This is a genomic window from Flavobacterium sp. N2038 (genome assembly GCF_025947185.1).
Classification (GTDB): domain Bacteria; phylum Bacteroidota; class Bacteroidia; order Flavobacteriales; family Flavobacteriaceae; genus Flavobacterium.
In genome coordinates, this window is sequence record NZ_CP110001.1 from 519,042 (window position 1) to 576,712 (window position 57,671).

The following is a 57,671-nucleotide window of genomic DNA, read 5'->3' on the forward strand; positions in this document are numbered from 1 at the left end:
TCAGACCAAATTCAGCTTCAATATAATTTAATCAGGAGCCACTCATCCGGAACAGGAAAGCCGTTGAGTCCTGTTTGTGCAAAAGCAGCAATCTTAGCCCGATTAAATACGCTTTCTTTGGGGAATTCAGGTGTTCATCCTTCTGTAATTCATTTAATGGCCGAGTTGATCAACAGAGATATTACCCCATTGATTTTCGAACACGGTGGCGTTGGAGCGAGTGGAGATTTGGTACAATTATCACACTTAGCTTTAGTTTTAATTGGCGAAGGTGAAGTTTTTTATAAAGGAGAAAGAAGACCAACTCCTGAGGTTTTTGAAATTGAAGGCCTAAAACCAATTCAGGTAGAAATTAGAGAAGGTCTGGCTTTGATTAACGGAACTTCTGTAATGACAGGAATTGGCGTTGTAAATATTCATCATGCTAAAAAATTATTAGACTGGTCTTTGAAGTCTTCTTGTGCAATAAACGAATTGGTTCAGGCTTATGACGATCATTTTTCTGAAGAATTAAACCAAACCAAACGTCATAAAGGACAACAGGAAGTAGCTTTAAGAATGAGAAAAAATCTTTCAGACAGTACTTTAATTCGTAAAAGAGAAGACCATTTATATTCTGGAGAAAATACCGAAGAAATTTTTAAAGAAAAAGTTCAGGAATATTACTCTTTAAGATGTGTGCCTCAAATTCTTGGGCCGGTTTTAGAAACTATAAATAATGTCGCTTCTATTCTGGAAGACGAATTTAACTCGGCAAACGACAATCCTATTATAGATGTAAAAAACAAACACGTTTATCACGGAGGAAACTTCCACGGCGATTATATTTCGCTTGAAATGGATAAACTGAAAATTGTTATTACAAAATTAACGATGTTGGCAGAACGCCAATTGAACTATTTGCTAAATTCAAAAATTAATGAAATCCTTCCTCCATTTGTAAATCTGGGAACTTTAGGCTTTAACTTTGGTATGCAGGGGGTTCAATTTACAGCAACCTCAACAACAGCAGAAAGTCAAATGCTTTCAAATCCAATGTATGTGCATTCAATTCCAAACAACAACGACAATCAGGACATTGTAAGTATGGGAACAAATGCCGCGGTAATTACATCAAAAGTAATCGAAAATGCTTTTGAGGTTCTGGCTATCGAAATGATTACCATTGTTCAGGCCATTGATTATTTAGGTCAAAAAGATAAAATTTCATCAGTTACAAAAAAATGGTACGACGATGTAAGAAATATTATTCCGGAGTTTAAAGAAGATCAGGTAATGTATCCTTTTGTTCAAAAAGTAAAAGATTACCTTACAAACAGTTAATTATTTATTTCACATATTAATATTGAATCTTAAAAATCATGAAAAAACCACTTATTTTTTTATTGCTAGTATTCATTCAATCTGTTAATAGTCAAGAGCTGGCATTAGTTAAAAAGAACTCAAAAATTGGCTATCTGTCTAAAGACGGATCGTACGCCATAGAGCCTCAGTTTAAATCTGCCAAAAGTTTCTACGAAGGCTTAGCTGCCGCAGAAAACGGCGGAAAATGGGGTTTTATTGACACAAAAGGAAACTGGGCAATTCCTGCTACTTTTGACAATGCTAAGGATTTTAACAGCGGAATTGCTATCGTACAAAAAGATAAGAACTGGGTTTATATCAATACAAAAGGAGAGATTCAAAAAGCACCCGATTCAGAGAAATTATTTGACTTTAATTATGGTGTAGCCTTTATTAGACAAGCAAACAAAGTTGGGCTAATCAATCCAAAAATGGAAATTGTCCTACAGCCAAAATACGATCAGATTAAATCTTTTGAAAATGGTTTTGCCAGAGTTGAAAACAACAAAAAATGGGGAATCATTAATACCGAAGGAAAAGAAGTAGTAGAAGTTGCTTATGACGAAGTAGGTAATTATTTTAAAAATGTAGCCTGGGCAAAAAAAGACAAAACTTTTGGTCTGGTAAATGCAGGGAATTTTATTCCGGTTGATGGTGCCGAAAAAATCTGGGATTTTGAAACACAAGACTTGACATTTGCTAAAAAAAATGGAAAAATAGGCTTTATTGACCTTAAAGGAAACTGGGCTATCTTACCTATATATGATAAAGGAAAAGCATTCTCAAAAAATCTGGCACCGGTTTTAGTTGGAAAAAAATGGGGATACATCAATTTAAAAGGAGATTTTATCATTGAACCAACGTATAACGATGCCGAAGTTTTCGGCTCAAATGGTTTAGCTCCGGTTAAAGAAAGCAACTGGGGATTTATCAATGAAAGCGGAAAACTGGTAATTCCGACACAATACGGAATCACAGCAAATGGAATTGTGGCTATGTTTATCGATCAGGATAAAGGTTTTATAAATGGTGTTGCGAGAGTGAAAAACGAAGGAAAATGGGGATTTCTTAAACCAGACGGAACTGTTTTAGCCAACCAATGGTTTGATAATGCCGAACTTTTCTCTAAAACAGCAGAGAAAAAAGTAATAACTGAAGCTCCTGCCGAAAAACCAAAACAGGAAACGAAGACCGAAACGAAAACAGCAAAAGCAGGACCAAAAACGGTAAAAAAGCCAGCTGGCAAAAAAAAGTAATAATATAGCACGAATAACGAATAAATATGAAATGTGTATTAGTAACAGGCGGTTCGAGAGGAATTGGAAGTGCTATTTGCAAAAAATTAGCTGTTGAATCTAATTATCATATTCTGATCAATTACCATTCAAACAAAACCGCTGCCGAAGAAACACTTCAGGAAATTCAAAAATTAGGTGCAAGCGGAGAAATTCTGGGTTTTGATGTTTCTAATTTTGAACAGGTACAAACAGTTTTAACAAAATGGCAGGACGCCAACCCTGAAGCTATTGTTGAAGCTATTGTAAACAATGCCGGAATTACAAAAGACGGTTTATTTATGTGGATGACTCCTGAAGACTGGAACGGTGTTGTGAACACAAGTCTGAACGGATTCTTTAATGTAACGCAGTTTTTCATTCAGAAAATGCTGCGTAATAAATATGGCCGAATTGTAAATATGGTTTCGGTTTCGGGAGTAAAAGGAACTGCCGGGCAAACCAACTATTCGGCTGCAAAAGGAGCAATCGTTGCTGCTACAAAAGCTTTGGCGCAAGAAGTTGCCAAACGCAATATTACAGTAAATGCTGTAGCACCAGGTTTTATCAGAACAGATATGACAAGCCAGCTTGACGAAAAAGAATTACTAAAACTAATTCCTGTAAATCGTTTTGGTGAAGCTGAAGAAGTAGCAGATTTGGTAAGCTTTTTGATTTCTAAAAAATCGAGTTATATTACCGGCGAAATTATTAACATAAATGGCGGAATATATTCTTAAAAAATTACTTTTGAAAGATGATGAATAAGAGAGTTGTAATTACCGGAATGGGAATTTATTCTTGTATCGGAACTTCTTTAGATGAAGTAAAGGAATCTTTATACGAAGGAAAATCCGGTATTAAGTTTGATCCAGAAAGAAAAGAATTTGGTTTTCAATCAGCTTTAACCGGTATGGTTCCGAAAGCAAATTTAAAAGACTTACTAAACCGAAGACAACGTATGAGTATTGGTGAAGAAACCGAATACGCATACATGGCTACTATTGAAGCATTGAAAAATGCCAATATCGACGATGCTTTTTTTGAGAATCGCGAAGTTGGAATCATGTACGGAAACGACAGCGTTTCTAAAGCTATTATTGATGCTACAGATATTGTACGCGAGAAAAAAGATACTGCCTTAATTGGTTCCGGAGCGATTTTTAAATCGATGAATTCTACTGTTACCATGAATCTTTCGACAATTTTTAAACTTCGTGGTATAAATTTAACTGTTAGTGCAGCCTGCGCAAGCGGGTCGCATTCTATAGGATTGGCTTATTTTTTAATCAAAAGTGGTTTTCAGGATATTATTATTACCGGAGGTGCACAGGAAATTAACAAATATGCTATGAGCAGTTTTGACGGTTTGGGCGTTTTTTCAAACAGAGAAAGCGATCCTGAAAAAGCCTCAAGACCTTTTGATGCAGATCGTGACGGATTAATTCCGAGTGGTGGTGGTGCAACCTTAATTCTTGAAAGTTATGAGTCTGCTATTGCCCGCGGTGCCAATATTATTGCCGAAGTTGTAGGCTATGGCTTCTCATCAAACGGTGGACATATTTCGACACCAAATGTTGAAGGTCCGTCTATAGCCATGCAACGAGCGCTTGACGATGCCAAATTAAAACCCGCAGATATTGAATATATTAATGCTCATGCAACCTCAACTCCCGTTGGAGACGGTAATGAAGCAAAAGCGATCTTTGAAGTCTTTGGTGAAAAAAATCCTCATGTAAGTTCCACAAAATCAATGACGGGTCATGAATGCTGGATGGCAGGAGCCAGTGAAGTGATCTATTCTATCCTAATGATGCAAAACGATTTTATTGCGCCAAACATCAATTTAGAAAATCCAGATGAAGACGCATCTAAATTAAATTTAGTTAAAACTACGTTAAACAAAAAATTTGACATATTTTTGTCCAATTCTTTCGGTTTCGGAGGAACCAACTCTGCGTTGGTGGTTAAAAAGTTTAAATTAAACAATGAATAAAGAAGAGATTATAACGAGAATTAATGGTTTTTTGGTTGATGAGTTTGAAGTAGACAATGATGAAATTGAACCAGATGCTAATTTAAAAGATACACTTGGGTTAGATAGTTTAGATTATGTAGATTTAGTGGTTTCGATTGAATCTAACTTTGGTGTAAAACTGGTTGAAGCAGATTTCGTTGGAATTGCGACTTTTCAGAACTTCTATGACCTGATTGAAAACAAGATAAAAGCTAAAACTGCTTAATGAGTCAATGGGATGGCAAATCAAAAGGAACAGTTTTAGGCTATAAAATATTCGTTTTTTTAATACAAAAAGCGGGTGTCAGGTCTGCTTATGTCCTACTTTATTTTGTTGCTTCCTATTATTTCCTGTTTCTTAAAAAAAGCAATCAGGCAATTTTTTATTATTTTAAAGAAAGACTTAATTACTCTAATTTCCAATCCAAAAAAATGGTTTTCAAAAGTTACTATACTTTTGGACAGACTATTATTGACAAAATTTCAATTTCGGCTGGTCTGCGAAATAAATTCAGTTATGAATTTGACGGAATCGAGATTCTGAAAAAACTTCTGGAAGAGAAAAAAGGCGGCGTATTAATTAGCGCGCACATTGGAAATTTTGAAATTGCCGAACACTTTTTTGGCGATATCGATCTTGATTTTCAAATCAATTTAGTTACAACAGACTTAGAACATTCTGCTATTAAAAATTATTTAGAGAGCGTTACTCAAAAACCTACTGTAAAATTCATCATTATTAGAGACGACCTTTCTCATATTTTTGAGATTAATGCGGCTTTGGCCAATAATGAACTGATTTGTTTTACAGGCGACCGTTATTTTGAAGGTACCAAATCTCTTTCTGCAACAATTCTGGGTAAAGATGCCAACTTTCCTGCCGGACCTTTTTTAATTGCCTCAAGATTAAAAGTGCCTGTTGTTTTTGTTTACGTAATGAAAGAACCCAACCTGCATTACCATTTATATGCACGTGAAGCCACAGTAAAACACCGCGACGAAAAAGGTTTATTAAACGAATACGTAAAAAGCGTAGAAAGCATTTTACAGAAATATCCTTTGCAGTGGTTCAATTATTTCGATTTTTGGAATCAGCTTAAATAAATGGCGCACAGATTTTGCAGATTAAACGGGTTTACACTGAATTAAATCTTTTAAACCTTGTTCGCTCAAAACTCATTTCAATATCTAAAAAGAAAATCTGTGAGAACCTGTTTAAATCCGCAAAATCTGTGGCCCAAAAACATTCCATTAAACAAGAAAATTCTTTTAAATAAATTTACTTATTTTTGCTTGCAACCAAAGCAGATAAACCCAAATGAAAAATGTTCTCGTTATTTATTATTCTCAATCCGGACAACTAGAATCAATTGCGCGAAATATTGCAAAACCATTCTTAAATTCAGAGGATATAAAAGTAACTTTTCACGAAATACAATTAGAAAAACCCTTTCCCTTTCCGTGGAATAAAACAACTTTTTTTGATGCTTTCCCGGAATCTTTTCTGCAAATTCCCACAGCTTTAAAACCTGTTTCTCAAGAAATTTTAAATACAAAATTTGATCTGGTTCTTTTACATTATCAGGTTTGGTATTTATCGCCTTCGATTCCTATGAATTCATTTCTAAAAAGTCCTGAAGCAAAGTCTATTCTTAACAATACACCTGTAATTACCATAAACGGCTCAAGAAACATGTGGATTATGGCTCAGGAAAAAGTAAAAGTTTTATTGAGGGATGTCAACGCAAAACTAGTAGGAAATGTAGCATTGGTTGATCGCGTTGGAAATTTAATTAGCGTAATTACTATTGTAAACTGGATGTTTTCCGGGGTAAAAAAGAGGTATTTAGGCTTTTTTCCTTTGCCAGGAGTTTCAGACAAAGACATTCAGGAATCAGATAAATTTGGAGAAATCATACTTTCAGAATTTAATCAGGACAAATTAGACACTTTACAGCCAAAACTGGCCGAAATCGGAGCCGTAAAAATTAGCCCGTATTTAGTGACAGTGGACAAAACAGCTAACAAAATTTTTAATAAATGGTCTAATTTCATTTATAAAAACAATAAGAACAGAAAAGTGCTTCTTAAATTATTTTATGTTTATTTATTCCTTGCTATATGGTTAATCTCACCAATAGTATATATATTGCATGTTATTACCTATCCATTTAAGTTCAAAACCATAAAAAGACAAACTCAATATTATCAGGGAGTTTAGAAGACCATATTTAGATTATGTTTGACGTATATATTACCAAAGCCGCAAAGTATTTGCCAAATGAAGCCGTTTCAAATGATGAAATGGAAAATTATTTAGGGCTAATCAATGACACCGCTTCAAAAGCAAGGCGTATTATTTTGCGCAATAATAAAATTACCAGTCGATATTACGCTGTAGACAAAACCGGAAAAAGCACGCATACCAATGCTGAGTTGACCCGAAATGCTGTTTCACAGTTGTTTGATGAAAAATTTACAGATCAGGACTTAGAAGTTCTTTCTTGTGGTACATCATCACCCGATATTTTAGCACCGTCACATGCTGCAATGGTTCACGGATTACTGAAAAATAAATCTGTCGAATTAAATTCCTCTATGGGAATTTGCTGTTCAGGAATGAACGCATTAAAATATGGCTATCTTTCTATAAAATCCGGAAACTCGAATAATGCAATCTGCACGGGATCTGAAAAAGTTTCGACCTGGCTTTCTGCACAGAAATACAATCATGAAATCATCAATTTAAAAAACCTTGAAGAACAGCCTATTATTGCTTTCAAAAAAGATTTTTTAAGATGGATGCTATCTGATGGTGCCGGAGCATTTTTATTAGAAAATAAACCTAACGGAGAAATTTCTTTAAAAATTGAATGGATGGAAGCCTATTCATATGCCTACGAATTAGAAACCTGCATGTATGCCGGAGGAGATAAACTAGAAAACGGAGACATAAAACCATGGAGTAATTATGGACCAGATCAATGGTTAAATGAATCTGTGTTTGCGGTAAAGCAAGATGTCAAACTACTAGATGAATTTATTCTGCCAAAAGGAGTTGAAAGTATGAGTGATGCTATGGCAAAACACAATATTACAGCTCAGGAGGTCGACTACTTTCTACCACACGTTTCATCTCACTTTTTTGTTGAAGGACTTAAAAAAGGATTAGATGAAAAAGGGATTATTATTGCAGACGAAAAATGGTTTATGAATCTTTTAAGAGTGGGTAATGTTGGTTCAGCATCAATTTATATTGCCGTTGAAGAACTAATGAATTCAGGGAAATTAAAAAAAGGAGACAAAATTTTATTGTCTGTACCTGAAAGTGGAAGATTTTCATTTGCATATGCTTATTTAACGGTTTGCTAATGGAAACTTCAATCCTTTTAGAAAAAGAAGCTGTCGAGAATTTACTGCCTCAAAAATTCCCTTTTGTGATGGTCGACCAAATGTTTTCGTATTCTGAAACATCATTGGTTGCAGGTTTGAAAATTCAAAATGACAATATTTTTTTAAAAGAAAACATTTTTTTAGAAGCCGGTTTAATAGAACACATGGCGCAGTCTGTAGCCTTACACACGGGTTATCAGTTTTTTCTAAAAAACGAAACTGCCCCAACCGGATATATTGGTTCTATTAAAGAAATTGAAATAAAAAAATTGCCAAAAATCAACGATTCCATTCAGTCAAAAATTACAATATTGCAGGAATTTGCGGGAATTACTTTGGTTGATATTGTGACTTTTTTAGGTCATGAAGAAATTGCGAGCGGGCAAATGAAAACCGTTTTAGCAAAATAAAATTAAGGATGAAAGTTGGAGTTGACATACAAAATTATTTACCTCATCGTGCGCCAATGCTCATGGTCGATTTAATTTTAGATATTGATGCCAACTTTGTAGAAACTGTATTTTTAATTAGAGACAATAATATTTTTGTTGATAATGGTGTTTTTATTGAAGCCGGTCTAATCGAAAATACAGCACAAACCTGTTCTTCTATTGTTGGAAAAAAATATTTTTTTGAGGAAGACGGAACCGAAAATGAAAACGTAAATGTTATTGGTTTTATCAGTGCCTTAAAAAATTTAAAAATACATGCCTTGCCAAAAGTTGGCGATACTATAACAACAAAAGCAACTTTAGTTTCCAAGTTTGTTGGTGATGATTATACAATATGTAATATGAGCTGTCAAAGTTTGCTCGAAAACAAAATACTTTTAGAATGCGAAATCAATTTGTTTATTCAAAAAACGATTTCGGTTTAAATAATTATCCATGAGCTCAAAGAAATCTGTCTATCATTTGCTAATTCGAATAGGGATTTTGACTCTATTGATAGGAACTGTCTTTGTTATTTGGTGCCTTACATTTGATCCTCATAAATATTGCGACAATAATATACATCGACATGTTGATGGTGGTTTAGGAATGGTAGTAATGACTTTTATGACAGTATCAATTTATTACTTTATTTTATTTATAGAAATGCTTTATCTATTTGTCAAAAAAAGAAAAGATCTAGCCTTTATAAATTTGGGCTTTTTGATTATTAGCTCTTTTCTAGTATTTGTTTTTATGTATAGATCGTTTTAAATTATTACATCATGGAAAAAGAAAATGTACCTCAGCACGATGGAAATTTAAGCAAAAAGAACCTGAAAGAGCTTGTTTATGCGACCGATGAAAACGGGAATTACACGACCGCTTTGAGTACGGGCTGGGAACCAAAAGCAATTGCACTTTCAAACGCAATTGACGATATAAAAGAACGTGCAGAAGAAGCCAGGATCAAAGTTCAAAACGGAGAATTGAGTCCGATTTGTTATTTTATGGAACTCAACAAAATGGATTTAACGATTCTTGCCGGATATGTAGAAATGTGGAAATGGCGTGTAAAAAGACATTTTAAACCTGCCGTTTTTGCTAAATTAAACGACAAGATTTTACAAAAATATGCCGACGCTTTTGATATTTCAATTGCCGAATTAAAAAATAGTATCACTAAATAATGCAAGTTACTTTTACACATCATCAATCTGCTCATTGTGAAAACGGAGTAGCTTCAAACCTCTTAAAAAACAGCGGACTCAATATCAGCGAACCGATGGTTTTCGGAATTGGTTCAGGGCTTTTTTTCGTGTATTTACCTTTCTTAAAAGTTAATCATGCGCCGGCAATCAGCTATAGAACTTTGCCTGGGCATATTTTTAATAAAGTTGCCAATCGTTTAAATCTAAAAATAAAAAGACAAAAATTTTCTTCGGTTGCCAATGCCAATAAAGCCTTAGAAGAAAATCTAAAAAATAATATTCCAACCGGACTTCAAGTTGGTGTTTATCATTTAAGTTATTTTCCTGATGAATACCGCTTTCATTTCAACGCACACAATTTAGTCGTTTACGGCAAAACCGAAACCGATTATTTGATTAGCGATCCGGTTATGGAAACCGTGACAACTTTAACCCACGACGAAATGGATAAAGTGCGTTTTGCCAAAGGTGCTTTTGCACCAAGAGGTCAAATGTATTATCCAATTCAGATTCCGAACAATGTTGATTATAAAAGTGCGATTATAAAAGGAATCAAAAATACGTGTCGAGATATGCTCGCGCCAATGCCAATTGTAGGTGTTCGCGGAATTAAAATGGTTTCTCGTCAAATTCGAAAATGGCCTAAAAAACACGGTGTTAGAAAAGCCAATCACTATTTGGCTCAAATGGTGCGTATGCAGGAAGAAATTGGAACCGGAGGCGGTGGTTTCCGTTTTATTTATGCTGCGTTTTTGCAGGAAGCTTCGGTTATTTTAGGTAATGAAGAATTGAAAACGCTTTCAAAAGAAATGACACAAATTGGAGATTCATGGAGAGATTTTGCCGTTGAAGCCTCCAGAATTTATAAAAACCGAAGTGCCAAAGAAGATGCCTATAACGCCATTGCCGATGAACTTTTGGACATTGCTAATCGCGAAGAAATCTTTTTCAAAAAACTAAAAAAAGCTATCAGCTAACGATATTTTGCAACCTATAATAAAAATAGAATCCCTTTCGAAAAAGTACAAAGAAGCAGAAATGTTTTCCTTGAACGACGTTTCACTGGAAATAAACGAAGGACAGATTTTCGGATTATTAGGTCCGAATGGCGCGGGAAAAACAACCTTGATTTCAATGCTCTGTGGTTTAATCAAACCCACTTCAGGACATTTTACGATTAATGATCTGAACTATTCCAGTCATTCACTTAAAATCAAAAAAATTATTGGTGTTGTTCCTCAGGAATACGCTTTGTATCCTACACTTACAGCAAGAGAAAATCTGCATTATTTTGGAAGCATGTATGGCTTAAAAGGTCCCGATTTAAAAGATAAAGTAATCGAAACTTTAGATCTTTTGGGCTTATTGAAATTTGCAGATAAACAAATTCATACTTTTTCGGGCGGAATGAAACGTCGTGTGAATTTAATTGCAGGAATTCTGCACAATCCAAAAGTTTTGTTTTTGGATGAACCAACAGTTGGTGTTGATGTTCAGTCTAAAAATGCGATTTTAAATTATCTAAAAGTTCTCAATCAAAATGGGACAACTATTATTTATACTTCGCATCATTTGGCAGAAGCACAGGATTTATGCGATACCATTGCTATTTTAGATCAAGGTCAGATTTATGCAAAAGGAACTCCAAAAGCCTTAATTGATTCTACAGAAAATGCACAAAATCTCGAAGATGTTTTTATTTCATTAACTGGTAAAGAACTGAGAGATGATATATAAAATTTGGATGTCAGTAGTAAAAGAATTTCTTTTATTAAGAAGAGATTTAGGTGGTTTGATCATTTTATTTGTCATGCCTCTGGTTTTGGTAATTACGGTAACTTTAATCCAGGACAGCACGTTTAAAACGATTAGCGATAATAAAATTCCCATTTTATTAGTCGATAATGATAATGGCGCTGTTTCAAAAACCGTTTTTGACAATCTGGAAAAAAGCCAATTGTTCAGTGTTGTTACACAAATTGACAATAAACCAATCACAGAAGAAATTGCCAGAGAAAATGTTTACAAAGGAAAATTTCAGCTCGCCATTATAATTCCGAAAAATTTAAGCACCGATTTACAAGCCAAAATTGATCAGAATGTCGAAAATATTGTGAGTAAAATAGGTTTTACTGATAGCATTGCCAAACCAGAAAAACCGAAGGCGATTCAGCAAAAAGAAGTCAAATTGTATTTTGATCCGGCAGTACAATTGAGTTTTAAGAACTCGGTAATGAGCTCTATTGATAAGATGATTTCTCAAATCGAAACCAAATCAATTTATACCACTTTTCAAAATCAGTTAGGCGAAGAAAACGCACAATTTGAGCAAAAGAGTTTTATTACTTTCAAAGAAATTATTCCAAGAATAAACAACAAAGAAGTATTACCAAATTCGGTACAGCACAATGTTCCGGCCTGGACACTTTTTGCGATATTTTTTATTGTGATTCCGCTTTCAATCAATATTGTAAAGGAAAAATCACAGGGAACATTTGTTCGTTTACTGACCAATCCTGTTTCTAATTTAGTTGTCATTATTGGCAAAACCATAACGTATTCTATAATCTGCATGATTCAGTTTTATATGATGGTTGCCGTTGCTATTTTCCTTTTCCCTCATATTGGTTTACCTCCGTTGAATATTGAAGGACATTTATTTTTAATGAGCGTCGTAGCTTTGTTTTCTGGTTTTGCTGCAATTGGATTCGGAATTTTATTAGGAACCGTTGCCAATACACAGGAACAATCGGCACCATTTGGCGCGACAAGTGTGATTATTTTAGCAGCAATTGGCGGAGTATGGGTTCCGGTTTTTGCAATGCCAAAAATCATGCAGTTTATTGCCAAATCATCTCCTATGAATTGGGGACTAGAAGCATTTTATGATGTTTTATTGCGTAATACTACTTTCCTTGAAATCATTCCAAAAATAAGTTTGTTATTTTTGTTCTTTATAATCACAACTTCCATTGCCTTATTTTATGACAAAAAGAAAAGAACAGTATAACGAAGCCTCAGACCTAACCGTTTCTCACGAAATTAGAATTCGTTTTAACGAAACTGATCCGCTTGGAATCGTTTGGCACGGCAATTATATTACCTATTTCGAAGATGGACGCGAAGCTTTTGGACGCCAACACGGACTTACGTATTTAGACATTGCAAAAACGGGTTACACTACTCCAATTGTAAAATCAAAATGCGAACATAAATTGTCTCTGCGTTACGGCGATGTTGTAACAATCGAAACCACAGTTGTTGATACTCCGGCCGCCAAAATAATTTACCGTTTTAAAATTATTGACGCTCAGGGCGAAGTTGCCTGCACTGGCGAAACTGTTCAGGTTTTTTTAGATAAAGAAGGGAATTTAATGTTGACGAATCCTCCTTTTTATGAGGAATGGAAAAGGAAAGTTGGGTTAATTAAATAAACTAAATCCGTTTCCTGCAAGGTTTTCAAAACCTTGTAGGTTTAAAATAAATCATCTGTGCAAATCCGCTTAAATCTGTTTAATCTGTGTGCCATTTTTTCTAGATAAAGCGTTATAATAATAAACAGACCTACAAGGTTTTGGAAACCTTGCAGGAGAAAATGAGAATCATAAAATGTCAAAAGAAATTTACATCACGCAAACGAATTGTATTACACCTTTGGGTTTTGATGTTGAGTCAAACATCGAAGCGATTTTGCGTGGCGATTCGGGAATTCAGCTTCATAGCGATATTTCTTTAATGCCAAATTCATTTTATGCTGCAATTATTTCTGATGAAAAAATAAACAGTGCTTTTTCAAAAATCAGTGTTGAAACAAAATATTCCCGTTTAGAGAAAATGATGATTTTGGCTTTGGAAGCAATTATCAAAAATTCGGGAGTTGAATTAAATTCGAAAACTGCCTTTATACTTTCGACAACAAAAGGAAATGTGACGGCTTTAAAAGAGAACTCCAAAGAAAATTTTAATAACGCACATTTAGATGTTTTGGCAAAAAATGTTGCCAATTTCTTCAAATTTCAAACACAACCAATTGTAGTTTCAAATGCCTGCGTTTCGGGAATTTTAGCCGTTTCAGTGGCTAAAAGAATGATTCAGTCGGAACTGTATGACAATGTTTTTGTCGTGGCCGGCGACGAAGTTTCAGAATTTGTTTTATCTGGTTTTAATGCATTTCAGGCAATGAGTGAATTGCCATGTAAACCGTATTCTAAAAATAGAACCGGAGTAAGTTTAGGCGAAGCAACCGCTGCAGTTTTAGTTTCGGCGGAAGCCAAAAATGCGAAAATAAAAGTAATTGGCGACAGCTCTATAAACGATGCCAATCATATTTCGGGTCCTTCAAGAACAGGTGAAGGTTTGTTTAGAAGTATTCAGAATGCTTTGAAAGAAGCAAAAATTGAAGCCAAGAAATTAGATTATATTTCCGCACACGGAACTGCAACTCCATTTAATGATGAAATGGAAGCCATTGCTTTAAACCGTTTAGGTTTACAAAATGTTCCTGTAAATAGTTTAAAAGGTTTTTACGGTCATACATTAGGCGCTTCGGGATTATTGGAAACAGTAATTGCGATTGAATCGGCAAATCGAAATATGCTTTTTGAATCTAAAGGTTTTGATGAAATTGGAGTTAGTGAGACTGTAAATGTTGTTGAGAAAAATAAAGAAGCGACTATTGAATATTTCCTGAAAACAGCTTCTGGATTTGGAGGTTGTAATACGGCTGTTATTTTTGAGAAAGTGAAATAAAAAAGAAATGATAACGACTTATCTTAAAAGAGAATTTCATTATTCTAAAGAATTGTTTTTAATTAAAAATAAACTAGAAACTTGGGACTTAGAACCTGTAGAAGGTAAATCTGTTGTTAGTTCTAATTTCGAGCACTATGCTCATATAGAACTCAAAATTTATAAAAATCAAGAAGATCGGAATTTTATAGATTGGAAAATAACAAATGAACAAATTCCTCATGAAATTGGATATAAAGAGGTTGTCCAAAAAGTCTTAAAGTTTTTTATAGAATATTTAGAAGGAATACGAGGTGAAAATTTGGGGCTAACATTTGAAATAAATAATGGTAGTTTTAAAAAAAATCTAGATACTCAAAGTAATGATTTCAATAAAGCAACATTTCTTGCAATAATAAATTGCTTTGATAAGACTAATGAAGATTTTAGTAAAGAAATTTTTCCGAAAATATCAGGAAGTGAATACACTAAAGAATTTTTATCAAAATCATTTAAGGAAAAAATAGAGCAATCTTTAATTGATAAAAATGTAATTAACGAAATCCAGAAAATTCTAATTAATATCGAAAAATCATCAGTCATTGACTTATTAAATATACAAGGTCGGGATCAATTAGTGGAAATAATAACCTCAAAATTGAATCGTCCAAAAATTTATGATCTTTTTGAAAAAGGAATTTTGACAAAATATGGTGACTTAACTTTAGTTGGCCTTTCACATATTCTAAAGTATTACGGCGAATTCGATTTAAAAAAAATTATGCCTTTATAAATTAGATTTAATAGAATTCTTATTAGATAATAATGACACAAACCAAAACCTACATACAATCCTACATCAGCATCCAAAACAACGAAATTGTTTTGAACGGAACTTCTGTATTCAAAACTGAACCAACCGATTTTGCAGATTTCTCTAAACAAGCATTGCGTAATTTTGAAATCCAATATCCAAAGTTTTTCAAAATGGATGCTTTGAGCAAACTGGCTTTTTTAGGATCGGAGCTGCTTTTGAGTCCGATAATTTCTTCTGAAGAAGAAAATAATATTGCTTTGGTTTTGGCCAATAAATCGTCAAGTTTAGATACCGATGTAAAATATCAGGAATCGATTTCTGATAAAGAAAACTATTATCCAAGTCCGGCGGTTTTTGTTTATACGTTGCCAAATATTTGTCTGGGCGAAATAAGTATTCGTCATCAACTAAAAAGTGAGAATTCTTTCTTTATATTTGATGCTTTCAACACAGAATTTATGTCGAATTATTCAAACATTTTATTGAATTCAGATAAAGCAGATAAAGTTCTATGTGGCTGGGTGGAATATTTTAACGAGAATTACAAAGCTTTTCTCTGCATCATTGGCAAGGAAGAAATCGAGAAATATAAAAACGAAAATATCAATACATTATATAGTAAATAATCATGGAAGCATTAAAAGAAGAATTAAAAAATAAAATCATTACAACTTTAAATCTTGAAGATATCGCAATTGAAGACATTGCAGATAACGATCCTTTGTTTGGAGATGGTTTAGGTTTAGACTCAATTGATGCGCTTGAATTGATCGTAATTTTAGATAAAGATTACGGAATTAAACTAGTTGACCCGAAAGAAGGAAAAACAATTTTCCAGTCTATCGAAACTATGGCGGCTTATATTAGTGCTAACAGAACGAAATAAGACTTACTTAGACTGGCTTAGATTTTTAGACTTCTTAGACAAATGCTTTCCAAAAATCTAAGAAGTCTAATGTCTAAATAAGTCTAATAAAAAAATCTAAGGAGTCTAAAATTCTAACAATCTAAGAAGTCTAAAATGAAAGGTGTTGCAATAACGGGAATGGGAATTATCTCTGCGATTGGTAATTCGGTTGAGGAAAATTACATTTCTCTGATCGAAAACAAAATCGGAATTTCTCGTATTCAAAATATTTCCACTGTTCACGCAGATGTTATCAAAGTTGGTGAAATCAAAAAAACCAATGAAGATCTTATCGATGAACTGAAATTAAATGAGGATAACAATTTCTCCAGAACCGCTATGATTGGTACTTTGGCTGCCAAACAAGCTGTTGAAAATGCCGGCATAACCTCGATTAACGAATTTAGAACCGGACTTATTTCGGCCACAAGTGTAGGCGGAATGGACATGACCGAAAAACATTATTACGATTATTTCGAAAAACCAGAATTGGTTAAATACATTACCTGTCACGATGGTGGCGATGTCGCTGAAAAAATTGCTTCAGAACTTGGTTTAAAAGGAATGGTTACGACAATCAGTACGGCTTGTTCGTCGGCAGCAAACTCGATTATGCTGGGCGCTAGATTAATCAAAACCGGAAAACTGGATCGCGTAATTGTGGGCGGAACTGATGCTTTGGCAAAATTCACTATCAACGGATTCAAGACTTTAATGATTTTATCTGACGATTATAACAAACCTTTTGACAATAACCGAAAAGGGTTAAATCTTGGCGAAGCCGCCGCTTTTTTGGTTTTAGAATCGGATGAAATTGTCGCCAAACAAAATAAAAAAGTCCTGGCAAGAGTTTCTGGTTACGGAAATGCAAATGATGCTTTTCACCAAACTGCATCTTCAGAAAATGGAGACGGCGCCTATCTGGCCATGAAAAAAGCATTTGAAGTTTCAGGTTTAAAACCTTCCGAAATTGATTATATCAATGTTCATGGAACCGCAACGCCAAATAACGATTTATCTGAAGGTAGAGCTTTACTACGAATTTATGAAAACGAAAAAGTTCCTGATTTCAGTTCTACAAAACCGTTTACGGGTCATACTTTAGCGGCTGCAGCTGCGATTGAAGCCGTTTACAGTGTTTTGGCCATTCAAAATAGTGTGGTTTACCCAAATTTGAATTTTGAAACTTCGATGGAAGAATTTGATTTAAAACCACAAACTTCCTTAAAAAATGCAACTATCGAACACGTTTTGTCCAATTCTTTTGGTTTTGGCGGAAATTGTTCAACCCTTATATTTTCTAAAAGCTAATGACAAAAAAAACATATATAAATGGAGTAGGTTGTATTTCGACTCAAAAAACATTTGATACTGTTTTTTTAGAAGAAGCTGTTTACAATCAAAATGAAACCGTACTTTCTATCGTATCGCCGGTTTACAAAGATTACATTTCGCCCGCTGCTGCCAGAAGAATGGCAAAAGGAGTAAAAAACGGAATTGTAGCTTCGGCTTTGGCAATGAAAGATGCCAATGTCGAAAATGTTGATGCCATCATTACCGGAACTGGTTTGGGCTGTATCGAAGATTCTGAAAAATTCCTGAAAAACATTCTTGATAATAATGAAGAGTTCTTAACTCCAACTTCTTTTATTCAATCGACTCACAATACGGTTGGTGCGCAGATTGCACTTTCTTTACCATGCAAAGGTTATAATTTTACGTATGTAAATGGAGCTGTTTCTTTTGAATCGGCTCTTTTGGATGCTAAAATGCAGATTGAAGAAGAGGAAGCCAATTCGATTTTAGTTGGTGGCGTTGATGAAAACGGAGAATATACTTTGTCTCTTTTTAAATTGGCCGGAAGAATTAAAAAAGAAAATGATCTTCCTTCAAATATTTTAAATGCCAATTCAACTGGAGTTGTCTATGGCGAAGGCGCTAGTTTTTTTGTTTTGGAAAATGAAAAAAAAGCTAATACTTATACAGAAATTCTAGACGTTGAAATCATAAATACTTTAGAAGAAAATGAAATTGAAAATGCAATTATCACTTTCTTAAAACATAATAATTTACAAATTTCAGATCTTGATGCTGTTGTTCTTGGTTTTGACGGGAACTTAGATTCTGATTTCTATTATAAGAATCTTTCCGAAAATACTTTCGCAGAAACACCTCAATTGTATTACAAACATTTGAGCGGTGCATACGACACAGCTTCGGCTTTTGCATTATGGATGGCTTCAAAAATTATAAAAACTCAGGAAATTCCTGAAATCATAAAAGTAAATTCGGTTACAAAACCAGCTTGTAATACCATCTTGCTGTACAATCAGGTAAATGGAAAAAATCATAGTTTTACGTTGCTTTCAAAATGATAACGCATAAAAACATATCCGTTTTTTTTATCTTTTTACTGCTTTTATTGTTTCTTCTGAATCTTTATACGGCAATAAATTTTTGGTGGTTTGTTTTGATTGTTTTAATTTGGTTGGGAATAAATGCTTTTGGTTCTGCCCGAATTTCATCCAATTATCATGTAAAAGCTTTCTGCAATAATCCGCTAGAAACAGAAAAAAAAATTGCCTTAACTTTTGATGATGGTCCGAGTATTTTTACTTTGGAAGTTTTGGAACTTCTGAAAAAATACAACGCCAAAGCGACTTTCTTCTGCATTGGAAAAAATATCGAAACACATCCTGAAATTCTAAAACAAATTATCGCTGAAGGTCATTTGGTTGGAAATCATTCCTACAGTCATTCTAAATTTTTCGATTTTTATCATGAAGACAAAATAACTGATGAACTTCGCAAAACAGATAAATTGCTGGAAAAATTCACTTCCAAAAAAATCAACTTTTTTCGTCCGCCTTACGGAGTGACAACACCATCAATTCGAAGAGCTTTAAAAATAACCGGACACCAAGTTATTGGCTGGAATATTCGCTCGCTTGACGGAGGAACAAAGAATCAGGATTTGATTTTAAGCCGAATTAAAAAACGCGTTTCTCCCGGCGGAATTGTACTTTTGCACGACACTGCTCCACACTCTGTTTTGGTATTGGAACAGTTTTTGCAATTTTTACAGCAAAATAATTATCAAGTCGTTTCGATCGAAGAACTTTTGAATCTTAAAGCTTATGAAAATTGAACGCGGATGAAACGGATTCGCTATCGCGAAAACGCGGATTAATAGAGATTTTTCTAATCATTTTAATCTGTGAAATCTGTGGCAAAAAAAATTTAAGCACAATTTTTTGACAAATATGAAAACTAAAATAGCACTATTAATTCTATTTATTTCAAGCAATTTGTTCGCTCAGGAACAAAAAATGACCGATGCCGAAATTGCCTCTTTCAAACAAGATGTAAACGTAGTTTCTAAAAAAATCAAAACCTTAAGCACTGATTTTGTCCAATACAAACATTTGGATTTTTTGTCAAAAGACATTGAAACTTCTGGAAAAATGTTTTTTAAAGAACCTGCATTATTATCATGGCAATACAAAAAACCATACAATTATAGTATCGTTTTCAAGAACGGAAAAATTCTGATTAACGACGAAGGAAAGAAAAGCGCGGTTGATATTGGCAACAGTAAAATCTTTGCAAGAATCAATAAATTAATTGTTGGAAGCGTGAGCGGCAATATGTTTGACGACAAAGAATTTACGATTTCGTATTTCAAATTAAAAGGTCAAAATCTGGCAAAATTTATTCCGAAAGATGCGACTTTGAAAAAATACATCAAACAAATCGAGCTGACTTTTGATAAAGAAGAAGCAACAGTTGTTCAGGTAAAATTGTTGGAATCATCTGAAGATTATACTAGAATTGTACTTAAAAATAAAGTAATCAATGCAAAAATCGACGATTCAGTTTTTACTAATTAATTGTTTTCTGGCAATTGTTTTGTTTTCCTGTGGCTCGGTCACAAAAAATTATACGCCCAAAAAATTAGACAAAACCGCTATTGAAGTTCCGTATTTTTCGGACTCAAAAACCGATTATGTTTACAAAACCAACGTTACAGTTTACGGTCATGAAATGTCCGGAATCTTTATTGCCAAAAAAGTAAACGACACTACACACAGAGTAGTTTTTACAACCGAATTTGGAAACAAACTACTGGATTTTGAAATTTCTGAAAAGACTTTTAAAGTTAATTCAATCGTATCTGAGCTTGATCGAAAAATCCTGATTAATACGTTGACTGAAGATTTTAGAATTCTTCTTAAAAAAGATTATCAAATTCAGGAACAGTTCGAAAATGAAAATTATAACATTTATAAATCAGCAGACAACTATCGTGATAACTATCTTTTCTTTTCAAAAAAAGATCAAAAATTAGAAAAAGTAGTACGTTCTTCTAAGACAAAAGAAAAAATAACATTTACTTTTACTTTAGAAAACGATACTTTTGCTAAAAAAGTTGTCATTTTACACCAAAATATCAAGCTAAAAATTGAGCTAAATTATTTTAAATCAGAATAAAAAATCAAACTAAACCATACCAACCATGAGAAAAATAGCCTTAATCGCATTCGTTTTATTTGCAGGTCTTATAACATCGCAGGCACAAGTAAAAGTTAGTCCCGGAATAAGAGGTGGTTTGAACCTTGCGAGATTAACCAATATTGATGATAATAATGTAAAATCTGATTATTACGTAGGTGGTTTAGTAGAAATTAAATTCAATAAATATTTTACGCTTCAGCCTGAATTAACGTACTCAAGACAAGGTTCTGAAGGAAGAGAATATACTATAAACCCTGATGATTATGTATCTTTCAGACAAGTAAAATATGATCTGAATTATATTACTGCCGGAGCTGTAGCAAAATTTAATTTTCATGGAAGTGGTTTTCACGTTTTAGCCGGACCATCTCTTGATTTAAAAACAGATGACAATTTTGGCCGTTACGGTTATGATCCTATTGATGTTGATCTTGCCTTTGTTGGTGGAATTGGATACACATTACCAAATGGTTTAACTTTTGAAGCACGTTTTAAACAAGGTCTAATCGATATTTATGGGTATGATGATCTTAATAATTACAACGACAATAATAATTACTACTATGACAATGTAATTCTAAACCAGGTTTTCCAATTTGGTATTAGTTATACGTTTAAAACAAAATAAAAAAATGGTTTTAAAAGACTTCTATAAAGTACTTTCAGAAGAAAAAACGGGAGATTCTAAGCATACGATTACTATTTTAGTCAACAAAAATCATGAAGTTTTCAACGGACATTTTCCTGGAAATCCGATTATGCCAGGTGTTTGTATGATTCAGATTATTAAAGAACTTACTGAATCTATTACCAAAAGTTCATTGATGATTCAAACATTGACAAATGTAAAATTTATGGCATTAATAAATCCGGAGACAAATCCGGAGTTGCGTTTAGAGCTCGATATTACAAGCACTGGTGATAATTTGGTAAAGGTGAAAAACACTACCTATTTTAATGATACCGTTGCTTTAAAATTGAGCAATGCGTATAAAAAAATATAATTATGAAATTACTGATATCGTTACTTCTTTTCATAAATTTTGCTGGTACTCCAGATCTGGGAACTATCAGGAAAATGTATACCGGTGTTACAAAATCTGAAAACAACGCAAAAGAATTCTCAGAAAAACTGGCAGGTGTTTCTAACAGCGATGATAAACTTTTAGTGGCTTACAAAGCTGCTTCTATTTTGTTGGATTCAAAATACGAGAAGAAACTAAAAAATAAAATGGATCGTTTTAAAGAAGGTGCAACTCTTTTGGAATCAACAATAAAAAATGAACCCAATAATATCGAAATCCGTATGATCCGTTTGAGTATTCAGGAAAATGTTCCCGGAGTTACAGGTTATAAAAAGAATATTAAAGAGGACAAAAAATATTTGACTGATAATTATGCAGCGCAAAATTCCTCTTTAAAAGAATATTTAAAAGACTTTATTTTACAATCTAAAAGTTTCTCAGAAAAAGAGAAACAATTCGTGAAGTAAGCGAAAGCAAAATTCCAGATGAAATCTACAATACCACAGCACGATCTTCTTAATTCCACTTCTTTTTGTGTTATTGTCCCGACGTACAATAATCAGAAAACGTTAAAAAAAGTGCTGGATTCTATTTTAGAGTTCACTTCAAATATCATTATTGTAAACGACGGATCGACAGATTCGACTTTTGAGATTTTAAAACAATATACTCCGCTTACACAAATTCATCATCCAAAGAATTTAGGAAAAGGAAGAGCACTCAGAAATGGTTTTAGAAAAGCAATCGAACTGAATTTTGAATATGCCATTACAATAGATTCCGATGGGCAGCATTTTGCATCAGACATTCCGGTTTTTATAGAAGCAATCCAAAATGAACCAAATGCACTTTTGATTGGAAGCCGAAATATGACGCAGGAAAATGTGCCAAAGAAAAGCAGTTTTGGAAACAAATTTTCGAATTTCTGGTTTAAGTTTGAAACTGGAATTGTACTCGAAGATACTCAATCCGGCTTTAGATTGTATCCGTTACGATTGCTTCCAAAGCAATTTTACACCAATAAATTTGAGTTTGAAATTGAAGTTATTGTGCGTGCTGCATGGAAAGGAATTATAGTAAAAAACATTCCCATTCAGGTTTTGTATGATCCCGCAGAGCGTGTTTCACATTTTCGTCCGTTTCGGGATTTTACCCGAATCAGTATTTTAAATACGGTTTTGGTAACCAACGCTTTGCTGTACATCAAACCAAGAGATTTTTTTAGAAGAGCAAAAAAAAAAGGATTTAAAAAATTCTTTCTCGAAGACATTTTAGAAAGCAACGATTCTAATTTTAAAAAAGCTGCCGCAATTGCTTTGGGAATTTTTATTGGTCTTTCACCGTTTTGGGGTTTTCAGACTATTTTACTATTTACATTTGCCGCCTTATTTAAGCTTAATAAAGTCATTGCCTATCTGACTTCAAATGTAAGTTTCCCTCCTTTTATTCCCTTCATAATTTATGCTTCACTCCAAATAGGGAGCATTTTTGTTTCAAGCGATGCACCTTTAGTCTTAGACAGTTCAATAACATTAGACGATATTCAGAAAAATGCTACGCAATATATCGTAGGAAGTCTTATTTTAGCATCCGTTTCTGCGCTATCAGTTGGTCTTATAAGTTATTTTCTTTTAACCACTTTTAGTTCTAAAAACAAAGCAAATATTTAAAAAGTTTTGCCACAGATTCAAAAGATTAAAATGATTTTTTTTTCGCCACGAATTTCACAAATTCACACAAATTAATTCGTGAAAATTTGTGAAATTCGTGGCGAAATTTACACAGATTTTGAAATCAATTTAATCCTTTATCCAGATAGCTATCGGGAGTGACAAAAAAAATAAAAAAAACATGCATCAATACTTCTACGCCATTCATCTATTTGTAAACCGAAGAAAATCTCTTTCGGTTTTTTTGGCTTTTTTGATGCTTTTTGTATTTGGCTTTTTTGCTTCTCAAATCAAATTTGAAGAAGACATTACCAAACTTATTCCAACAAACGACAAAGCCGATGCAACAGCAAAAGTGCTTAAACAATTAAATTTTGCAGACAAAACCACCGTAATTTTCAAACTCGAAAAAAATGGTACTGAAGAAGATTTAAAAGAAATGGCAACCGCTTTTTCCGACAGCGTTTCGAAAACCTGCAAACCTTACATTACCGGAATTCAAGGGAAAATTGATGAAGAAAACATCCAGGAAACTATTGATTTTGTTTATAATAATCTGCCACTATTTCTAGAAAACAAAGACTATAATCTCATTCAGGATAAACTGCAAAAAGACAGTATTACAGCAACTGTTGAAGGCAATTACAAATCAATTATTTCTCCATCAGGATTTATTACCAAAGATTTCATTCTGCAGGATCCGCTTGGCATTTCTTTTATCGCTTTAAAAAAATTACAACAATTAAATATTGGTGACGATTTTACTCTTGACAATGGTTTTGTCATGACCAAAGACAAAAAGAAATTATTACTTTTTATCTCCTCTGATATTTCATCGAGTGAAACAGAAAAGAACACCCTTTTTGTCGAAAAACTAAAATCAATTCAGGAAAATTTAAATCAAAAATTCAAAGGCAAAACTTCTGTCAGTTATTTTGGATCGGCTCTGATTGCCGTTGCAAATGCCACACAAATCAAAAGCGATATTGTTCTGACGACAACAATCGCAATGATCACACTAATGTTGATTTTGATTTTATTCTACCGAAAAATATTAATTCCGCTTATTATTTTTCTTCCAACCGTTTTTGGAGCTTTGTTTGCGGTTGCCTTTTTATATTTCGTAAAAGAACAAATTTCAGCCATTTCTCTCGGAATTGGCTCCATTTTACTCGGAATTACGATTGATTATTCTATTCATATTCTCACGCATTACAAACATAATAGTGATGTAAAGACATTATATAAAGATATTACGATGCCGGTAATCATGAGCAGCTCAACAACGGCTGTTGCATTTTTATGTCTGCTTTTTGTAAAATCTGATGCCTTAAATGATTTAGGCATTTTTGCTGCAGTAATTGTTATGGCTTCAGCCTTTTTCTCACTTTTGATTGTTCCTCATCTATACAAGCCAAAAGAAAATAACTTTGAACACAAGAAAAATGTGATTGATAAACTAGCGCATTTTTCATTTCATAACAATAAATTCCTGATTGGGTTTTGTGTTATAATTACTATTATTTGCTGTTTTACCTATAATAATGTTGGCTTTAACAACGATTTGTCGCAGTTAAATTTTGTTCCAAAAGACATTAAAGCTGCAGAAAAACAACTGGAGGAAAGTACCAGTTTAACTTCAAAAACCATTTATGTGGCTTCGTACGGAAAAAGTATGGATGAAGTTTTACAAAACAACAGTCAGCTTTTTACCGATTTATCTACAGCAAAACAACAACACAAAATCCTGAATTTTAGTTCTGTTGGAGGAATAATGCTTTCGCAGAAACAACAGCTTCAAAAAATCGAAAAATGGAATTCATTTTGGGATACCAATAAAAAACAGCTTTTAAAATCTGGTCTAATTACTGAAGGTTCAAAACTTGGTTTTAAGCCAACTACTTATTCTGCCTTTTTTGATCATTTAAATTTTGATTTCAAACCCATTTCTGCCAGCGAGTATTTAAACATTCAGGCTTTACAATTAAAAGAATTTGTCACTGAAAAAAATGGTTTCTACACGATTTCGACTTTAGTAAAAGTTACGCCCGAACAACGAGATGCTTTTGTAAAATCAACTTCAGCCAAAACAAATTTAATTGCAATTGACCGTCAGCAAATGAACGAAACGTTTTTCAGTACTTTGAAAACCGATTTTAATTCGTTGGTCAATTATTCATTTGTGGCAGTAATTTTAATTCTGTTTTTCTTTTTCAGAAGAATAGAATTGGTCATTGTAAGCTGTATTCCAATTGCCTTAACGGGAATTGTAACTGCAGGAATTATGGGCATTTTTGGTATTCAGATGAATATTTTTAGCATGATTGTCTGCACTTTAATTTTTGGTCACGGAGTCGATTTCAGTATTTTCATGACCAGTGCCTTGCAAAAAGAATATACAACCGGAAAAAATGAAATTGCGATTTACAGAACCTCAATCATTCTGGCCGTTATTACAACTATTTTAGGAATAGGTGCCATGATTTTTGCCAAACATCCGGCATTGAGATCTATTTCGTCAGTCTCATTAATTGGAGTTTTTGCTGCACTGATTATTACGTTTATCTTCTACCCTATTCTTTTTAAAGTATTTTTATCCAATAGACCAAAAAAGGGAAATGCACCTTTTGAATTACGCAGTTTAATCTCTGGTATTATCTCTTTTTCTTATTATGGTCTTGGCGGATTGGTAATGTCGCTCTTCAGTTTGATCATCATGCCGATTCTTCCGATAAAGGCAGAAACAAAAATGCGTGGTTTTAGATATGTGATTTCAAAATTTATGAAATCTGTGCTGTATACAAATCCGTTTATTACAAAAAAAGTAATTAATAAATTTAATGAGGATTTCAAAAAACCAGCCATCATTATTGCCAATCATTCTTCGTTTGTCGATATTTTATCGATGGGAATGTTGAGTCCAAAAATTATATTTCTGGTAAACGACTGGGTTTACAACTCTCCTATTTTTGGTGCAACAGTTAGAAAAGCAGGTTTTTATCCTGTTTCTGACGGAATCGAAGGCGGTGTTGAACACTTGCGCCAAAAAGTAAAAGAAGGATATTCACTAATGATTTTTCCTGAAGGAACGCGATCAGAAAGCAATCAGATCAAACGTTTCCATAAAGGTGCTTTTTACCTTGCTGAAGAATTTAATTTAGATATTCTGCCTGTTTTAATTCATGGTGCTTCAGAGGCAATTCCGAAGGGCGATTTTGTAATTCACGAAAGCCATCTTACAGTTTCAATTTTAGAAAGAATTACACCCGAAAACCTTTCATTTGGTAAAAATTATGCCGAAAAAACTAAATTAATCAGTGCCTTTTTTAAAGCTGAATTTAGAAAAATTCGTCAGGAATTAGAAGGCCCGGATTATTTTAAACCAATGTTACTTCATAGTTATGACTATAAAGAAATTGAAATTGTAAACCATGTAAAAAATGATATAAAAATACATTTAGAGCTTTACTTTAATCTTAACAAACATATTTCGGCGAAAGCCAAAATTTTACATTTAGCCAATGATTACGGACAATTGGATGTGTTATTGGGACTACAGGAACCACAGCGAAAGATAGTTTCGTTTATTGCTGATGAAGAAAAACGAGATGTTGCCAAAATAAACTATATCAGTAAAAAAAGGAAGATCACTTATGCCGATAATTTAGAAATGACATTTGAAAATCAATATGATATCGTTTTAATTTCTGATGAAAATTATACAGATGATATTCTTAAAATTGCTGCTTTGACTTCCTCTATAATTTTAGTGGATTGTTCCCGTTTAAAAAACACAATAACTAACTTTGGTTTTGATTCTGTTTTAGAAGAAAACGGTCTGATTGTATATAAGAAAAATTAAAATGAAAGAACAGTACGATGTAGTAATTGTAGGCAGTGGTTTGGGCGGATTAGTTTCTGCCATTATTCTGGCGAAAGAAGGCTACAGCGTTTGTGTACTCGAAAAAAACAATCAGTATGGAGGAAATCTCCAGACTTTTGTTCGCGATAAAACTATTTTTGATACCGGAATTCATTATATCGGCGGCTTGGATGAAGGTCAGAACCTCTATAAATATTTTAAATATTTAGGAATTATCGATAAGCTAAATCTAAAAAAATTAGATAAAAATGCTTTTGATATTATTTCTTTTGAAGATGATCAAACCGAATACCCGCATGCTCAAGGCTATGAAAATTTTGTTCATCAACTAAGCATTTACTTTCCGGAAGAGAAAGAAAATATTCAAAAATACTGCGAGAATTTAAAAACAATTTGTGATTCTTTTCCACTTTATAATTTAGAATGGGAAGGAAAATATGATCCTGAAATACTCACGCTTAATGCAAAAGAAACGATTGATTCATTTACTCAAAATGAAAAATTAAAAGCGGTATTAGCAGGTTCTAACTTTTTGTATGCCGGTATTCCGGATAAATCGCCTTTTTATGTTCATGCACTAATTGTCAATTCTTACATTCAAAGTTCCTGGCGTTGTATTAACGGAGGAAGTCAGATTACAAAACAGCTTTTAAAACAGCTTAAAAAACACGGTGGAGAATTTTATAAACGTAAAGAAGTTACTCGTTTTGATGTCGAAAATCATAAAGTAAATTTTGTCGAAATGAAAGACGGAACCCAGGTTTCCGGCACTTATTTTATTTCGAATATCGAACCCAAAACGACTTTGAAAATGGCGGGTGAGCAAAATTTCAGAAAACCATTCTTTAACCGAATTCAAAATCTTGAAGGTGTACTCTCGGCTTTTAGTCTATATCTTGTTTTTAAACCGGAAACATTCAAATACATCAATCATAATTATTATCATTTTAAAAATAGCACCGAAGTCTGGACGGCACACGAATACGACGAAAATTCCTGGCCAAAAACATATATGGCTTCCATGAACGCTTCTAAAAAAGATGAGATCTGGGCTGACGGAATGACTTTTATAACCTATATGAAATTTGATGATGTTTTGCCCTGGACAGAAACGTTTAATACGACTGTAGAAAACAACGATCGCGGTGAAAGTTATGAAGAATTCAAAACCAGAAAAGCGGCTAAATTTTTAGATGAAATAGAATTAAAGTTTCCCGGAATCAGAGATTGTATTAAATCAATTCATACTTCGACTCCACTTTCTTACCGCGATTACATTGGCGGTGATAATGGAAATATGTACGGTTATGTTAAAGATTCCGGAAATCCACTGAAGACTTTGATACCGTCTAAAACAAAACTGGAAAATCTGTATCTTACTGGTCAAAGCATTAATATGCATGGTGTTTTGGGCGTGACAATTGGAGCTGTTGTAACCTGTTCTGAACTAGTTGGAAAAGAATATCTCATCAATAAAATTAATCAGACGACTGAATAAAAGAATTATGAAAAACCGAATTACATATCTATTCACTATCGGTTTTTTGGGAATTCTGATTTCTTGTGGTACAGCAAAATCAAAAAAACATCAGCCTGATATTTCCAATTATAATGCAGAAAAACCTATCGTAACCAAACTTTCTGACAGCAGTTTTATTTCGGGCAATAATTCGCTTTTAAAAAATAAACAAGGGATCTGGGAATTATATGTTGAAGGCGATCCTCTGGAAATTGGTCTTAATACCGGTGCTTTATCCGATTCACTTTTACATAGACAACAACAGATTTTTTTCTCGAAAATTAAAGATTTTGTTCCTTCCAAATTTGAGCAAAAAATGCTGCGTTATTTTCTAAAATGGTACAATCGAAAGTTATATTCAAATGTACCGGAAGAATATCAAACCGAAATTTTTGGGGTCTCACAATATACTTCGCACGACTTTGACAATATTGCGCCACAATATCAGCGCGGTTTATATTTGCATGCAGCACACGATATTGGGCATGCATTGCAGGATTTAGCTCTAGTTGGATGTTCGTCTTTTGCAGCATGGAATGAAAAATCTGAAGACGGAAATTTAATTTTAGGGCGTAATTTTGATTTTTATGTCAATGATGCTTTCGCAGAAAATAAAATTATCGCGTTTATAAAACCGAAACAAGGTCATAATTTTATGATGGTTTCCTGGCCCGGAATGATTGGCGCTGTTTCCGGAATGAACCAGCAAGGTTTAACAGTTACAATTAATGCTGCAAAATCAGAAATTCCTTTAAGTGCCAAAACGCCAATTTCGATTTTGACCAGGGAAATTCTACAACATGCTGCAACTATTGAAGAAGCTGTTTCAATTGCAAAAAAGAGAAAAGTTTTTGTTTCTGAATCAATCATGGTTGGAAGTGCCCAAGATAACAAAGCGGTTCTTATTGAAGTTTCTCCCAAAAAAATAGACATTTATGATGTTCCAAACAGTAATCAGCTAATTTGTTCGAATCACTTTCAAAGTGACGCTTTTAAGAATGATGAACGAAATAAAACACAAATTGCAAACAGTCATTCTGAATATCGCTTTGAAAAAATGCAGGAACTTTTGGCCAAAAACAAAAAAATAAACCCACAAATTGCTTCAGAAATTCTTAGAAATAAAGAAGGTTTAAATGATATTCCTCTTGGTTTTGGTAATGAAAAAGCACTAAATCAATTACTGGCGCATCATGGAATCATTTTTAAGCCAAAAGAAAAACTAGTTTGGGTTTCGGCAAATCCGTATCAATTAGGCGAATTTGTCTGTTATAATCTGGATTCTATTTTTAAGGGAAAACCATCAAATAAAGCTATTTCCTTTGAACTGGAAAATTTAAATATTGCAAAAGATCCTTTTATAAAAACAGAAGCTTTTCAAAACTTTAAAAAGTTTAAAGCAGAAAATCATCAAATGGATTTATATCTGAAGAAGAAAGAAACCGTTTCTCCTGAATTTATTCAGCATTATCAATCGCTAAACCCAGATTATTGGGTTGTATATTACAAAGCAGGGTTGTACTTTTATCAAAAAAAACAATTCCGCGCTGCTCAGACTAATTTTGAAAAAGCACTAACGAAAGAAATTACCACTGCTCCTGAAAAAGCAAAAATTGAAAAATATTTAAAAAAACTCAAAAGAAAATTACAATGATTCCAGCAATAGAGAAAAATTCTTTAGAAGAAATTAAAATTTTTCAGGAACAAAAATTGATCGAACTTTTACATTATATCAGCGAAAATTCACCTTTTTATAAGCGTCTTTTTGCCAGAAAAAATATTGATATTTCAAAAATCAAAACACTAGAAGATTTACAATATTTACCTCTTACTACAAAAGAAGATTTACAGCAATACAACGACGATTTCTTGTGTGTTCCACAGCACAAAATTATTGATTATGCCTCAACATCAGGAACATTAGGTGATCCTGTAACTTTTGGTTTAACCGATTCTGATCTGGATCGACTGGCTTACAATGAAGCGATATCTTTTGCCTGCGCCGGAATTTCTGAAGGCGATGTGGTACAATTAATGACCACAATTGATAGAAAATTTATGGCTGGTTTAGCTTATTTTCTAGGGTTAAGAAAATTGAAAGTAGGTGTCATTCGTGTGGGTGCAGGAATTCCGGAAATGCAATGGGATTCTATTTTAAAATACAATCCAACTCATTTAATTACCGTTCCTTCTTTTTTACTGAAGTTAATTGAATATGCCGAAATTCACGGAATCGATTACAATAATTCAAGTATAAAAGGCGCAATATGTATTGGAGAATCTTTGAGAGATCAGGATTTTTCGATGAATATTTTATCCAAAAAAATTACAGATAAATGGAATATTAAGTTATTCTCTACTTATGCTTCTACCGAAATGAGTACTGCATTTACTGAATGTGAACATGGAAGAGGCGGGCATCATCATCCGGAACTTATTATTGTTGAAGTTTTAGATGAAAATAATATGCCTGTAAAAAGCGGGGAAGTCGGCGAACTAACTTTTACTACTTTAGGTATTGAAGCCATGCCATTATTGCGTTTTAAAACCGGAGATATTGTTCAGCTTCATAACGAACCCTGTTCTTGCGGAAGAAACACTCTGCGTGTTGGCCCGGTTATCGGACGCAAAAAACATATGATAAAGTATAAAGGAACAACACTTTATCCGCCAGCAATGAACGATGTTTTAAGTGGTTTTGACAATATCGAAAATCATATTATTGAAATTTCTACTAACGATTTGGGAACGGATGAAATCGTAATTAAAATTGCTGTAAAAAATCAGACTCCTGAATTTCTACAGGAAATAAAAGATCATTTCAGAGCCAAATTGAGAGTGACTCCAAAAATAGAATTCGCCTCAAAAGAAACTTTAAATCCGCTAGTTTTTAATCCGATGAGCCGAAAACCAATTCGATTTTTCGACTATAGAACTTAGTATAAGGTACAAAGGTTCAGAGGTTCAGAGGCGCAAAGTTTTCTTAATCGTCTGATAAAAAAGCCTTTGAACCTTTGTTCCTTTGAGCCTTTGCACCTCGAATTGTACAAATTCGATTAAAAAGTTGTAATTTTGCAAAAAATTACGAAGATGGTCAAGATTGGCAACATAGAATTACCCGAATTTCCTTTATTACTCGCACCGATGGAAGATGTTAGTGATCCGCCGTTTCGCAGATTATGCAAAACGCACGGAGCAGACATGATGTATTCTGAATTTATTTCGTCGGAAGGATTAATTCGTGATGCTATAAAAAGCCGAATGAAACTGGATATTTTTGATTACGAACGTCCGGTTGGAATTCAGATTTTTGGTGGTGATGAAGAAGCAATGGCACTTTCGTCTAAAATTGTTTCTACAGTAAAACCAGATTTAGTAGATATTAATTTTGGGTGTCCAGTAAAAAAAGTAGTTTGTAAAGGTGCAGGAGCCGGAGTTTTAAAAGATGTCGATTTGATGGTGCGTTTAACAAAAGCAGTGATCAGAAGTACCGATTTACCCGTTACAGTTAAAACACGTTTAGGCTGGGACGAAAATTCTATTAATATTGACGAAGTTGCAGAAAGACTTCAGGATATTGGTGTTCAAGCTTTAACGATTCACGCCAGAACCCGTGCCCAAATGTATAAAGGTCATTCTGACTGGTCACACATTGCAAGAGTAAAAAACAACCCAAGAATTACTATGCCTATTTTTGGAAATGGTGATATCGACAATCCGGAAAAAGCATTAAAATATAAAAACGAATACGGAATCGATGGTATAATGATTGGCCGTGCGGCAATTGGTTATCCATGGATTTTTAACGAAATAAAGCACTATTTTAAAACCGGAGAGCACTTACCTGCTCCAACAGTTATTGATCGTGTAGAAGCTGCCAGAAATCATTTGCAATGGTCAATGGACTGGAAAGGCGAACGTCTGGGAATTGTAGAAATGCGTCGTCATTATACCAATTATTTTAAAGGAATTCACTCTTTCAAAGAATTCAAACAAAAATTAGTTACCACAGACGCACCTGAAGATTTATTCGCTATTATGAAAGAAATCGAACAGGTTTATGCAGGATATGAATTTGCTTAAAAATATTTAATCTTTGTCAACGTTTAAAACTTTGACAAACATCTATAACTAAAAAAGACCTTCAAAATTTGAAGGTCTTTTTTAGTTATTCATCATAATGAAAACGACATTGCAAAATTACACATTTTTGATCAACACCTTTTGTTCCTGAAACTTTATAAACCAGTCGATGTTCTCCTGTTATTCTGCGAGACCAAAAACTTTTTAGGTCATGTCTTAAAGGCTCTGGTTTCCCAATTCCTTTAAAAGGATTCTCACGTATAGATTTTATTAATTCTTTTATTTTTAGTGCAGTATCTGCATCGTTTTCTAGCCAATACCCAAATTCTTCCCAGCCATTTTTAGTAAAACAAATGTTCATATAATCTAAAGCTCATCTAGGTTAAAGTCCATAAGTTTTCCTTTTTCCATTTGTTCTATAGATTCCGAAAGTCTTTTTCTATTTGCCTTAGTTGATAATAAATGCTGTGTTTCTAATATTGAATTGTATTCTTTCATAGAAATTATTACAACCGCGTCTTCTTCCGAATTTCTCGGAACGACAATTACTTCTGATGATTCTGAAACTTCATCAAAATAGTTTTTTATATTCTTTCGTAATGTTGATATTGTAATTGCTTTCATAATCTGGCGCTTTTAAACGTACGTTCAAAGGTACAATATTTTGTACTTTTAATATTTGACTTATAAAATATTTAACTTTTAATTCTATAAAATAGCTTCCAAATATGAAAGTTTTTTTATTATACCTGAACACGTTTCCACTTTCCTCTTTTATAGAAAAAGATTCCAGCTAAAGTTATTGCGGTTTCGGCAACTGGAATGGCAATAAAAACTCCTGTTGGTCCCATATTAAAATGTTTTGCCAACACAAAAGCCAGCGGAATTTGAAAAAGCCAAAACCCAAAGAAATTAATTCCGGTTGGTGTCCAGGTATCTCCTGCTCCATTGAAAGTATTGATTAAAACCATTCCGATTCCGTAGAAAATAAATCCGATGCTCATGATTTGCAAAGCTTCAACTGCAATAGTTTTTACTGTTTCGTCATTAGTGAAAAACGAAATTATATACTGGCCAAAACACAGTGTAATAATCATAATCGAGGCCATGAAAATCACGTTGTATTTGGCAGTAGTAAAAACTGATTTTTCAGCACGCTCTATTTCTTTCGCACCTAAATTTTGCCCAACCAATGTGGCTGCGGCATTACTTAATCCCCAAGCCGGTAGAATGAAAAACATCATAATTCTTAAAGCAGTCTGATAACCAGCTGAGCCATGGTCTCCTCCTGTTGTAGCTACTAATTGTGCTAAGAAAATCCAACTGCAGGATGCAATTACAAACTGTAAAACTCCGGGAGCAGCAATTTTAACTAAAGCTTTTATCTGCTTGAAATCTGGAATCAAATAGGAAATTTTAATTTTTAAAACTCCATTTCCGTAGAACAAATGATAAATTTGATACACAACCCCAATGCTTCTTCCTAAAGTTGTAGCAATAGCCGCACCAACTAATCCGAAAGCCGGAATTGACCCGAAACCATTAATTAAAATTGGGCACAAAATAATATTACAAATATTAGCAATCCAAAGACTTTTCATTGCAATTGCAGCATTTCCTGCACCGCGAAAAATTCCGTTTATCAAGAATAAAAACGTAATACATAAACTTGAGCCAATCATAATTTGAGTGTATCTAAATCCATGTTCAGCAGCTTCAGCAGAAGCTCCCATGAATAAAAGAATATCTTTGGCATAGATAATTCCAAAAATACTCATAAAAATACTTAATACAAATGCAATAACAATAGCCTGCATTCCAGCTTTTGCCGCAGCTACAGGATCTTTTTCTCCTATACGCCTTGCTACAACTGCCGTTGCTGCCATACTTAATCCAATGTCCAGAGAATATATAATTGTTAAAACAGACTCTGTTAATCCAACAGTTTGAATTGCAAAACTGCTGTGTTCTAAATGCCCAACGAAATATAAATCGACCAAAGCAAAAACCGATTCCATCATCATTTCCAAAACCATTGGAATTGCTAATAGAATTACAGCTTTTTTGATACTTCCCGAAGTATAATCAAAAGATTCGTCTCCTTTTAATGCTTGCTTTAAAGTGGTATAAATTTTAGAAAATAAACTTTTCTTTATCGTAGTTTCTGTCATGATATGTTAGGATAAATGATAATATTGGCCCAGATTCAAAAATCTGAACTCGAGAAAAAAAACGTAAGTATCCTAATTATTCAAAAAATAAAATAGGATTAGGCAGAAACAATCATAAACTGTAGATTTTTAAGACGATAAATATAAGTAATATTTTTTAGGCAGAAATACTAATCCAGCAGCTTTTTGCTTACTCGGCTGCAAGCAATTAAAGACGCCAGAAAACCAAGTGAAACTATAGTTCCTAAAACAATCAAAATATTCTCAACAGTAAACACAACCGGAAATGCCAAAGTTGGCGTGATCATAATGAGTTCGTAGCGTTGTTGCAACAGTACTAAAATTACTCCTAAAATAAGCCCGATTATACCACCAAAAACACTTAGTAAAGTTCCCTGTAACAAAAATATTTTTCGCAAATGACTAATTTCTGTACCAAGATTAAAAAGGGTTTTGAGGTTTCCTTTCTTCTCTAAAATCATCATGATCAAAGCACCAATCAAATTAAAAAGTGCTACAATTATTACTAAGGTAAAAATCAGATATACCGCTATGTTCTCAGTATTAAGCATTTTATACAGAGATTCGTTTAGTTGGGCTCTGTTTTTTAAAGTAACTTTATTTTTAAAAATCTCTTCTAGTTTTGATCTGATGGCCTTTTCATTTGCATTCTCTTTCAGATTAAATTCCAGTCCTGAAATTTGATTTGGTTTGTATGTTAATAATTCCTGCACCAAACCTAAGTCGGCAAAAACATATTTTGAATCTAAATCTTCACTGATTGAATATGTCCCAACAGGCAATACATCTGTTTTTGCAAAAGCCTCTTCGGGGTTTTCGATTGCACCTTTTCCTGGTTTTGGCGCAAATATCTGTAATGGGTTTTCGAAATCCAGAATTCCTAACGAAAAATCACGTGAAATTCCATAACCAATTACTACCTGATAGGTATCTGGTTTAAGCCATTGTCCGTTAAAAAGTTTTTTCTTGATATCGTTAACTACAGGATAATTACGATCGACACCTTTTAAATAGGTAACTTTTTGCTTGTCTTTAAATAAAAATAAAACCCGCTCTTCGATTATTTTAGTATACGAAACAACGCCTTCGATTTTTTTTACCTGATTTTCCTGATCCGGACTAATTAAAAATGATTTTCCAAGTGTACTTGTCAATTTTAAATCAGGATCAATTTCATTTGTAAATGAAAGACTAAAAACCTTTAATCCGCTAAAAACGGACAAAACCACAAACAAAGCCATTGTACCAACTATGATTCCCATGCTGGCAATACGGTTAATAATATTGATAGCATTATTTTTACTTCTGCTAAAAATATAACGTTTGGCTATGTAAAGGGGGAAATTCAATTTATGATTTTCTTCTCTTTTCTAAAAGATCACGGTTTTCTATTGGGTTTTCTTTATCTGCTAATGCATTGTCTATTTTTTCGATATAGTCTAATGAGTCATCGATAAAAAATACAAGGTTTGGTACGCGACGTAATTGCAAGCGTACACGTTGCGATAAATCGTGTTTGATTAAAGTCGTATTTGATTTTATTCCTTCTAAAGTTTCTTGTGCTTTCTCCTGAGGAAAAATACTTAAATATACTGTTGCTACAGACAAATCTGTAGTTACACTAACTTTGGATACTGAAATTACTAAATTGCTAATTCCGTTTTTTCGCACTTCACCTTGCAAAATATCAACCAAATCTTTTTGGATGACACCGCCTATTTTTTTCTGTCTGTTTGTTTCCATAGTGCAAAAATACTATTTTTAAATTCAATCAATACAATTTCAAATAAACAATAAAATGATTTTTGTATCGATATCTTGTTTTTCTAAAATTAATTCTTTTATCGGCTCTTAAAATCTTGCGACAAAAAACAACTAATACTCTTATTTACAAACACTAAAGATGATAAAAATCATATTATATGTTTCAAATAATTCACAACTTTGATGGGAACATAACAACTTATTATCATGAAAAAAAGAGAACCAATTAGTCACATTATGACCAAAACGGTAGTGACTGCAAATGAAAAAGAAGATTTGAAAACTGTAGTTGAAAAGTTAAGAAAAAATACCATCCGCCATATTCCAATTGTAAAAGGCAAAGAAGTAATTGGAATAATTAGCAGAACAGATATTAACCGACTTACTTTTGGTGCTTTGTTTGAAGGACAGGAAGGTGCTGATGAAGCAATATTGGAAATGCTTTCTATTTCTCAGGTAATGACTTCGAAACCCAAAACTGTTACCTCTGACATTACTGTGAGAGATTTAGCCGAGATTTTTGCTAAGGAAGAATTTCATGCCTTACCAGTTGTTGACAACGGAGAATTAAAAGGTATTGTTACTACTACTGATGTTATTAAATATTTTTTAGAGCAGTATGATTAAATAAGAAAAGGGAGCTATATAGCTCCCTTTTTTATTATCTGTTTTGTAACCATCCTTCCGGATTGTTATTTGATGTATTCTGAAGAATCAGGAATTTGATAATCGTTTTTCCTGTGTCTCCACTGGTTCTTACTTTTCCTATACTTTGTTTGATATTTACTTTATCTCCCTTACTTACAAATACCTGACTTAGATTTTGATATACAGTAAAATAATCTCCATGCTGAATCATAACGGCGCGATTGACTGGCGATAAAACCATTACACTCGAAACTTCACCTTCAAACACAGCGCGGGCTGTTGCTCCTTGTTCTGTTGTAATCTCTACACCTGAATTATGAACTTTTACATCTGGATAAAGCGGATGTTGCTGATCTCCATAACCTAATGAAATAAACCCTTTTTCAACCGGCCAGGGTAATTTTCCTCGGTTTGCTTTAAAGTCTGCAGCCAAAATTTTACCTTCTGGTGTTAATGCAATTTTAGAAGATGAAACAGCGGCAACTGGTTCTTTCGATCCCGGATTCTCCTTCGCTCTTTCTGCTGCGGCTTTTCTATTTGCTTCAGCAATGGCTTCACGAATCAAACGATCAATTTGTCTGTCGATTCTTTTTGCTTCTGCCTGTTTGCTTTTAGTATCGGCAATAATTTTACTTTTATCTTTTTTAATCGAATTAACGAGTTTTTGTTGTTCTTTCTTTTCGGCTTCCAGACTTACTTTTTCTTTCTCGTTTTCTGCAATAATCTTTTTCTTAACTTGTCTCTGACCATCTAATTTTGCATTAAAATCAAGTAATTGAGCCGATTTAGACTGAATTTCTAAACCTTGATTTTTTCTAAAATTAGTGTATTGTTTTAAGTATTGTGCTCTTTTATATGCTTGTAAAAAACTTTCTGAAGACAGAATAAACATGGCTCTGCTTTGTTCAGATCTGCTTTTGTATGATTTTAAAATCATCTTTGCATAATCTGCTTTTAAAATTGTCAATTCTTTTTTTAGTTTATTAACCTGAACCTGGTTAATATACATATCGTTACTTAAAATTTTCTCCTGTTTCGCTGTTGTATTAATCAGCTTTTCTTTCAGTTTAATTTTATTAGCCTGAATTAAAAAAACATTAACTGCTGATTTTTCTTTTTTCTTTACAGACTGCAACATTTTTTCGTTGTCTCTAATTTCCTGTTGAATCTGAGCTTTGCGTTGTTCAAGTTTTTCTTGCTGTGAATCCTGTGCCCACATAAAAGTTGTGGCACAAATAAAAATTAGGCTTAGGAGAAATTTTGGCATGTTTCTATTTTCTTTTTGCAAATTTACTTAATTATAACATTTTTATACCCACTAGGAACACTATATGGAAAAGAAAGTTCTTCATTAAATGAAATCGTATTATAATTCAAATTGATATTCGTTTTCCCTTTTGGCTGAACTGCGTTAATTTCAATACTTGTAGGAAGCGTTCCCTGATTAAAAACTTTGTTGTCAGAATAAACAATATCCAACATTATGTTTTCTGCAGTTTGTGAAATTTCTTCTTTCTGAATTAAGTATTTTTCTGAATCCAGATAAAATACTTTTTTTATTTTTTCTTCTTTTTGATCTTCTAATCTAAATAGATTTTCTACGATGGTTTGTGTATATTTCCCTTTTCGCAAATCATCCAAAGCTTCACCAACCAATAAATTCTGTACTTTGCTGTAATTTAGTTCAGTTCCCAACCATTGGCTTAAGCTGGTAAAATCACCTTCATAATAGGTGCCTTTTATTTTTTCGTAATAACTAACAGTCGTTGGAGTAATTAAAGCTTTTGCCATTGTGATTCCAAGAAAACGAACACTAATTAAAATCTGTTTGTCTTTTTCTATCTTGATTTCTGCCGTAACGTTCTGACTTTGTTTTTCATCAGCGTATTTTGCACTTGCTTTGATATATAATGTAGAAAAATCTAACTTATTGTTATAATGTTTCTCAACTACTTTTTTATCTTCTTTGGGTGCTTCTTCTGTCTTGTTGGTATTATTTTGTACTGCGGCGGCTTTTGACTTACATGAAATCACAAAAACTGACAGCAATACTATTGCAATATATTTTTTCATTTTCTACTTCTTTTGTTTTAATAACTCATTGGCCTTCAAAAAGTATTCCTCTTTTTTCTTGGCATCTCCTAAACCATTATATGCCTCTCCAAGCTGAATATTAAAACCTGCTTCAAGTTTTTTGTCATCAACAACATAATCAAGTCCCATTTCCAGAACGGTTTTTGCGTTCTTAAATTGTTTTAACTGATTGCTTCCCAGTCCTGCGTAATAATAAAATTGCGGCTGACTAGGATATACTTCTATCATGTTCATTGCTCTTTTGGTCATTGGATCAAACTGTTTTGCCTGCGTATAAGCTTCAAGCAAAAGCAAGTTGGTTTCACGATCTGTATCTGAATGTGCTTTTAAATCTTTTTCATAATACTTAATTGCATTCTCAAATTGATTTTTGCTGTGATAAAATTTTCCAATTTCTTTTGCAACATCAACATTAGGATCATTGTCAAAATAAGCAATCGCTTTTTCTAAATCCGGAGCATATTGCGGATTCTTAGTCGTATAAATCAAAAACTCATTTAAAGTTCGATGTTTTATTTTTGAATCAATTTTAGAACTTGATAAAATTACATTCATCGATTTAATCGCTTTATCCGCCTGATTAGCATCTAAATATACTTTGAACAAACTCACCTGAGCCCATTCAGAATTTGGAATTTCTTTTGCTAATTGTTTTGCAACTTCCAGCGCTTTGTCTGTTTCATCTGTTTTTGAATATAAAAAAATCAGATTTACATAATTTGATTCTTCTTTCGGATCTTTCTTAATCTGTTCAATTAGATTGGTAATTTCTGCATTTTGATATTTGCCCTGAGATAAAATCTGCTGTTTATATCTTTCGCGATCTTCAGATTTACCGAACTTATCATTCATTTCATTGATCGTTAAAAGTGCTTTATCAAATTGACTCGTCAACATATATAGCGAAATCAAATCGTCTTTATATTCTTCGTCAAACGGAATTATCTTCTGAATGGTTTCGATAGCCAAAGGATAGTTTTTGGTTTCGTAACTTACATCATAAATTCCCAGCCAGTACCACTTATTTTTCGGATCTAATTGCGTTGCTTTTTCAAAAGAATCCTGTGCACTTGCATATTGTTTTAAAGACAAATAATTTTTTCCTAATTCAAAATAAGCAACAGCATCATTTGGTTTTAGTTTAATACATTTTTCTAAAGAAACTATGGCTTTATCATAGTTCTCAATCCCTTTTTGTTTTAAAGATTCATAAAAAGCATCCTGATATTCATCGGTTGCCATAGCAATATCCTCCGGTTCAGTCTGAGCCAAAACCGAATTTGAATTGCCAAGCAAAACAAAAAATAAAATTATTAAAACGCCTTTTTTCATTCTTTATATAATTTCATTTTTAAACCAAAAAGAATCTGAAAGAAACTTCTTTTATTCTAAAACTGAATAATCTCCAATACTAATACTGGTAAACTTACCATCATAACTAACGTGATTTCCAATCATCGCATTGTCTAAGTTAGCATTTTTTATCTGAGAATAAGTTTGTATTAAACTATTTTTAATTGAACTGTCTGTTACATGACATCCTTTACCCAATGAAACATTTGGTCCAACTGTTGTATTTTTCAACACTACATTTTCACCAATAAAACAAGGAGGGATAATTGTTGCGTTTTCTAACTGAACGGTATAATCTACTAAATGTTCTCCGTCGTTATGCAAAAAGCCAAGCATTCTGCTGTTTGTTTCAACTGTAACATCTTTATTTCCGCAATCCATCCATTCGTCAACGCTTCCTGTTTTGAAAACTTTTCCGTTGGCCATCATGGCTTTAATTCCATCGTTGATTTGATATTCTCCCCCATTTTGAATATTATTATCCAAAACTCCCTGAAGTTCTTTTTTCAAATCACCAACTTCTTTAAAATAGTAGATTCCGATAACGGCTAAATCACTTACAAACTCTTTTGGTTTTTCAACCAATTCTATGATTTCGTTATTTGAATTTAATTTTACTACTCCAAAAGCTTCTGGCTGATCAACTTGTTTTACCCAAATTACAGCATCTGCGGATGGATCTAATTCAAAATCGGCTCTGATTAAAGTATCCGCATAAGCGATAACTGCAGGACCTGATAAAGATTCTTTTGCACACATAATCGCATGGCCTGTACCTAAAGGTAAATCCTGACGATAAATAGATGCTTTTGCTCCAAGACCTTTTGCTAAGCTCTCTAAATCTGCCACAACATCATCCCCAAAAAAAGCTTCATCACCCAAAATAAAAGCGACTTCTTCAATTGGTTCTTTTAATATTTTGGCAATATCTTCAACTAATCTGTGAACGATAGATTTTCCTGCAACCGGAATTAATGGTTTAGGAACAGTTAGTGTATGTGGTCTTAATCTCGAGCCGCGGCCCGCCATTGGAACAATTATTTTCATTTTTATTCTTTATTTTTTTAGAAGAAGATTAAAAATCTTCCTGGTTTGGTTCTTTCTTTAAAACGTAAAAATCACTACGAATTTTGTACAATCTGTTATTTTACTCCGGTGCTTCCGAAACCACCGGCTCCTCTTGAAGTTTCTGAAAGTTCTTCAACTTCAATCCATTCCGCTCTCTCGTGTTTAGCGATAACTAATTGTGCAATTCTTTCTCCGTTTTCAACTACAAATTCTTCATTTGATAAATTTACTAAAATGACACCTATCTCACCTCTGTAATCAGCATCAACAGTTCCTGGAGAATTTAAAACTGTAACTCCTTTTTTTGCAGCCAATCCGCTTCTTGGCCTTACCTGTGCTTCGTAACCAATTGGCAATTCGATAAAAAGTCCTGTTTTTACAATTGTTCTTTCTAAAGGTTTTAACGTAATTGATTCTGTTAAATTGGCACGCAAATCCATTCCTGCCGAAGCAATTGTTTCGTAGTTTGGCAAGTCGTGTTGCGATTTATTGATAATTTGTATTTTCATTTCTATTTTAAAAGATTAAAAAGTATAGTTACTTTCTATTCATAATTCCTTTGATTGTGTCTTTTTCGTTATGATAAACAAAATACATAAAGCCTAATAATAACGGAATTCCAACAAAATAATTTTCTCTGAATCCATAAAATGAAATAGCCGAGAATAAAATCGAAATTCCTAAATAGGCAGAAATTTTGTTCATATCATAAGGTATCGGGTAATATTTATTTCCAAGTACATACGAAATAAGCATCATGCTGCCATAAGCAGAAATTGTCGCAATTGCAGAACCGTAATAACTGTATTTTGGAATTAAGAAGTAATTTAAAAGAAGGGTAACAATTGCACCAACAATTGAGATATAGGCTCCAATTTTTGTCTGATCTGTTAATTTATACCAAACTGATAAGTTGTTGTAAATTCCTAAAAAGAAGTTTGCCAAAATAATTAAAGGAACCACTTTCATCGCTTCCCAATAAGATTTGTTATCCAATAAAAGATATTTTAAAACATCGGCAAAAACAATTACTCCCAATAAAATCAAAGAACCTAAAATCACAAAATATTTTGTAATTACGGCATAAGTCTGTGGGGCATTTTCGTTTTTTGCATGACTAAAAAAGAAAGGTTCAATTCCTAATCTAAAAGCTGTTGCAAACAATACCATAAACAAGCCTAACTTGTAACAGGCAGAATATGCTCCGACTTCAGATTTAGCCAGGTTTTCCGGTAATAAATATCCTAAAAGAATTTTATCAAAATGTTCATTAACTGCAAATGCAAGTCCGGCAACTAAAATTGGTAAACCGTATTTCATCATTTTTTTCCAAAGTACGGGATCAAATTTTCTTCCAAGTGAAAGATAATTTGGCGAAAGCACCACAAATGTCGCTAAGCTTGCCAAAAGATTAGCAATGAAAATATAGGCAATCTGGAAATTCTGAATGTATAAATTATCCCAAACTGAATTTGGACTTGAAGCTGCAAGTTTTGGCAGATAGATCAAAAAGAAAATATTTAGCAATAAATTGATAATAACATTTCCAATTTTAATTGCTGCATATACCATCGGGCGCTGGTTGGCTCTTAATTTGGAAAATGGTACTAATACCAGAGCATCCAAAACTAAAATCCAAACTGAATAAGTAATGTATTGTGCATCTACTTCGGCCCAGCTTGCCAAAGTATTTCTAAAAATTAAAGCGACAAACAAAAAGATAATAGAGGACCAGAATATTGATATTGTAGAAGTTGCAATTACATTTTTCTTATCATCTTCGGCACTGTAAAATCTAAAAAATGCTGTTTCCATTCCGTAAGAAAGTACAACATTAAAGAAAACCATCCAGGATAAAACAATCGAAACTTCACCATATTCTGCAGTTGGCAAAATACCCGTATATAGTCTCACCAATAAAAAACTCAGCATTCTTGGCAGGACTGTAGCCAGTCCGTAAATTGCTGTTTGTTTGAATAGATTTTTATATAATCCCAAAATAATTTTATAATAAAGTTTGTGAAACAAAAATAACCAATTCTTTGGTTTATTAATGATTTTGCGGGTTCAATAAAAAAACTTGAACTCTTTTTTATCGAGTTAGTTTATTTTCGTCTAAAACTTTGACAAAATGAAACCCTTTTGGTTCGTATCCCTGATTGTAATAGAAACGATGTGCTCCAAAATTTCCGGTAAAAGCATCCAAAACGATACTGCTACAATCGAGATCTATAGCTTTTTTTTCAATGTAATCTGTTAGTAATTTTCCAATTCCTTTAGATCGGTGTTCCGGATTTACAACAAAATTATCGATCTCAAGATATTTACCTGTCCAAAGTTTTGTTGCAGACCAACAACCAGTTAGACCTAAACAGACATCGTTCTCAAAAACTCCAATCTGAATATAGTTATGTGGTAACATCTCTGAAAGAAAAGATTGATATTTTTCGATCGAAAGTTTTGGATAAAGAAATCGCATGGTCTCAATCTGAGCCAGCATTTCTTCTATAGTTGTAAGTTCCTGAATTTGTAATTTCATTTTGTAAAAAAATAGACTTCAAAAATACTTATTTTTTTTCAGTTATATAATTTGCGTTATCCTTATGTGTGAAATGTATAAATAAAGAACATAAATTATATAATTTTTCAAAAGGTCTTCTACTGTAACTTTGTATCAAAGGGAATGAGAAAAGCTAAACTACAACCCTTATAAAAGTAAGCATTGGGACTAATAAAGCTAGTTTGTTCCCACAAAAGACAAAGCAAACAGACGGTGATAAATCTGTTCAATAATTTTATAAAATGGTATTGATTCTCGGTTTTTGGATAAATTGAGAATCACCATTTTATAAATTTATAATTCTGCACATACTCCAAAAAAATAAGAAGAGCCGGTATTAATACCGGCTCTTCTTTATATTTCTTTATCTTTCATTTCGAGATTAACTTTTTTCTCGGTTTCTTTTGGCTCCGGAATATCTTCTTCTGTAAGGGTTTTTAAAACTTTATTGGTAACTTTTTTCAGTTTCACAATTCGATTTGCCTGATTCTGAACACACTTTTCAAATAAATTTCTAACCACTCTGGCATTTCCAAAACTTTCATTTTTGCTTTCGTATAATAATTCGAAAGTATCGGTCAGTTTTTCTTTTGCATCTTTAGAAATAATAAAATCTGACTTTGAACAAAATGATTCAAAAATTTGAAATAATTCTTCTGGTGTAAAATGACCAAAATGAAAATATCTGTTAAAACGGGAACGCAACCCGGGATTTGATTCTATAAAAATCTTCATCGGTTCAGTATATCCTGCAACCACGACAGCCAGATCTTCACGATGATCTTCCATTCTTTTAAGTAGCGTATTTACTGCTTCTGCTCCATAATCATTCCCGAATGCATTTTGAGTTAATGCATAAGCTTCATCAATAAATAATACTCCGCCAAGACTTGATTCTACCGCGTTATTGACTTTTGTTGCTGTTTGTCCAACATAACCTGCAACTAAACCTTCTCTGTCTGTTTCAAACATTTGACCTTTGGATAAAAAACCCAAATGCTTAAAAATTCTACTTAAAAGTCTTGCCACAGAAGTTTTTCCGGTTCCAGGAGGTCCTAGAAAAACAGTATGCAAAGTAATTTCAACATTTTTCAATCCTTGTTGAGAACGCTTTTTTTGTATTTCCAATAAATTGATAAGTTCAGAAACGTCTTTTTTTACTTCTGCTAAACCAACAAGTTCGTTTAACTCTTTTAGCACTTTTTCCAGCGTATCTTCTTCAGGAAGATTGTCTATTTCTTTTTTATCTATTTTTGATGCTTTCACATTCAAACCCAGATAATTGCTAAAAGCTGCAGTATTTTCAAATTTTTTACCAAATGTAAAATAAATGAAGTTTTGATATTCTATTAGAATTTCTTCAAGACCACTATGTTTCTTTTCGACTATTATTTCTGGAAGTACATAATAGTTTTGCTGAACATTCGAAGTTATTATCCTATTCTCTTTTTTAATTTTTACAAGAAGACTTTTAAAGTTCTCCGTAAAAACCAACTGATTCAATTCGCTTACAGAATTTTCGTTTGCAAAATGGTTATTGCGCAAAGCATCGTAATAATAGGCCAGAACAAATTCCTGTTTTTCATTTTTCGTTCCGGGTTCTCTTTCATAAAGATCAATAATATCAGAAAGAAAAAAATGCTCCGCTTTTAGTAATAGTCCTTTTGAAAAAACAGGATTTACCTTTTCATTTATTTTCTGAATAAAATCTGCATCCTGATTTAAGACATTGCAAATTTCAAGAATCTGTCTGGTTTCTTTTTGCAGTTCGATAATAAATGAAGCCGTAAAAACGGCTTCATTTGTAGAAATGTTTGTTTCTAAATATTTTTTCAGAGACAAAAATGATTCTTCTAAGATCGATATCGGATTGTTCTTTTTTGACATATTCTAATTTAAGAAATCATCATTTGATGAATAATTTCTTTTGATAATTTTAAGTGATCGTCACAATAATCTTTCCATGAAAGTCCCATGTCTCTTAGGTCGTATTTGGCTACAATTGTTCCGTAGCTTTCTTTCTTTCCATTAACAGTTGGATGCCCAATAACGTAAATAGTTTGCGCTAACTCAATTGCCAACTCAATATCATGAGTAGAAAAAATAACGGTATTAGCCTCAGATGATTTTCCTAATAACTCAAATGATTTTTTTACTTCTTCAATATTTCCAACATCTAATCCTGAAAATGGTTCATCTAAAACAATAAATTGATCCGATGAAAACAATTGTTCTATAATAGCGGTTCTTTGTCTTTGTCCGCCCGAAAGTTCATTCGGATACTTATCGGCACAATTCTCTAAGCCCCATTCTTTAAGGTATAGCTTTATTTTTTCGTCTTTTTCAGTATTCGAAAGTGTTGTTTTTCTTAACGAAAATTTCAAAGCCTGAGTAACTGTTTTATGTCTGAACAAAGTATATTTTTGATCTACAAAACCAATATCTCCCTCATTTACTGATTTGGCCGCATTAGCTTCTTTGTTTTCAAAATCTCTAATCAATATTTTTCCAGTATTGGTAGGAATCAGTCCTGTTAGTGCTTTAAAAAAAGTTGATTTTCCTCTACCCGATCTTCCAACAAAAGCAATAACTTGTCCTGTACAGTTTACTCCATCACGTACTACATCTTTTTCTACCAGACTTATATCTTTTATAATAACAGTATCATCATAGGCAACGCTAAGATTTTCAACATATAAAAGCGTTTCTTTATATTCGTGTTTCATGATTATATTTTTGAATATCTAAATACTGCTTTTCTCAAGAAATTTATTCCTGCATCTAAGCCAAGACCAATTAATAAAATGATAATTTGAAGTGCAATAATTCGTCCTGTATTCATGAACTTATCAGAGTTTTTAATTAAAAACCCTAATCCTCCAGAAGCTACAACAATCGACTCAACAGTTACAAGCATCATCCAGGTTATAGCAAGATTTTGTCTGATTACATCAATAACATAATCTATTCTTCCTAAAATAATAACTTGCCATAGCACTTCTAATCTTGTACATTTTAACATTTTAGCATGATCAAATTCTTCCTGAGGGATATCTTTGATAACTGCAATTAAAGATGTCGTCAAAAATGTTGTCAAAAAAATCACTAAAATCCACACTTGCATTGTTCTGGCTTCATGAACCACCATTGTAATATAAAATGAAAGTCCGGTAAAAGGTAAAAATCTAAATTTTGTAACAAATTCAGAAACTGATTTTAATAATGGAATTGGCCATGCATACGCAAAAACCAAAGAAATTATTGTGGCTAAAAAAATGGAGATAAAACACAATTTTAATGAATTGAAAATATGTACCACTAAACCTTCTTTATACAACTCCGAAAAACCGGTTAAAACCTGAGAAGGAGAAGGAAAAAGATGCTTTTCGCCAGATGTTGTTGCAAACCAAATAATAATCAAAAGAACTAACCAGCCTATCAAAATAAGTGTCTTGTTTAGTTTTGATATTTTTTCAAAGGGAGTTAAAATTTTTATCATGCTCATTGTAAAAAAGGCTATCTATTAAGATAGCCTTTAATTGTTTTTATTTTAATAAAGTAATAACAACACGTCTGTTTATTGCTTTTCCAGAAGCAGTATTGTTATCTGCTATTGGATTACTCTGACCTTTTCCGTCTACTAATTGGAAACGATTTGCAGGAATACCTTTTTGTTTCAGGTACTCTACAACTGCTTGTGCTCTGCTTTTTGATAAAGCTAAATTAGCATCCGCATTTCCAACATTGTCAGTGTGTCCAACAACCGTTAATTTTGTGTTTTCAGCTTGTACTAAAAGATTGTAAATTTTCTCTACTTCTCTACTAGATGTATTAGAAATTTCAGAACTTCCTGTGTTAAAATTAATTTTCCATTCTCCAGAAGCGACAACTTCTTTTGCCTCACCACTATAATCTGCTTTGTCTGCAGAAGTAGATTCGATATCGTTTATGTTTTTCAAGAAGAATAAGTTTACTGCCTGATCATAAGGAACAACAGCACCAACATTTTCATTAAATCCAAACGGATTCAATTCTGTCAAATATCCTGCGACCTGATTGTAAACTGATTTGTATCTGTTTACACCATCAGATAAACCATAATATTGCATTGCATCAGCATAGTTAAATACTTTTGAACCTCCCATATTATAAGTCAATCCGCCTTTTGTTCCTTGTTGTCCTTTGAACATTTTGTACCAATATTCCGGAGTTTCAATTTTATAAGTTGCTGCAACTGCTTCTGAAGCTCTTACTTTCCAGTCTTCATAGTTTTTCATTTGGTTTGAAGCCGTCAATGCCGATTTCAAAATGTTAGAAACAATATCAGGATTTTTTACAGCCCATTCTTTCACACCAATAATAGTAGTTGGCATTTGGTTGTTGAACTCTTTCGTAGAAACGATATCAACAAATCCAGTCAATTTATCAAATACAGTCTTATCACCAGGTGTCCAAGTAGCACAACCATCGATTTTTCTGTTAACCGATTTTCCAGTTAATTTTCCATCAACTACTTCTTTTAAAGTAACAGTCCATCCTGTAGTTTGAGATTTGATTAATTCTTCTGCCGATTTAATATAATCATCATTTTCTGACGGATAAATATTTACAGCTTCTGCATCATACGTTGTTGGATCAGGGTTTACTTTTAATCCGTTTGCAAAACAATAGTTTACAGTAGTAACCCAGTCACCATCTCCAAGAACTGCAGATATAACAGAACCTTTCATAGATTTTGGATCTGATTTCCAGCTTGGAGGTCCAATTAATTTATCTTCTCCATAACTCATACCTACTGCTCCCATTACCTGAACATGGTACTTATCTTTTCCGTATTTTTCATCAAGTGATTTTTGAACAGAGCTAATATAAAATGGCGCACCATCACCCATAATGATAACAGCAAAAACACTTTTTTCTGAAGATGGAAAAGCTTCTCCTTTATCAAATTCTTCGATAAATTTCATTTGCATGTTACGCAATTCCGAAAGCCAGTCCTGACGAATAATCTCAAGATTAACTCCATTTTTTTCCATCAATGATCCTTTTGTTGTTTTTGGACCACCATTAGAAACTATAATTCCAGACTGAGCATTCCATGCATAAGCACCAATTCTTACTAAAGGTTTATTTGCAACTTCTGAAGATAGTTCAGTTGATGGAAGTGCAATTTTTGCAGCATTGGTAACATTATTAACATCTGTCTGGTTTAATTCAATACCATTCAATTGTTTTGATACCGCTGTTTTAATCCCCGGAGATATATAATAAACTCCTCCCAGAATTGCACCAATTCCAGCAATAACGATAAGTAATTCAGAAAAGGTTGTTAACTTTTCTGTTCTTAAAATTTTTCCCATTTTTATCTAAAAATTAAATTTAATTGTATTAAAAAATATCTCCAAAACCACCACTAGATAATTTATCTTCTTTGGTCATTTTGTAATTTGGACTTGTATATTTTGTTGAATCCGGAATGGTATTATCCCCTGTTTTAATTTCATCTGCTAATGAATCTAATCTTGAATAAAGCTCATCATTATCAACAGAATATTTAGACGTTAATGCATCGATGTCTACTAAGTTTTCTGAAGTTCTGGCAATATCCTGAGCAATAGTAGAAGTTACCACTTCAAGAGCATATTCTAATTCCCAGTCTTTAGTAAACATCATCGCACTTTTTGCACTTTCTGTGGCTTCTTTCGCATTTTTGGCAAATTCATATTCTTTTTGAAGCATCTTTACCGTAACATCAAAATCGGCAATTTTAATGTCGATTGCTGTTCCTGCCAAAGTAAGTTTACGATCCATTTTGCCTAAAACATTTGCACGAACACCATATTTCTGGATAAAACTTTTGCTTTGTTCATATTGTGTCGAAACTCTTTGAGAATCGCTTAGCTTTCTTGCTAGTTCACTTTGCAGGGCTACATACTCATCTGTATCTTTTGCTGCAACACCATTTTGCTTCACCATTTCATCCATAGCCGATTTCAATTTTTCTGACTGACGCTGTAAACTCAACACGTCTTCCTGAAATCCTTTTGCTTCTTTTTCAGACTTACTGGCTTCTATTTCCATTTCATTTTTAAGACCTTTAAGCTTTGCTTTTGTGTTCTTAAAAACTTCACGGTTTTTAATCATTTTTTGTTTCTGCTCTTCTAATTCATTAAAAGGATTACTCTGAATCAGTGCTTTATGAAGATTTTTTGTTGCAAAACGAAGTCCTTTCATTATAACAGGAGCCATCATTACTAAAAAAACCAAAAATACTCCCGTTGCAGATAAGGCTATTGCCTGACCAAGCATTGTAAATAATGGTGGGATAATGTAGGTCCAGATCAAATATCCTCCAACTCCTAATAAACCTAATGCCAAAGCCAAAAACAATGACTTTTCTCCTTTTTTAAGCGCACCTGATTTTAAAGCAATTTCTCCTTTAGACTCGTCAAAATGTTTAAGTATTGGCAGTGTCAAAAGAGTGCTTCTTTCTTGATCGAATTTATCCATTATTGTAAATATTGATTTATTCCTGTAATTACAGTATTGATTGAGGTTAATATTTTTTGTTTTGCCAAATCATTAGCTTCCATTTTCAACTGAATCTCCGAAAGCTGCTCCATATTAACAGGATCAATTTTTTGAAGTTCCATTTTCTTAGCTTCCAATTCTTTTTGAAGATCAAGAATTTTGGCCTCTAAATCAGAAATACTTTTGGATAAATTATACTTTTCTTTTGTAATTGTGTTATCTAATTCAGCTTTTTTACTTTTTCCAATGGTGTCATATTTAGTATGCACTTTTTCAATTTCTGCAATATAAAAACTCCCTTTTTGTAAAAGAAAATCTTTAGTCAAATCAGATTTTATTGATTTTCCCATTGCAAAAGCCATCTGATAACTTTGCGGATTTGTTACTCCAACAGCCATAACTGACTTATAAAGTTCAAAAAAATCAAAACCTGATTCATTCAATGACTCAAAACCTTTATCGTAAACTTCGAAAATTTCGTTTAAAAAAGGGTTTGTCACTGAATTTGGTGGAAATGATTCTGTAACTTGATTCGGAAATTTATTGTCTGTAGCTGGTGAAATGGGCCCTGACGGTGGAGTTGCAGCTTTGCCCTCTGAATTATCAGTCTCATCATTAATGAAAAGACTCTTCCAATTAAAACTTTCTTTTGTCATCGTTTGTAGGTGATCTATTTTTTAATAACTTTTTGGTTGTTAAATGTTATACGCAGAAAGTGTTAAAAAGTTACTAATTTTAAAAGTATAAATATATACTTTTTTAAAAATATAATGTAACTATTTTATTATCAGCTTAATTTACCATTATCAATATTTAAAAAAAATCTTACATTCTCTTGTTTCTCATTAAAGACTTACTCCTAAAATAGGATCCCAAAAATACTTAATTAAAAATCAATTATGGCATAAACAATACTAAAAAAGTAAGAATTAACCTAGTGCATAATTTAAACTTCACTGTATTCTCGTTTAAGAATTGGTATAAACAAAAAAAGAGCTAACAAATTAATGTTAGCTCTTCTAAATTTTATAAAAACTTTATCTTATCCGTTCAAAGCTTCTGCTCCACCAACGATTTCAAGGATCTCGTTTGTAATAGCCGCCTGACGTGCCTTATTATAAGTTAATTTCAATTGGTTTCTTAATTCTGTTGCGTTGTCAGTTGCTTTATGCATAGCTGTCATACGTGCTCCGTGCTCTGAAGCAAAAGAATCGCGAATACCTTTGTATAATTGTGTTTTTAAAGACTTAGGAATTAAAGTCAATACAATTTCTTCTTTTGAAGGCTCAAAAATATAATCTCCAGCCGAAACAGAAGCATCCGATTTAATTGGTGCTAATGGCAAAAATTGCTCAGTTTGAATAATTTGAGTCGCAGCATTTTTAAACTGATTATAAATCAATTCAATTCTGTCGTATTCTCCAGATAAGAATTTTTCAGTTAAATTATCAGCAATACCCGCAACATTTTCAAAAGTTAAATGATCAAAAATTGCATTATGATGACCAAGTACATTATGAGTTTTGCTTAAAACATCATTTCCTTTTTTACCAATAGCAAAAACGTCAACTTGTTTTCCGGCATAAAAATCAGTACGATTTTTAATTTCTTTAATTACGTTTGAATTGAATGCACCACATAAACCTCTATTAGAAGTTATAGCTACAAGCAATACTTTTTTTACTTCACGTTGTGTTGTATAATCTCCTCCAACCTCACCATCAAGTGTAGCAGAAAGATTTTGCAATAACTCCGTTAATTTCTCGGCATAAGGGCGCATCGCAGTGATTGCATCTTGTGCTTTCTTAAGCTTTGCAGCAGAAACCATTTTCATAGCCGATGTAATCTGCATCGTCGATGAAACGGAAGTAATTCTATTACGGATTTCCTTTAAATTTGCCATCTATTAATTAGAAAATGTGACAATTTGAAAATTAGATAATTAGAATAATGCGAATACATTTTCTAATTATCTAATTTACCAATTATCTAATTAGTTATATTTTGCTGAAATTTCTTTTGCTGCTTTTTCGATAACGTCAGTAATGTTGTCATCTAATTTTCCAGCTTTCAACGCGTTAAGCGTATCTTTATGTTTACTGTTTAAGTAAGCTAAGAAATCTGCTTCAAATTCTTTTACTTTATTTACAGGAACGTTTCTTAATAAGTTTTTAGAACCAGCGTAAATAATAGCTACTTGATTTTCTACTGTATAAGGATCGTTAAGACCTTGTTTCAAGATTTCAACGTTTCTTTTTCCTTTTTCGATTACGTTTAAAGTAACAGAATCAAGATCAGAACCAAATTTAGCGAAAGCTTCTAATTCACGGAATTGAGCCTGGTCTAATTTTAAAGTTCCAGAAACTTTTTTCATTGATTTAATTTGTGCATTACCTCCAACACGAGATACAGAGATACCTACGTTGATAGCAGGACGAACTCCAGAGTTGAACAAATCTCCATCAAGGAAAATCTGACCATCTGTAATCGAAATTACGTTTGTTGGGATATATGCAGAAACGTCACCAGCCTGAGTTTCGATAATTGGTAAAGCAGTCAATGAACCACCACCTTTTACGATACCTTTGATAGAATCTGGTAAATCGTTCATGTTTTTAGCAATTCCATCATCAGCAATTACTTTACAAGCACGCTCTAATAAACGAGAGTGTAAGTAGAAAACGTCTCCAGGATATGCCTCACGTCCCGGTGGTCTTCTTAATAAAAGAGAAACCTCACGGTAAGCAACAGCTTGTTTAGATAAATCATCATACACAATAAGTGCAGGACGACCTGAATCTCTAAAATACTCTCCAATTGCAGCACCTGCGAAAGGAGCATAAACTTGCATTGGAGCTGGATCAGAAGCATTAGCTGCAACAATAACTGTATAAGCCATTGCACCTTTTTCTTCTAACATTTTAGCGATTCCTGCTACAGTTGAAGCTTTTTGCCCAATTGCAACATATATACAGAATACAGGTTTACCTGCATCATAAAATTCTTTTTGATTTAAGATTGTATCGATACAAACAGTTGATTTACCTGTTTGACGGTCACCAATTACAAGCTCACGTTGTCCACGACCAACCGGGATCATAGCATCTACTGCTTTTACTCCTGTTTGTAATGGCTCAGTTACTGGCTGACGGAAGATAACACCAGGTGCTTTTCTTTCTAAAGGCATTTCGTATAAGTCTCCACCAATTGGTCCTTTTCCATCAATTGGAAAACCAAGAGTATTAACTACACGTCCTACCATTTGCTCACCTACTTTAAGAGAAGCAATACGTTGTGTTCTTTTTGCTGTTGAACCTTCTTTGATTCCAGTTGATGGTCCTAAAAGTACCACACCAACATTGTCTTCTTCAAGATTCAATACAATAGCTTCAAGTCCGTTATCAAATTCAACTAACTCACCATATTGTACATTAGATAGCCCGTAAATACGAGCAATACCATCTCCAACTTGAAGTACCGTTCCTACTTCCTCTAGCGTAGCACCAGATTCAAAACCTTCTACTTGCTTTCTTAATATTGCTGAAATTTCAGCAGGTTTGATTTCCGCCATCTTAATTTATAATTTAGACACTTTTATGTGTAATAAAACTAATTACTTAACTCTCTTTTTAATACTTGTAATCTGTTTGCAACAGAAGCGTTGTATTGATTATCTCCTATTCTCAAAATAAATCCACCAATGATTGAAGGATCTACTATATTTTCAATTGTAATTTTTTTATCTGATAACGTTGCAACTTTTGCTAAAACTTTTGCTTCTAAAGCTGCATCCATTGGAATTGCTGTTGTAACTTTTGCTACTTCAACACCATTGCTCTCATCAAATAATCTTTTGTATTCTATTGCAATAGCTTCTAGAATTTCAAATCTTTTGTTTTCAAATAATAAATGGAATAAACCTTTAGTTACACCATTTACATCTGCGAAAACTTCTAAAAGAGCACTTTCTTTAACTTCAACTTTTGTAGTTGGGTTTTGAATAAATGTACTCAGTTCTGTATTAGTTTCAATTGCCTGAGCAATTGATTTCATATCGTTATTTACAGCTTCGGCAACACCTTTAGAGTTTGCTAAGTCCAGAATTGCTTTTGCATAACGAATTGCTGCTCTTGTACTTGCCATAATCTTAGTTTAACTTTACGTCACCTAACATTTTCTCAACTAATTTAGTTTGAGATTCTTTGTTAGATAATTCTTCTTTCAATAATTTTTCAGCGATGCTTAATGATAAAGTTGAAACCTGAGATTTCAATTCTGCCATTGCAGCATTTTTTTCACTTTCGATAGCAGCTTTAGCTTGCTCAATTATTTTTTGACCAGCTTCTTGCGCTTCGTTTTTAGAATCAGCAATCATTTTCTCTTTCATTTCACGAGCTTCTTTCAACATCGCGTCACGTTCTGAACGAGCTTCATTCAAAATTCTTTGATTGTCTGCTTGTAAATTTTCCATTTCTCTCTTTGCATTTTCAGCAGAAAGCAATGCATTTTTAATACCTTCTTCTCTTGCAGTAATAGATTCCATAATTGGTTTCCACGCAAATTTTACTAAAAGTAAAATTAATACTAACAAGATTAAAGCTTGCCAAAAGAATAATCCGAATGAAAAATCGTTAATTAACTTATCCATTTTATAACTATATTAAATATTTAATTTCTTTTTAAAGTAACAACACCTTTAACCAACCGTTAAAGATGTTGTTATTTTTTTCTTTATTATTTTCCTAAGATCAAAGCAGCAAATGCTAAACCTTCTAATAAAGCCGCGATAATAATCATCGCAGTTTGGATTTTACCAGCAGCTTCTGGCTGACGAGCAATAGCGTCCATAGCAGATCCACCGATTTTACCTAAACCTAAACCTGCACCGATTACTACTAAACCAGCACCTACTAAAGTTGGAATTGTTCCCATAAGTATTTATATATATAAAATTAAACTTCTAATTAAATGATTGCATTTTCTTCTTCATGTCCGTGATGATCATCATGATGATGATCCTGAACTGCCATACCAATAAACAATGATGATAACATTGTAAAGATAAATGCCTGTAAGAATGCAACTAAAATTTCAATAACAGAGATAAACAAAGTCAATCCAAATGAAATTGGTAAATCTGCCGCTAAATTTTTTCCAACGAAAATCATTCCGATCAAACTCATAACTACTACGTGACCTGCAGTAATATTTGCGTACAAACGAATTAATAATGCGAATGGTTTTGTTAATGTTCCTAAAATTTCAATTGGAGCTAAGATAATTTTCATTGGAACTGGTACTCCTGGCATCCAGAAAATGTGTCCCCAATAATCTTTGTTTGCACTAAATTGTGTAATTAAGAAAGTAAATGCTGCTAAACAAACTGTGATAGCAATATTTCCTGTTACGTTAATTCCTAGCGGAGTCATTCCTAATAGGTTTAAAACCCAAACAAAGAAAAATACCGTTAATAAGTAACCCATATATTTACGATACTTTGTCTCTCCAATATTAGGGACCGCAATTTCATCTCTAATGAAAATTACAAGTGGCTCTAAAACTCTTCCAAATCCAGTTGGGATTGGTCCTTTTTTATATGACTTTGCTAAACCAGTAAACATAAAGAATAATAGTACTGCAACAAAAAGCATTGAAACAACATTTTTTGTAATAGAAAAATCTAAAGGTTTTTCGTTTTCCGGATGACCGTGTTCATTAAAAGTAATTGTTCCGGCAGCATCTGTTTTGTAAATTTTACCGTGAACTAATTTATAGAAGTTTCCATCAACTTCTGCAACTGTTTCACCGAAATGAAATTTTGAAGAAGAGAAAACTTTTAAACCTCCGTCAATAAGTATAACTGGTAATGGAAAACCAAAGTGTTTGTTTTCTTTTTCATCCTGAAAGAAAACAAAATCGTGAGAATCTTGTAAGTGGTGATCAATAAAAGCATCCACTTTTGCTTTTGGATCAAGAGCAGTGTGCTCTCCTTCCGCAGGAGCATTATGTGAAATTACTTTCTCTTCATGAGCTGTTTCAGTTTGAACATGCGTTGAGTCATTCTCTGAGTTTGCAAAACTCATAATTGGTAGAGAAGCTACGAAAGCTGCAAGAATAAAGCTGAGTGGTTTGTTTGAAATCACCATATCGTGGAAAATCTTATTTTTTTACGTTTCTAAAATTTGGTGCAAAGGTACATTTTTTATTAATATTCAAAAGGATATGAAAAATTATTTTTGAACCTTGTTTTACATATTCGCGATTTTAACGCTTTTCATTTAATAATCGGACAGTTAAAAGCGTCTCAAATAACAAAAACAAAATAAATGTTATAAAAAAACTGACTTTTTCTACAATGACTGTTTCGGACTTGTTTTCTAAAATTGGTCTCAAAATTAAATATCCTAATAACATTTGGGTAAAAGTTCCAAATAAGAATACCATTCCAACGATTTGAAAATTCTTCTCTTTTACTATTAATAATATAAGGTATAAAAAGGCTGATAATCCGAAAAAAATTAAATACAGGAATTCGATACTATAATAAAAGTTCCTGGTATTTATATCTAAAGCAAAAAAAGCTCCTTTATGCAAGGCATAGGCAGATAAAGCAAAAATAAATAACGATAAAACGGGTTTGTAAT

The 57,671-nt window shown here is 33.0% G+C and carries 59 protein-coding genes (2 of these 59 cut by a window edge); 34 read left to right on the forward strand and 25 right to left on the reverse strand.

What is annotated here, in order from left to right; translation table 11 throughout:
* The 33 genes from OLM51_RS02235 to dusB form a co-directional block, all read left to right on the forward strand.
* A protein-coding gene (locus OLM51_RS02235; RefSeq protein WP_264552792.1) for an HAL/PAL/TAL family ammonia-lyase crosses the window boundary here: on the forward strand, window positions 1-1,323 show its 3' portion. Its footprint begins 198 nt before the window's first position; the window shows 1,323 of its 1,521 coding nt (coding positions 199-1,521); the start codon falls outside the window, past its left edge; its stop codon occupies window positions 1,321-1,323.
* Between the two features lie 38 nt (window positions 1,324-1,361).
* A complete protein-coding gene (locus OLM51_RS02240; RefSeq protein ID WP_264552793.1) occupies window positions 1,362-2,600 on the forward strand; it encodes a WG repeat-containing protein in 1,239 nt (412 codons plus the stop codon).
* Between the two features lie 26 nt (window positions 2,601-2,626).
* Window positions 2,627-3,358, forward strand: coding sequence for a 3-oxoacyl-ACP reductase FabG (fabG, locus tag OLM51_RS02245; protein WP_264552794.1), 732 nt, complete (start codon window positions 2,627-2,629; stop codon window positions 3,356-3,358).
* Between the two features lie 20 nt (window positions 3,359-3,378).
* A complete protein-coding gene (locus OLM51_RS02250) occupies window positions 3,379-4,614 on the forward strand; it encodes a beta-ketoacyl-[acyl-carrier-protein] synthase family protein (RefSeq protein WP_264554263.1) in 1,236 nt (411 codons plus the stop codon).
* Window positions 4,607-4,861, forward strand: coding sequence for an acyl carrier protein (locus OLM51_RS02255; protein WP_264552795.1), 255 nt, complete (start codon window positions 4,607-4,609; stop codon window positions 4,859-4,861). The genes OLM51_RS02250 and OLM51_RS02255 overlap by 8 nt, the downstream gene beginning before the upstream one ends.
* On the forward strand, window positions 4,861-5,739 hold the full coding sequence (locus tag OLM51_RS02260; RefSeq protein WP_264552796.1) for a lipid A biosynthesis acyltransferase: 879 nt from the start codon (window positions 4,861-4,863) through the stop codon (window positions 5,737-5,739). The genes OLM51_RS02255 and OLM51_RS02260 overlap by 1 nt, the downstream gene beginning before the upstream one ends.
* 214 nt (window positions 5,740-5,953) lie before the next feature.
* Entirely contained in the window at window positions 5,954-6,856 is a 903-nt protein-coding gene (locus OLM51_RS02265; RefSeq protein WP_264552797.1) for a dialkylrecorsinol condensing enzyme DarA, read from the forward strand.
* Window positions 6,857-6,873: 17 nt separating this feature from the next.
* Complete coding sequence (locus OLM51_RS02270; RefSeq protein WP_264552798.1) at window positions 6,874-8,007, forward strand: beta-ketoacyl-ACP synthase III; 1,134 nt, start codon at window positions 6,874-6,876, stop codon at window positions 8,005-8,007.
* Complete coding sequence (locus OLM51_RS02275; RefSeq protein ID WP_264552799.1) at window positions 8,007-8,438, forward strand: hypothetical protein; 432 nt, start codon at window positions 8,007-8,009, stop codon at window positions 8,436-8,438. Before OLM51_RS02270 ends, OLM51_RS02275 begins: the two co-directional genes overlap by 1 nt.
* 8 nt (window positions 8,439-8,446) lie before the next feature.
* Entirely contained in the window at window positions 8,447-8,905 is a 459-nt protein-coding gene (locus tag OLM51_RS02280) for an ABC transporter permease (protein WP_264552800.1), read from the forward strand.
* Window positions 8,906-9,244: 339 nt separating this feature from the next.
* Window positions 9,245-9,649 carry a hypothetical protein gene (locus tag OLM51_RS02285; RefSeq protein ID WP_264552801.1) on the forward strand — a complete coding sequence of 135 codons (405 nt, stop codon included), beginning with the start codon at window positions 9,245-9,247 and terminating at the stop codon, window positions 9,647-9,649.
* Window positions 9,649-10,647 (forward strand): BtrH N-terminal domain-containing protein, encoded by a 999-nt coding sequence (locus OLM51_RS02290; RefSeq protein ID WP_264552802.1) that lies wholly within the window; start codon window positions 9,649-9,651, stop codon window positions 10,645-10,647. Before OLM51_RS02285 ends, OLM51_RS02290 begins: the two co-directional genes overlap by 1 nt.
* Window positions 10,648-10,708: 61 nt before the next feature.
* Window positions 10,709-11,407, forward strand: a complete 699-nt coding sequence (locus OLM51_RS02295; protein WP_264552803.1) for an ABC transporter ATP-binding protein — start codon at window positions 10,709-10,711, stop codon at window positions 11,405-11,407.
* Entirely contained in the window at window positions 11,397-12,680 is a 1,284-nt protein-coding gene (locus OLM51_RS02300) for an ABC transporter permease (protein WP_264552804.1), read from the forward strand. Before OLM51_RS02295 ends, OLM51_RS02300 begins: the two co-directional genes overlap by 11 nt.
* Entirely contained in the window at window positions 12,655-13,104 is a 450-nt protein-coding gene (locus tag OLM51_RS02305; RefSeq protein ID WP_264552805.1) for an acyl-CoA thioesterase, read from the forward strand. The genes OLM51_RS02300 and OLM51_RS02305 overlap by 26 nt, the downstream gene beginning before the upstream one ends.
* Before the next feature lie 175 nt (window positions 13,105-13,279).
* On the forward strand, window positions 13,280-14,419 hold the full coding sequence (locus OLM51_RS02310) for a beta-ketoacyl-[acyl-carrier-protein] synthase family protein (RefSeq protein ID WP_264552806.1): 1,140 nt from the start codon (window positions 13,280-13,282) through the stop codon (window positions 14,417-14,419).
* 7 nt (window positions 14,420-14,426) lie between these two features.
* The gene (locus OLM51_RS02315) at window positions 14,427-15,191 is read left to right on the forward strand and encodes a hypothetical protein (protein ID WP_264552807.1); all 765 of its coding nucleotides are present in this window, start codon (window positions 14,427-14,429) and stop codon (window positions 15,189-15,191) included.
* A 32-nt stretch (window positions 15,192-15,223) separates the two neighbouring features.
* A complete protein-coding gene (locus tag OLM51_RS02320) occupies window positions 15,224-15,841 on the forward strand; it encodes a 3-oxoacyl-ACP synthase (protein WP_264552808.1) in 618 nt (205 codons plus the stop codon).
* 2 nt (window positions 15,842-15,843) lie between these two features.
* Window positions 15,844-16,101: a phosphopantetheine-binding protein gene (locus tag OLM51_RS02325; RefSeq protein WP_017496902.1), complete on the forward strand. Its 258-nt coding sequence runs from the start codon at window positions 15,844-15,846 to the stop codon at window positions 16,099-16,101.
* 135 nt (window positions 16,102-16,236) lie between these two features.
* Window positions 16,237-17,433 (forward strand): beta-ketoacyl-[acyl-carrier-protein] synthase family protein, encoded by a 1,197-nt coding sequence (locus tag OLM51_RS02330; RefSeq protein ID WP_264552809.1) that lies wholly within the window; start codon window positions 16,237-16,239, stop codon window positions 17,431-17,433.
* The gene (locus OLM51_RS02335) at window positions 17,433-18,497 is read left to right on the forward strand and encodes a beta-ketoacyl synthase N-terminal-like domain-containing protein (protein ID WP_264552810.1); all 1,065 of its coding nucleotides are present in this window, start codon (window positions 17,433-17,435) and stop codon (window positions 18,495-18,497) included. The genes OLM51_RS02330 and OLM51_RS02335 overlap by 1 nt, the downstream gene beginning before the upstream one ends.
* Window positions 18,494-19,270 (forward strand): polysaccharide deacetylase family protein, encoded by a 777-nt coding sequence (locus tag OLM51_RS02340; RefSeq protein ID WP_264552811.1) that lies wholly within the window; start codon window positions 18,494-18,496, stop codon window positions 19,268-19,270. Before OLM51_RS02335 ends, OLM51_RS02340 begins: the two co-directional genes overlap by 4 nt.
* Before the next feature lie 115 nt (window positions 19,271-19,385).
* Window positions 19,386-20,012 carry an outer membrane lipoprotein carrier protein LolA gene (locus OLM51_RS02345; protein WP_264552812.1) on the forward strand — a complete coding sequence of 209 codons (627 nt, stop codon included), beginning with the start codon at window positions 19,386-19,388 and terminating at the stop codon, window positions 20,010-20,012.
* Window positions 19,978-20,613 (forward strand): hypothetical protein, encoded by a 636-nt coding sequence (locus OLM51_RS02350; protein ID WP_264552813.1) that lies wholly within the window; start codon window positions 19,978-19,980, stop codon window positions 20,611-20,613. Before OLM51_RS02345 ends, OLM51_RS02350 begins: the two co-directional genes overlap by 35 nt.
* 25 nt (window positions 20,614-20,638) lie before the next feature.
* Complete coding sequence (locus tag OLM51_RS02355) at window positions 20,639-21,265, forward strand: porin family protein (protein WP_264552814.1); 627 nt, start codon at window positions 20,639-20,641, stop codon at window positions 21,263-21,265.
* Between the two features lie 4 nt (window positions 21,266-21,269).
* On the forward strand, window positions 21,270-21,641 hold the full coding sequence (locus OLM51_RS02360; RefSeq protein ID WP_264552815.1) for a 3-hydroxyacyl-ACP dehydratase: 372 nt from the start codon (window positions 21,270-21,272) through the stop codon (window positions 21,639-21,641).
* Between the two features lie 2 nt (window positions 21,642-21,643).
* Entirely contained in the window at window positions 21,644-22,129 is a 486-nt protein-coding gene (locus OLM51_RS02365) for a hypothetical protein (protein WP_264552816.1), read from the forward strand.
* 18 nt (window positions 22,130-22,147) lie between these two features.
* A complete protein-coding gene (locus OLM51_RS02370; RefSeq protein WP_264552817.1) occupies window positions 22,148-23,332 on the forward strand; it encodes a DUF2062 domain-containing protein in 1,185 nt (394 codons plus the stop codon).
* Between the two features lie 181 nt (window positions 23,333-23,513).
* Window positions 23,514-27,194 carry a 1-acyl-sn-glycerol-3-phosphate acyltransferase gene (locus tag OLM51_RS02375; protein ID WP_264552818.1) on the forward strand — a complete coding sequence of 1,227 codons (3,681 nt, stop codon included), beginning with the start codon at window positions 23,514-23,516 and terminating at the stop codon, window positions 27,192-27,194.
* A gap of 1 nt (window position 27,195) precedes the next feature.
* Window positions 27,196-28,713, forward strand: coding sequence for a phytoene desaturase family protein (locus tag OLM51_RS02380; RefSeq protein ID WP_264552819.1), 1,518 nt, complete (start codon window positions 27,196-27,198; stop codon window positions 28,711-28,713).
* A gap of 7 nt (window positions 28,714-28,720) precedes the next feature.
* Entirely contained in the window at window positions 28,721-30,388 is a 1,668-nt protein-coding gene (locus OLM51_RS02385) for a C45 family autoproteolytic acyltransferase/hydolase (protein ID WP_264552820.1), read from the forward strand.
* The gene (locus OLM51_RS02390; protein WP_264552821.1) at window positions 30,385-31,674 is read left to right on the forward strand and encodes a phenylacetate--CoA ligase family protein; all 1,290 of its coding nucleotides are present in this window, start codon (window positions 30,385-30,387) and stop codon (window positions 31,672-31,674) included. The genes OLM51_RS02385 and OLM51_RS02390 overlap by 4 nt, the downstream gene beginning before the upstream one ends.
* A 150-nt stretch (window positions 31,675-31,824) precedes the next feature.
* Window positions 31,825-32,817: a tRNA dihydrouridine synthase DusB gene (gene dusB / locus OLM51_RS02395; protein ID WP_089053569.1), complete on the forward strand. Its 993-nt coding sequence runs from the start codon at window positions 31,825-31,827 to the stop codon at window positions 32,815-32,817.
* Window positions 32,818-32,902: 85 nt separating this feature from the next.
* On the opposite strand, the gene OLM51_RS02400 is transcribed toward dusB, so the two are convergent.
* From OLM51_RS02400 to rbfA, 5 genes are all read right to left on the reverse strand, one after another.
* Window positions 32,903-33,178, reverse strand: a complete 276-nt coding sequence (locus tag OLM51_RS02400) for a Txe/YoeB family addiction module toxin (RefSeq protein WP_264552822.1) — start codon at window positions 33,176-33,178, stop codon at window positions 32,903-32,905.
* A 5-nt stretch (window positions 33,179-33,183) separates the two neighbouring features.
* Window positions 33,184-33,441: a type II toxin-antitoxin system Phd/YefM family antitoxin gene (locus OLM51_RS02405; protein ID WP_264552823.1), complete on the reverse strand. Its 258-nt coding sequence runs from the start codon at window positions 33,439-33,441 to the stop codon at window positions 33,184-33,186.
* Window positions 33,442-33,560: 119 nt separating this feature from the next.
* On the reverse strand, window positions 33,561-34,988 hold the full coding sequence (locus OLM51_RS02410; protein WP_264552824.1) for an MATE family efflux transporter: 1,428 nt from the start codon (window positions 34,986-34,988) through the stop codon (window positions 33,561-33,563).
* A 170-nt stretch (window positions 34,989-35,158) separates the two neighbouring features.
* Window positions 35,159-36,358, reverse strand: a complete 1,200-nt coding sequence (locus OLM51_RS02415) for an ABC transporter permease (RefSeq protein WP_264552825.1) — start codon at window positions 36,356-36,358, stop codon at window positions 35,159-35,161.
* A 1-nt stretch (window position 36,359) separates the two neighbouring features.
* Window positions 36,360-36,752 carry a 30S ribosome-binding factor RbfA gene (gene rbfA, locus OLM51_RS02420; RefSeq protein ID WP_264552826.1) on the reverse strand — a complete coding sequence of 131 codons (393 nt, stop codon included), beginning with the start codon at window positions 36,750-36,752 and terminating at the stop codon, window positions 36,360-36,362.
* Window positions 36,753-36,980: 228 nt separating this feature from the next.
* Here rbfA and OLM51_RS02425 point away from each other — a divergent pair, with 228 nt between their 5' ends.
* Entirely contained in the window at window positions 36,981-37,400 is a 420-nt protein-coding gene (locus OLM51_RS02425) for an HPP family protein (RefSeq protein WP_264552827.1), read from the forward strand.
* A gap of 34 nt (window positions 37,401-37,434) precedes the next feature.
* Here OLM51_RS02425 and OLM51_RS02430 read toward each other — a convergent pair whose 3' ends face one another.
* The 20 genes from OLM51_RS02430 to OLM51_RS02525 all read right to left on the reverse strand — a co-directional run.
* Window positions 37,435-38,688, reverse strand: coding sequence for a murein hydrolase activator EnvC family protein (locus tag OLM51_RS02430; protein WP_264552828.1), 1,254 nt, complete (start codon window positions 38,686-38,688; stop codon window positions 37,435-37,437).
* A gap of 23 nt (window positions 38,689-38,711) precedes the next feature.
* Entirely contained in the window at window positions 38,712-39,494 is a 783-nt protein-coding gene (locus OLM51_RS02435) for a DUF4292 domain-containing protein (protein ID WP_264552829.1), read from the reverse strand.
* A gap of 3 nt (window positions 39,495-39,497) precedes the next feature.
* Entirely contained in the window at window positions 39,498-40,847 is a 1,350-nt protein-coding gene (locus OLM51_RS02440) for a tetratricopeptide repeat protein (protein WP_264552830.1), read from the reverse strand.
* Between the two features lie 51 nt (window positions 40,848-40,898).
* Entirely contained in the window at window positions 40,899-41,915 is a 1,017-nt protein-coding gene (locus OLM51_RS02445) for a sugar phosphate nucleotidyltransferase (protein ID WP_264552831.1), read from the reverse strand.
* A 95-nt stretch (window positions 41,916-42,010) separates the two neighbouring features.
* Window positions 42,011-42,445 carry a dUTP diphosphatase gene (dut, locus tag OLM51_RS02450; RefSeq protein WP_264552832.1) on the reverse strand — a complete coding sequence of 145 codons (435 nt, stop codon included), beginning with the start codon at window positions 42,443-42,445 and terminating at the stop codon, window positions 42,011-42,013.
* Between the two features lie 28 nt (window positions 42,446-42,473).
* Window positions 42,474-43,934 carry a lipopolysaccharide biosynthesis protein gene (locus OLM51_RS02455; protein WP_264552833.1) on the reverse strand — a complete coding sequence of 487 codons (1,461 nt, stop codon included), beginning with the start codon at window positions 43,932-43,934 and terminating at the stop codon, window positions 42,474-42,476.
* A 94-nt stretch (window positions 43,935-44,028) separates the two neighbouring features.
* A complete protein-coding gene (locus tag OLM51_RS02460) occupies window positions 44,029-44,475 on the reverse strand; it encodes a GNAT family N-acetyltransferase (RefSeq protein ID WP_264552834.1) in 447 nt (148 codons plus the stop codon).
* A 375-nt stretch (window positions 44,476-44,850) separates the two neighbouring features.
* A complete protein-coding gene (locus OLM51_RS02465) occupies window positions 44,851-46,383 on the reverse strand; it encodes an AAA family ATPase (RefSeq protein ID WP_264552835.1) in 1,533 nt (510 codons plus the stop codon).
* An 8-nt stretch (window positions 46,384-46,391) separates the two neighbouring features.
* Window positions 46,392-47,222 (reverse strand): ATP-binding cassette domain-containing protein, encoded by an 831-nt coding sequence (locus OLM51_RS02470; RefSeq protein ID WP_264552836.1) that lies wholly within the window; start codon window positions 47,220-47,222, stop codon window positions 46,392-46,394.
* Between the two features lie 2 nt (window positions 47,223-47,224).
* Entirely contained in the window at window positions 47,225-48,001 is a 777-nt protein-coding gene (locus tag OLM51_RS02475) for an ABC transporter permease (RefSeq protein WP_264552837.1), read from the reverse strand.
* Between the two features lie 40 nt (window positions 48,002-48,041).
* On the reverse strand, window positions 48,042-49,856 hold the full coding sequence (locus tag OLM51_RS02480) for an OmpA family protein (RefSeq protein ID WP_264552838.1): 1,815 nt from the start codon (window positions 49,854-49,856) through the stop codon (window positions 48,042-48,044).
* Between the two features lie 28 nt (window positions 49,857-49,884).
* Window positions 49,885-51,006 carry a hypothetical protein gene (locus OLM51_RS02485; RefSeq protein ID WP_264552839.1) on the reverse strand — a complete coding sequence of 374 codons (1,122 nt, stop codon included), beginning with the start codon at window positions 51,004-51,006 and terminating at the stop codon, window positions 49,885-49,887.
* On the reverse strand, window positions 51,006-51,683 hold the full coding sequence (locus OLM51_RS02490) for a kinetochore protein SPC24 (RefSeq protein ID WP_264552840.1): 678 nt from the start codon (window positions 51,681-51,683) through the stop codon (window positions 51,006-51,008). Before OLM51_RS02490 ends, OLM51_RS02485 begins: the two co-directional genes overlap by 1 nt.
* Before the next feature lie 386 nt (window positions 51,684-52,069).
* On the reverse strand, window positions 52,070-52,930 hold the full coding sequence (gene atpG, locus OLM51_RS02495; RefSeq protein ID WP_213258624.1) for an ATP synthase F1 subunit gamma: 861 nt from the start codon (window positions 52,928-52,930) through the stop codon (window positions 52,070-52,072).
* A gap of 90 nt (window positions 52,931-53,020) precedes the next feature.
* Window positions 53,021-54,598, reverse strand: coding sequence for a F0F1 ATP synthase subunit alpha (atpA, locus tag OLM51_RS02500; RefSeq protein ID WP_264552841.1), 1,578 nt, complete (start codon window positions 54,596-54,598; stop codon window positions 53,021-53,023).
* 38 nt (window positions 54,599-54,636) lie between these two features.
* Window positions 54,637-55,170 carry an ATP synthase F1 subunit delta gene (gene atpH / locus OLM51_RS02505; protein ID WP_264552842.1) on the reverse strand — a complete coding sequence of 178 codons (534 nt, stop codon included), beginning with the start codon at window positions 55,168-55,170 and terminating at the stop codon, window positions 54,637-54,639.
* 4 nt (window positions 55,171-55,174) lie between these two features.
* The gene (locus OLM51_RS02510; protein ID WP_264552843.1) at window positions 55,175-55,675 is read right to left on the reverse strand and encodes a F0F1 ATP synthase subunit B; all 501 of its coding nucleotides are present in this window, start codon (window positions 55,673-55,675) and stop codon (window positions 55,175-55,177) included.
* 86 nt (window positions 55,676-55,761) lie between these two features.
* A complete protein-coding gene (gene atpE, locus OLM51_RS02515) occupies window positions 55,762-55,959 on the reverse strand; it encodes an ATP synthase F0 subunit C (RefSeq protein WP_008465835.1) in 198 nt (65 codons plus the stop codon).
* A gap of 32 nt (window positions 55,960-55,991) precedes the next feature.
* A complete protein-coding gene (gene atpB / locus OLM51_RS02520) occupies window positions 55,992-57,173 on the reverse strand; it encodes a F0F1 ATP synthase subunit A (protein ID WP_264552844.1) in 1,182 nt (393 codons plus the stop codon).
* Window positions 57,174-57,291: 118 nt separating this feature from the next.
* Window positions 57,292-57,671, reverse strand: the 3' portion of a protein-coding gene (locus tag OLM51_RS02525) for a hypothetical protein (RefSeq protein WP_264552845.1). 13 nt of this gene lie beyond the right edge of the window; only the last 380 of its 393 coding nucleotides appear in the window; the start codon falls outside the window, past its right edge; it ends in the stop codon at window positions 57,292-57,294.

What these genes read in the sequence shown, in the direction of transcription:
- OLM51_RS02240 (WP_264552793.1), top strand. Translation starts at nt 1,362, where the DNA reads ATGAAAAAACCACTTATTTTTTTATTGCTAGTATTCATTCAATCTGTT.
- fabG (WP_264552794.1), top strand. Translation starts at nt 2,627, where the DNA reads ATGAAATGTGTATTAGTAACAGGCGGTTCGAGAGGAATTGGAAGTGCT.
- OLM51_RS02250 (WP_264554263.1), top strand. Translation starts at nt 3,379, where the DNA reads ATGAATAAGAGAGTTGTAATTACCGGAATGGGAATTTATTCTTGTATC.
- OLM51_RS02255 (WP_264552795.1), top strand. Translation starts at nt 4,607, where the DNA reads ATGAATAAAGAAGAGATTATAACGAGAATTAATGGTTTTTTGGTTGAT.
- OLM51_RS02260 (WP_264552796.1), top strand. Translation starts at nt 4,861, where the DNA reads ATGAGTCAATGGGATGGCAAATCAAAAGGAACAGTTTTAGGCTATAAA.
- OLM51_RS02265 (WP_264552797.1), top strand. Translation starts at nt 5,954, where the DNA reads ATGAAAAATGTTCTCGTTATTTATTATTCTCAATCCGGACAACTAGAA.
- OLM51_RS02270 (WP_264552798.1), top strand. Translation starts at nt 6,874, where the DNA reads ATGTTTGACGTATATATTACCAAAGCCGCAAAGTATTTGCCAAATGAA.
- OLM51_RS02275 (WP_264552799.1), top strand. Translation starts at nt 8,007, where the DNA reads ATGGAAACTTCAATCCTTTTAGAAAAAGAAGCTGTCGAGAATTTACTG.
- OLM51_RS02280 (WP_264552800.1), top strand. Translation starts at nt 8,447, where the DNA reads ATGAAAGTTGGAGTTGACATACAAAATTATTTACCTCATCGTGCGCCA.
- OLM51_RS02285 (WP_264552801.1), top strand. Translation starts at nt 9,245, where the DNA reads ATGGAAAAAGAAAATGTACCTCAGCACGATGGAAATTTAAGCAAAAAG.
- OLM51_RS02290 (WP_264552802.1), top strand. Translation starts at nt 9,649, where the DNA reads ATGCAAGTTACTTTTACACATCATCAATCTGCTCATTGTGAAAACGGA.
- OLM51_RS02295 (WP_264552803.1), top strand. Translation starts at nt 10,709, where the DNA reads ATGTTTTCCTTGAACGACGTTTCACTGGAAATAAACGAAGGACAGATT.
- OLM51_RS02300 (WP_264552804.1), top strand. Translation starts at nt 11,397, where the DNA reads ATGATATATAAAATTTGGATGTCAGTAGTAAAAGAATTTCTTTTATTA.
- OLM51_RS02305 (WP_264552805.1), top strand. Translation starts at nt 12,655, where the DNA reads ATGACAAAAAGAAAAGAACAGTATAACGAAGCCTCAGACCTAACCGTT.
- OLM51_RS02310 (WP_264552806.1), top strand. Translation starts at nt 13,280, where the DNA reads ATGTCAAAAGAAATTTACATCACGCAAACGAATTGTATTACACCTTTG.
- OLM51_RS02315 (WP_264552807.1), top strand. Translation starts at nt 14,427, where the DNA reads ATGATAACGACTTATCTTAAAAGAGAATTTCATTATTCTAAAGAATTG.
- OLM51_RS02320 (WP_264552808.1), top strand. Translation starts at nt 15,224, where the DNA reads ATGACACAAACCAAAACCTACATACAATCCTACATCAGCATCCAAAAC.
- OLM51_RS02325 (WP_017496902.1), top strand. Translation starts at nt 15,844, where the DNA reads ATGGAAGCATTAAAAGAAGAATTAAAAAATAAAATCATTACAACTTTA.
- OLM51_RS02330 (WP_264552809.1), top strand. Translation starts at nt 16,237, where the DNA reads ATGAAAGGTGTTGCAATAACGGGAATGGGAATTATCTCTGCGATTGGT.
- OLM51_RS02335 (WP_264552810.1), top strand. Translation starts at nt 17,433, where the DNA reads ATGACAAAAAAAACATATATAAATGGAGTAGGTTGTATTTCGACTCAA.
- OLM51_RS02340 (WP_264552811.1), top strand. Translation starts at nt 18,494, where the DNA reads ATGATAACGCATAAAAACATATCCGTTTTTTTTATCTTTTTACTGCTT.
- OLM51_RS02345 (WP_264552812.1), top strand. Translation starts at nt 19,386, where the DNA reads ATGAAAACTAAAATAGCACTATTAATTCTATTTATTTCAAGCAATTTG.
- OLM51_RS02350 (WP_264552813.1), top strand. Translation starts at nt 19,978, where the DNA reads ATGCAAAAATCGACGATTCAGTTTTTACTAATTAATTGTTTTCTGGCA.
- OLM51_RS02355 (WP_264552814.1), top strand. Translation starts at nt 20,639, where the DNA reads ATGAGAAAAATAGCCTTAATCGCATTCGTTTTATTTGCAGGTCTTATA.
- OLM51_RS02360 (WP_264552815.1), top strand. Translation starts at nt 21,270, where the DNA reads ATGGTTTTAAAAGACTTCTATAAAGTACTTTCAGAAGAAAAAACGGGA.
- OLM51_RS02365 (WP_264552816.1), top strand. Translation starts at nt 21,644, where the DNA reads ATGAAATTACTGATATCGTTACTTCTTTTCATAAATTTTGCTGGTACT.
- OLM51_RS02370 (WP_264552817.1), top strand. Translation starts at nt 22,148, where the DNA reads ATGAAATCTACAATACCACAGCACGATCTTCTTAATTCCACTTCTTTT.
- OLM51_RS02375 (WP_264552818.1), top strand. Translation starts at nt 23,514, where the DNA reads ATGCATCAATACTTCTACGCCATTCATCTATTTGTAAACCGAAGAAAA.
- OLM51_RS02380 (WP_264552819.1), top strand. Translation starts at nt 27,196, where the DNA reads ATGAAAGAACAGTACGATGTAGTAATTGTAGGCAGTGGTTTGGGCGGA.
- OLM51_RS02385 (WP_264552820.1), top strand. Translation starts at nt 28,721, where the DNA reads ATGAAAAACCGAATTACATATCTATTCACTATCGGTTTTTTGGGAATT.
- OLM51_RS02390 (WP_264552821.1), top strand. Translation starts at nt 30,385, where the DNA reads ATGATTCCAGCAATAGAGAAAAATTCTTTAGAAGAAATTAAAATTTTT.
- dusB (WP_089053569.1), top strand. Translation starts at nt 31,825, where the DNA reads ATGGTCAAGATTGGCAACATAGAATTACCCGAATTTCCTTTATTACTC.
- OLM51_RS02400 (WP_264552822.1), bottom strand. Translation starts at nt 33,178, where the DNA reads ATGAACATTTGTTTTACTAAAAATGGCTGGGAAGAATTTGGGTATTGG.
- OLM51_RS02405 (WP_264552823.1), bottom strand. Translation starts at nt 33,441, where the DNA reads ATGAAAGCAATTACAATATCAACATTACGAAAGAATATAAAAAACTAT.
- OLM51_RS02410 (WP_264552824.1), bottom strand. Translation starts at nt 34,988, where the DNA reads ATGACAGAAACTACGATAAAGAAAAGTTTATTTTCTAAAATTTATACC.
- rbfA (WP_264552826.1), bottom strand. Translation starts at nt 36,752, where the DNA reads ATGGAAACAAACAGACAGAAAAAAATAGGCGGTGTCATCCAAAAAGAT.
- OLM51_RS02425 (WP_264552827.1), top strand. Translation starts at nt 36,981, where the DNA reads ATGAAAAAAAGAGAACCAATTAGTCACATTATGACCAAAACGGTAGTG.
- OLM51_RS02430 (WP_264552828.1), bottom strand. Translation starts at nt 38,688, where the DNA reads ATGCCAAAATTTCTCCTAAGCCTAATTTTTATTTGTGCCACAACTTTT.
- OLM51_RS02435 (WP_264552829.1), bottom strand. Translation starts at nt 39,494, where the DNA reads ATGAAAAAATATATTGCAATAGTATTGCTGTCAGTTTTTGTGATTTCA.
- OLM51_RS02440 (WP_264552830.1), bottom strand. Translation starts at nt 40,847, where the DNA reads ATGAAAAAAGGCGTTTTAATAATTTTATTTTTTGTTTTGCTTGGCAAT.
- OLM51_RS02445 (WP_264552831.1), bottom strand. Translation starts at nt 41,915, where the DNA reads ATGAAAATAATTGTTCCAATGGCGGGCCGCGGCTCGAGATTAAGACCA.
- dut (WP_264552832.1), bottom strand. Translation starts at nt 42,445, where the DNA reads ATGAAAATACAAATTATCAATAAATCGCAACACGACTTGCCAAACTAC.
- OLM51_RS02460 (WP_264552834.1), bottom strand. Translation starts at nt 44,475, where the DNA reads ATGAAATTACAAATTCAGGAACTTACAACTATAGAAGAAATGCTGGCT.
- OLM51_RS02465 (WP_264552835.1), bottom strand. Translation starts at nt 46,383, where the DNA reads ATGTCAAAAAAGAACAATCCGATATCGATCTTAGAAGAATCATTTTTG.
- OLM51_RS02470 (WP_264552836.1), bottom strand. Translation starts at nt 47,222, where the DNA reads ATGAAACACGAATATAAAGAAACGCTTTTATATGTTGAAAATCTTAGC.
- OLM51_RS02475 (WP_264552837.1), bottom strand. Translation starts at nt 48,001, where the DNA reads ATGAGCATGATAAAAATTTTAACTCCCTTTGAAAAAATATCAAAACTA.
- OLM51_RS02480 (WP_264552838.1), bottom strand. Translation starts at nt 49,856, where the DNA reads ATGGGAAAAATTTTAAGAACAGAAAAGTTAACAACCTTTTCTGAATTA.
- OLM51_RS02485 (WP_264552839.1), bottom strand. Translation starts at nt 51,006, where the DNA reads ATGGATAAATTCGATCAAGAAAGAAGCACTCTTTTGACACTGCCAATA.
- OLM51_RS02490 (WP_264552840.1), bottom strand. Translation starts at nt 51,683, where the DNA reads ATGACAAAAGAAAGTTTTAATTGGAAGAGTCTTTTCATTAATGATGAG.
- atpG (WP_213258624.1), bottom strand. Translation starts at nt 52,930, where the DNA reads ATGGCAAATTTAAAGGAAATCCGTAATAGAATTACTTCCGTTTCATCG.
- atpA (WP_264552841.1), bottom strand. Translation starts at nt 54,598, where the DNA reads ATGGCGGAAATCAAACCTGCTGAAATTTCAGCAATATTAAGAAAGCAA.
- atpH (WP_264552842.1), bottom strand. Translation starts at nt 55,170, where the DNA reads ATGGCAAGTACAAGAGCAGCAATTCGTTATGCAAAAGCAATTCTGGAC.
- OLM51_RS02510 (WP_264552843.1), bottom strand. Translation starts at nt 55,675, where the DNA reads ATGGATAAGTTAATTAACGATTTTTCATTCGGATTATTCTTTTGGCAA.
- atpE (WP_008465835.1), bottom strand. Translation starts at nt 55,959, where the DNA reads ATGGGAACAATTCCAACTTTAGTAGGTGCTGGTTTAGTAGTAATCGGT.
- atpB (WP_264552844.1), bottom strand. Translation starts at nt 57,173, where the DNA reads ATGGTGATTTCAAACAAACCACTCAGCTTTATTCTTGCAGCTTTCGTA.